Genomic DNA, 57,671 nt, shown 5'->3' with positions numbered 1-57,671 from the left:
GTTTTGGCTCGAAGCCCGTAGAAGGCGATTGACTTTGGTAAAGCTGAAATAGTAATTTGGTTTAACCCTTTAGATGATAACACATCTACTTAAAGATGCATTGTCTGCGAAGCAGCGCAGATTGAAGTTCGCCTTTGGCGAATGTGTTATCATCGGTTTTGGCTATGGTTTCGTTACGGAATGGTACGCGAGTATCATTCCTCAGTAACCATAAATTTAGCAAAAAGGCTTGAAATTCCGATTAAGAATTTCAGCCGTAATGAACTATAGCCGTTGTTAGGTGCAGTTTTTTATTAATTCAGTCGTGTTACAATTCGAACACCACCAATATTCCTTTTGACTATCTTTCAATTTCGATTCAGTTTTCTTTTCGCACTTTAAGCAATTCCGTTCGTCAGATTCATTCTCAAAAGCTCGATAGTCGCAACTTCCACAATCCCAAATAGTAAGTGGTGATTCTTCTTCATCTACTTTCCAAGTGAAATTATCCTCTTTACAGTTCGGACATATTTGTGTTGCCATAATTCCGACTATTATTGTTTCTGTATTAATTCCAAATATTCGGATTTAACATCTTCGTCAATTTCAACTCCATAATTTCCACCATACAATCTGTCGTTTTGGTCTTTTCTTGGTCCAGAAATCCAGTATTCATCTCCAGATTCTATTTCTACGTAATTAGATTTAAATCCCATTCCTTTCAGGCTTTGGAAAATCAATCCACGATAGTACAATGTTTTACCTGATTTAGAAAAAAACACTCTTCCAATTCTCGAATTTCCCTCAAGTCCACCAGACTTATCTTCAATGTACATAATTTTTGAGCGTTCAATTTTAAACTCTTTTGGTAGTTCAAAATCTATTTCTTGCCCATATTGATTAGTAATTTTATTCTTTTCCATTTTGGTTTTTCAAATTGCACCTAACTAGTTTATATGAATTACAAAATACCCTATAAAATGAATATTTGGTGGGATAACAGTAGTTTTCCTATAAAATATGTATTCATATCAATCTTGTATAAATGTATTATAAAAATAGGATAATTACGACAAGTTTTTATTGATATCTAATCACTAGTATTACATTTTTAAAGATTTTAATAGGTTTGAGAGATTAAATGCGTTGTACTCTAATGAATCCCATCCTGTAAATGCAACTTTTAAATCAGTCTTTTATTTCTAAAGGCAATACCAGAACCAGTTTTTAGATAACGTTCAAAATCATAAGCTTTTTGCTTGTTTATAAAATGTGTAAGATTAATCAATGTCACAGGTAATCTGCTCTTTGTGTAATGAACTTCCTTGTTGTTATGTGCTTTTAGTCTATTATCAATATTTGTGGTGTAACCAGTATAATAGGTGTTGTCTGAACACTTAAGGATGTAAACAGAATAAAATAATGTCATGAGATAACTTAATTTGAGCTACTAAAAAAAGTGGATGCGTCCACCGAAGCTCTGTTGACAAGTGTTAAGTTAAATAAAAAATATACTTTAAAACAAAAAAAGCTCTCTTTCGCACAAGGCTTCAGAGAGCGAAGGTGGAGTCGGAGAGAATCGAACTCTCGTCCAAACAAGTAACCAAAGAGCTTTCTACACGCTTAGTTTTTTATTGGTTTTAGACTATAAACTGACAAAAAACAGCCCACTTATAGCTTAGCTTTTTAATCTCGAAAGGGCATCAAAGCCTTACCCAATCTTAGTCAATTTTTACGATGCCTCTAAAAAGAACGCCATTAACTAAGGCTTTCTGGAGACATTTAGCTTGCACACCTTGTGTGCCGAGGCTTGAACTTACTATGATTCAGTTATTAAGCAGCTAAAGCGTAATTATTTTCGCCGTTTAAAAATTGGTTTAGCCTTTTACGTGTGTCAATACCATTACACGACGTGCTTACCATTTAATTCATCTCGCTGTCAAAACCAGTCGACCCCAAAATTTTAAATGAAAGGACGGCGAAGTTACAAAAAAAGTTGTGCAACCTCTTAAATCCGATTATTTTCGTGCAAAAATTATTCCGTTTTAAGTATTCAGTTTTCAGTGTCAGTTTTCGGTCACTTTAAAACGAATAAACAATCAAAAGAATCAACATGAGTATAACATTCGCCATTATAAAAGAACGTAAAAATCCACCAGATAGACGTGTTGTATTTTCTCCAGAAACCTTAGCTGAAGCAAGAAATCGATTTCCTGAGGCTAATTTTATTGTGGAATCTTCTGATATCAGAATATTTCCTGACAGCGCTTATGAGGCTCTAGGATTTGAAGTATTGGATGATGTGTCTCATGCTGATGTGATGATTGGTGTAAAAGAAGTACCCATTGAAAACCTTATTCCTAATAAAAAGTATTTCTATTTTTCGCATACTATAAAAAAACAACCGTACAATCGTAAGTTGCTTAAAGCAATGCTAAAGCACAATATTGAAATGTACGATCATGAGACCATTGTAAAAGACAATGGAGCAAGATTGATAGGTTTTGGACGTTATGCTGGTTTAGTTGGTGCATATAACGGGTTTAGAGCTTTAGGAATTAGAGATGGATTATTCAATTTGCCTAAGGTTGAAACACTTGCTGATCTCAATGAAGTAAAAGCTGAACTCGATAAAATTATCGTTCCTAATATTAAAATATTACTTACAGGTACCGGAAAAGTGGCTTATGGTGCAAAGGAAATCTTAGACCATTTAGGTATAAAACAAGTGAGTGATGCCTTGTATTTAACAACTGACTTCACGGAACCTGTCTATGTTATGGCCGATGTTATGGAATATAATAAACGTGCAGATGGTAAAGTAGGTGATAAGTATGCGTTTTATAATGATCCTTCTGGTTACGTGAGTAATTTTATGCCTTATGCAAAAGAAACTGATTATTTTATTGCAGGTCATTTCTATGGCAATAATGCACCATTTTTGTTTACACGTGAAGATGCAAAATCTTCGGATTTTAAAATTAATCTTGTTGCAGATGTCTCTTGTGACATTGATGGACCAGTAGCCAGTACCATAAGACCTTCTACAATTGCCGAACCATTTTACGGCTATGACCCACAAACCGAGCAAGAAGTCGCTTTTGATGTGGCTGATGCTATTACCGTTATGGCTGTAGACAATCTGCCTTGCGAATTACCAAAAGATGCTAGTGAAGGTTTTGGTGAGACATTTGTAGAACATGTGATACCAGCATTCTTTGATAATGACAGCCATGGAGTTCTTGAGCGCGCAAAAATGACAACCTCAGATGGTCTTCTTACTGAGCGTTTTAGTTATCTTCAGGATTATGTGGATGGTAAGGAATAAGTGTTTTAAAACATAGGTAACCTACAACTAAAAAACATCCAAAACTAATTGTAAATAACCAAGCGTCACTATGTTGTATTGGCGATGTCATAATGTCTATAATATCTAAACATAGCACTTGTGGATTACTTATAATTTCCCAAGAATTATAGCGTAATACTCTACCTAAATACACACCAAATCCGCATAACAAAAGTATAACTAAAGTTATTGAGCGCATTGGTAATTTGCTAAATCTTGATATGACTATTTTTTGCATATCTAATATAGAAAGATAGAAGAGTAGTAAACCGCTAAGTACAAAAGACAATACCACAATAATATCTATCCAGATGTAAGGATTATTACCAGTTTTTAAATGAATAAGGTCTGTTACTATGTATGGTGCATTTGGTAAAAATGCTAACCAGGCTAAGAACCAAAATGCAAGTTTTAATGGATGAATTTCTTTTTTGGAGTTTAGGTACATAGTGATGGCATACGGAATTACCGCAAGGAAGACATTCCAAACAAGAAATAGATAGAAGAACGATTTGTTCAACTTTATCCTTACCATAAGTATGATGACACTAAAGGCTAGTGCTGTTGTTACTAAGGATAAGTTCTTAAACTTTGACTGTATGAGTGTTTTTATTGTTTCCATAATAATATTCAAAAATTAATACTGTGATAATACCTAAAGTGTAGGCTATTAGATCTCCAAATTGAAAGGTTGAGCCAAAAATTAAGGTGGCGGTTTGGTTGTCTTGTAAATTAAAGTAGGCTAAGAATTTGGTGAGTTGAAGAAACTCAATACCATAGGCAATACCGAGGACTGCAAAAGCTGAAGCCCTCACATTCAGATTAGTGCATCCTCTTAATATTGCATATAGTAAAATAACAACAAGATAATCACCAAAGGTGTAGCGAATAAATCCTGTTTTTATAATAAAAGCGATGGCTAATTCTGCTAAAAATAGCGTATGAGCCAAAACCAAATAATGTTTATTAAATTGAAATTTCATTGTGTTATTGTATTATTATTTTTTGTCCAAAGAATTTAGGCTGTACGTTAAAGACTAAATCTAATCTAGCCTTTGATCTTGCTAAATATTCTCTAAAATGAGAGTTGTACACATCTGTTGCATTAAAACCAATAGCTTTTATATTATAATGCTCTGCAATGTATATGGCACGTTGGTTATGAAATTTTTGAGAGATGAAGGTAATAGCAGTCTGGCCAAATATTTCTTTAGCTCTTACCACAGAATCTAATGTTCTAAATCCTGCATAATCCAGATATATTTTCTCTTCAGGAATACCTCTTGCCATTAAATCAGTCTTAAAATCTGAAGGCTCATCATAGTCTTTTCTGCTATTGTCACCACTGACCAGGATGAACTCTATTTTGCCAGCGTTATAAAGGGTTACAGCCGCATCTATTCGGTATTTGTAAAAGAGATTTATGTTACCACTTTGCGCATATTTTCCTGTGCCTAGAACTAGGCCTACTTTATTGTATGGAATCTGTTCAACACTATCAAAAACAAGATCTTTGGTTTTAAAGCTTATCCAATGATAGGTCATAAATACACCAATTAAAATAGTAATACCTAGTAAAAACACGATTTTTAGTTTCTTCATGAGCTCATAAGATTAAGTTGAAATAATTGAGATTTTGAAAAGATGACTTGCCTTAAATCTTCTATAGATACGTTCAAAAGCGTTTTATAGTCGAAATGATGAAAAGGATGCGCTTGTTTTCCAATCTTATAAGATTTGTAATAATAATCGTAGTAATCTGGTAAAATGGAGACACCAAGAATCATTGCACCATACAAATAAGGACTGCGTTTTCCATTGCCATAGCATAGACATTGCAGTGCTATTTCGTCTTCAACATCAGTACCATATCCGCAAAGTACATGATAGCAATCGTGGCGTTCAACCTTTGGTATAAGTTCAAAATTGTTGTCATTTAAAAAATTACCAAGATGTTTCCCAAACGAATCTTTTGGAAACTCTAATAAATCTGATTTGGTAATATGCCATGATGTATTCGATTTAAATAATGAAGTATATAGGTGCTGTGAATGTTCAAATAACCAAACGATCAGCTGCTTTCTTAAAGATTGTAATGTTTTAAATAGGTTGTTCATGGTAGTTGGGATTGATTTGATTCAACGGCAATTTTTAATATGCTTTGTTTCTCTATTCCTTTTTTTAACTCCTTACGCCATGTCAATAATGCCATCAAGTAGATAACAGCGAAATAGTAAATTGAAACGGCTAGTGCATTTGAAGCTATTATGAAGGCAATACCAATGCCTGTAAGACCAATAATGTAATATGGGAAGCAGATTTTATAGATGTCTCTTATGTCTGTGGACATGTTAAATGACCAAATTACACATGAGATACTTAACCTAACTATGGCATATGTTATGAGTAAAACTATTAGTATTGCTATTAGAAAAATGATTATCATTTATTCTTTATTTAGGTTTAGGTTATCATACTGTAATTCTTGCCAAGAATGCATACTTAGCTGTTTCACATATTCATTGTACTTATATTCAATCTGTCTTATAGAATCTGGGTGGGTCACATTAGTGTCAATTTGTTCTTTTAAGAAAAAGGTATTGTTGTTTGATAGTTCTATGAGATATTGAAAGTCCATAGATTGGGCATAATTAAAGTTGTAATTGGTAATGTGATAATCCCAATTAACCATGCTTGCCATCACTAAAACAATAAACGCAGCCTTGGTATTAAGTCTAAATAAATACCAGATGTTTCTTATTTTATCTATTTTAATTAAAGTGGTGGCTAGACCAGTTAGTGTTAATATGAGATAAATGATGACGCCAATGCGTTTGTAGGTTAATCCGAAGTAATAGATGTATTGACCATTTTTAACAGCGATACTAAGAATGAGAAAAGCATTCAATAAAATCCATGAAAAGGCCAATCGCTTTATGATCTGATTGTCTTTATAGAAATTAAGATCACCTCTAAACACATAAAGTAAAATGATAATGGCGATGATTATGGAAGCAATTAACGCATTAATACCACTATGCACTTGAGCTGAAAAAACTGACGCTCTTATGTCTAGATTCGTTAAAATAAATGTGACATCGGTAATTAGAAAGATAACTATAAGCACATTTAAAAGAGCAATAAGAGTAATGCCTAATTGATTTTCTTTTTTAAGAATAAGATCTGAGAATTTTTCAGATTTTATTAGGTTATTTTCAGTTTTTAAATCAACTTTTGTTGCTGGTTCTACTTCAACGGGTTTATAGATATTAGAATATAAATAGTAACCTAGAACAGTGAAAAGTACCCATTGTAGGTTAATAAATCCAAGATCTATCTTGTCAATGAGTTCTTCAAAAAGTGGATTTCCATTTTGATACAGCAAAATAAATATGAAGACTATGGCTCCAGGAATCACAATGATTTTTGTGATGTGCATATAATCAATGTCCTTTTTTGGTATTTCCTTTTGAGTGTTTGCGTCTTCTGAATAATTGCGATGAAAAAGCCCTGCAACTGAAGAATAAATTCCATTGAGCCAGTTGATGTAAATTGATGATTTATGTTCTGAAATTGAGCCGATTAATGTGAAAAAAGTAACAAGGTTGGCTATAATTGAAAGTAAGGAATCATGAAAGAAGACCGATAGACCTGTTGTTATGTAAAGACATGTAAAAATGATAGTACTTTGATTTTTGAAGTTATGTCTATTACTCAGAAATAGGATGACCACAGTTGTAATACTGAATAATAACAAGTTAAGTCCAAGAGTTTTGCCATAAAACAAGGTGCTAAATAGTATGGCGCCAATTAATAAAGTTGCTTTGTTCATGTTTTTAGTTGTTTAAAGTACTTTGAAAAACAAAGTAAAAGATTAAAAAAATTTATGTCTTTTTGATCAATTTCTCTAAAGCGTTAATATGCTTTTTAAATTCTGCCTTACCCAGTTTGGTTGCACTATATCTTGTGTTAGGTTTACGACCAATAAACTGTTTTTCAACTAAGATATATTCAGCTTTTTCTAAAGCTTTAGTATGACTTGCGAGATTACCATCAGTAGCACCAAGCAACTCTTTTAAGGTTTTAAAATCGGCATATTCGTTTACCATAAGAACAGACATAATACCTAGTCGTATTCTATGATCAAATAGCTTATTTATGTTGTTTATTATACTCAAATCTTAGTATTCAGAATAACTTTATTTCTTTGCTACTTTCTGAAGTTTTAACGATCATACTTAAAATGCATCCAAGTGCCGTATACAATGTGCATAACACCAAAACCAATGACCCAAAGCCAAAAACCAGATCCTGGATAATAACTCGCAATCAGTCCAAGAACAATTTCAATATAACCTAAATACTTAATATCACCAATGCTATATTTAGAAGCACTAACCAAAGCTAAACCATAAAAAATCAGCATTAATCCACCGGTTTGGCCATATCGTCCTTGGTCTAATATGATAAAGCAATAAATTCCACCGACGATTAATGGTACTAAAAAGTTAAAAAGTAATCTTCTGGAAGAACTATCCCATATTTTTTCATTGTTCTTTTTCGCTTTTCGAGTGGTGAGAATTATTCCTGTTATTGCACTTAATAGAGCAATTAATCCTAGAACGAGCATGCAAGTCCAAAATACCCAACCATGAAAAATGTATAATTTACCATCACTGTAGGTATCAACTAACCAAAAAGCGATACCAGCACCAACTAAAGCATAAATACCTGCCAAAATTCCGGATAAACCACTTAGTGAAATAAAGCGCGAAGATTTATTCATTAAATTTTTAATCTCGCTAATGTCTTTTAAATAATCTTCGTTGCTCATATAAAAAGTACTTTGAAATACAAAGTAAATAAATTTATTTCGTTCGAGCAAAACTATTTTAGAAGATATTAACTAATTTTAGGTTATATCATAAAATATCATGTTATGGGATTACTTTTTGCAATAGCCAACATCAGTGGTGGCATTTTACTTGGTTTAGCAACATTAGATAAGTGGGATGGAGATAGCAACTTTTTTAATAAAATTGCTGGTCTTTTAGCACCTTTTCAAACAGCTATAGGTCTTGCACTAGTCATTCTTGGAATACTAAATTTTAAATTAATTGCTATTGTGAGTATTCTCGGAGGTATATTATTATTAACCCACGTTTTCGGCAAAGTACCTGCATTGGAAACCAGTTTGAGAAAACTGTCTGCAGCACTGATGCCATTTAAAGCAATTATTGGTATTGCACTTTTGGTCTTAGGTGTCTTGGCGCTCTTTTAACGTATCTTAAAAGACAGACACGCTTTACGATCATCAAAAATGATGAGTTCTCTTCCGTTTGCTGAGCTGTAAGGGATTTTAGCAACAAAGAACTTTCCTTTTCTTTCAAATTGAATAGGTTCAATAAAGTTGCTTTTTTCGGGAAAGATGTAGTCGTATGTTTTCGTTTCATCTATATTCTCAAAGGAAATCTCTATGAATTTGCCAGATTTTTTGCTGCCTTTCATTTCAGATAATACTAATCCAGAGTCGTAGTAGCCATGATGCATGATTGGTGCATAAAAGAATGCCAGTTTAGAAACAGGTTCGTCAATGAGTTGCCATTTCTTATCACTCGGAAAATGACTCCATATCATATCTTCAGAATTGGTTAAAAAGTAGGCGTCATCAAATTCAAAATGTCCAGGATTTCCATATTCATTTCCCGTAGACCAAGTGGCGTCCATTAGTTGCCATTTGTTGTCTAAGTATACTGCATTCCATGCATGATTATCTTGGTGGTTAACTCTACCAATTTCTTTAATTTCTGTTTTGGCATAGCCATCAACAACTTCACAATTTATATCAAGGTTTCTAAGGGTAAACTTTAATAATTGTGAATAGCCTTCACATACCGCAGACTTATTTTTTAAAACGTCTTCAGCATACGTCATCTGAATTTGAAGTAATTCTGCCTCTGTTTCATAACTATAACCTGAGTTTCTTACACTATAAAAGCTCTCAAAATCATAGCTAATATTATTTGAAACCCAATAGTAAGCTGCGCGAGTTTTGTCAAGGTCTGATTTAAAATCAAAACTGATTCTGTCAGAAAAACTCTTAATAGATTTGAAACGTTTAGGATAGTTGTCAACTATAGAATCTACATGTTTGTAGTCTTGAGCATTAATAGTATACACTAATAATAACAGGCCGAATGCTAGTAAAAATCTTTTCATAATTATTACATTAGACAAAAATTATTCCAAAAATTGAATCCAGCTGAAGCATATATTCTAAAACAAGAAGAACCCTTTAAATCCATATTACTTCAACTTCAAGCGATCATAGAAGCTATTTTGCCTCAACCAGAATTACTTTATAAATATAGAATTCCGTTTTATTACAATAGTGGTTTGCCAATTTGCTATCTCAATCAGTCTAAAAATTATGTTGATTTGGCCTTTTGGCATAGAGAACAACTTACTGAATATACAGAATACTATGAAACCTCCAATCGAAAAGCAGTAGCATCAATTAGATATAAATCCGTTAACGATATTAATGATGAGGTTGTTTTATATGTACTTCAAAAACAACTTGAAATAAATACTAATCCATTCAAGCTTGTTCTGGGTAGTAAACAATCTAAAAAGTAGAAACCAATTTTCTAATAGCTACTAAATTGTTAAGTAAGCCTTCTAGATTATCGAGATGAAGCATATTTGCACCATCACTTTTTGCATTTGCTGGATCAAAATGTGTTTCAATAAATAAACCATCTACATTATTTACAACACCAGCTCTCGCCACAGTTTCAATCATATCCGGTCGTCCACCAGTAACACCTATGGTTTGGTTAGGTTGCTGTAAAGAATGCGTCACATCTAAAACAGTTGGTGCATATTGGCGCATTGTTGGGATGCCTCTAAAGTCTACGATCATGTCTTGGTAACCAAACATGGTACCTCTATCCGTAATCCAAGCATTATCGTTACCAGAATCTTTTACTTTCTGTACTGCATGTTTCATAGCTTCCGGACTCATAAATTGTCCTTTTTTTAAATTCACTACTTTACCTGTTTTTGCAGCAGCAACAACAAGATCAGTCTGTCTTACTAAAAACGCAGGAATTTGTAATACATCAACATATTCGGCGGCCATAGCAGCATCAGAAACTTCATGAATATCTGTAACAGTTGGAATATCAAAGGTTTCAGAAACTTTCTTTAAAATCTTAAGGGCTTTTTCATTGCCAATTCCTGTGAAGCTATCAATTCTACTTCTGTTAGCTTTCTTAAAACTACCTTTAAAAACATAAGGAATTTCTAATTTATCTGTAATCGATACTACTTTTTCAGCGATGCGTAGCGCCATATCTTCACCTTCAATAGCACATGGCCCACAAAGCAAGAAGAAATTATCAGAATCGGTGTGTTTTATTTTTGGTATAGAATTCACAGCTCTTAACTTAAAATTAGCTGCAAAGATAGCATTTTAAAAAACCTTATTTGTACTATTTTTTACAATCCAAAGTGACATTGTCATATTACTAAGAACTAAAGTACCACCATAGAATAAAAGTGATCTTATCTTTTCAGAGAAGTTTATAATTTGAAGTAAGTCTGAAAGGTATGCGAATAAGATGTATGAGGATAGGCAAACAAATATAATTCCTAAAGAAAAATTGAGTCGTATACTAGGTTTTATCAATTGCCATAAGAATGGAATACCAAATAACAGAATTGGATGTGCTAAAACACCATTTTCTTTATTCACCATAGTAAACCAATAGCCTATGATACTTATGAAATAGACATAAGGTATTTGTTTAATGTATTTGTAAACTGTTACCATAATTACATTTTTATTAAATATTGAAAGCAATTAGAGTAGAGTTTTACAGCAATCATTGAGTATATTAATAGGAAATCAGTTGATTCACAAATCGTAAAATACAAACGTCAAATGAAGGGTTTAGATTGCTCGTTTATCAAAATATAACATATAATTAACGAACTGAAGATATTTAGCCGTACCTTTGCGCGCTTAAAATCAGCATGAGTCATGACTAAGATTAAAAACATTGCAATCATTGCACACGTAGATCACGGTAAAACGACTTTGGTAGATAAGATTATGTACCACTGTCAGTTATTTCGTGAAAATGAAAATACTGGAGACTTAATATTAGATAACAACGATCTTGAAAGAGAACGTGGTATTACGATTACTTCAAAAAATGTATCTGTGGTTTACAGAGATACTAAGATTAATATTATTGATACTCCTGGTCACGCCGATTTTGGTGGAGAAGTAGAGCGTGTATTAAATATGGCAGATGGTGTTTTACTTTTAGTTGATGCTTTTGAAGGACCAATGCCACAGACGCGTTTTGTATTGCAAAAAGCAATAGACTTAGGTTTAAAACCTTGTGTGGTTGTAAACAAAGTTGATAAGGAAAACTGTACACCTGACGAAGTACACGAGAAGGTGTTTGATTTAATGTTTGAACTTGGAGCAGAAGAATGGCAGTTAGATTTCCCAACAGTTTATGGTTCTGCTAAACAAAACTGGATGAGTGACGATTGGCAAAATCCAACAGAGAATATAGAACCATTATTAGACATGGTTATTGAGCATATTCCTGAGCCAAAAATTGAAGAAGGTTCAACACAAATGTTAATCACATCTTTAGACTTTTCCTCTTTTACAGGGCGAATAGCAATTGGTAGATTAACAAGAGGAACACTTAAAGCGAATCAGCCAATATCTTTAGTAAAAAGAGATGGTTCAATAGTGAAGTCTAAAATTAAAGAGCTTCATACATTTGAAGGTCTTGGTCGTAAAAAAGTTGACGAAGTACAAGCTGGAGATATTTGTGCTTTAGTTGGTCTTGAAGGTTTTGAAATTGGTGATACAGTTGCAGATTTTGAAAATCCTGAAGGATTAAAAACTATTGCTATTGATGAGCCAACAATGAGTATGTTGTTTACTATTAACGATTCACCTTTCTTTGGTAAAGATGGTAAGTTTGTAACATCGCGTCACATTAAAGAGCGTTTAACAAAAGAGCTTGAAAAGAATTTAGCATTACGTGTTGAGGATACAGATAGCGCAGACAAGTTTATGGTATTTGGTCGTGGTGTATTACACTTATCGGTACTTATAGAAACAATGCGTCGTGAAGGTTATGAGCTTCAAATTGGTCAGCCACAAGTAATAATTAAAGAAATTGATGGTGTTAAGTGCGAACCTTTTGAAGAAATGACCATCGACTTACCAGAAACTGTTTCTGGTAAAGCTATTGAAATGGTTACCATGCGTAAAGGTGAAATGCTAAGTATGGAAGCTAAAGGGGACAGAATGGTGTGTGAATTTATCGTGCCTTCAAGAGGTATTATAGGATTACGTAATCAGTTGCTTACTGCTACAGCAGGTGAGGCAATTATGGCTCATCGTTTTAAAGAATATCAACCATTAAAAGGTGGAATTCCTGAGCGTTTAAATGGTAGTTTAGTATCTATGGAAAACGGAACAGCAATTCCTTACTCTATCGATAAATTACAAGAACGTGGAAAGTTCTTTATAGATCCAGGAGAAGATATTTATGAAGGTCAGGTAATTGGTGAAAATTCTCGTGGAGATGACATGGTGGTGAATGTGACGAAAACAAAAAAATTAAGTAACGTACGTTCCGCTGGTGCAGATGATAAAGCTAAGATTGTACCTGCAATAAAGTTTTCGCTAGAGGAAGCCTTAGAATATATTCAGAAGGATGAATATGTAGAGGTAACACCAAACCACCTTAGACTTCGTAAGATTCTATTAAAAGAAGTAGATCGTAAACGAAATAAGAGTTTATAAAAGGCAATTGATAAATATCAAAAGAGAAATACAGCCGTATTTCTCTTTTTTGTATAATATGTAATAATGGAGCTTTTCGGAATCACAGCCACAGAATATGTTGGTTATTTTGCATCATTAATGGTGCTAGTATCCTTCACAATGAAAGATGTTAAGAAATTACGACTAGTAAATATGACGGGTTGTATTCTTTTTATTATTTACGGATTTTTAATGCCTACATTACGTATCGGATTGCCAATTATTATTGCAAATGCTGCAATCTTTGGTGTAAATTTATTTTATCTATTAAGGAAACCTCATTGATGAATTTCATGTAAAGGAGTCGTAAAGTTGTTTTTATTTTTTATTGTAAAACAATAGAAATTATATATTTACAAAAAACTAGCTTTTATGACATTTCTTTATTTTGACCCTGGTTTAGGAGCAATGATAATTCAGGCAATTGTTGCAGCTATAGCGGGAGTTGTTCTTTTTTCTAAAAATGTAATGCTAAAGATTAAATCATTTTTAGGTATAGTTAAAAAGAATGATGAAGATATTTTTGAAGATATTGATATTAATGATTCAGATTTAGAAAACGATAAATAAGTGAATATCAAGAAAGCTCATTCTTCATCCTTTAGAGATCCTTCAGGTTATGTGGTGATTGAAGGCAATGATGTAAAAAGAGTTATAAATCCTTTATACTTTAAGCAGTACCAAGCTTTAAGAGATTCCAAGTTTTATGAAAATTTAATTAAAAAGGAATTGTTGATTGCTCATGAAGAGATGTCTAACTCAAATGAGGAAATAATCCTAAAGGCTGAAAAAATTCCTTTTATTTCATACCCGTACGAATGGAGTTTTAATATGTACAAAGAAGCTGCATTGTTAACATTAAGACTTCAAAAATATGCTTTAGAACATGGTTTTTCATTAAAAGATGCATCTGCCTTTAATGTTACTTTCCATAAGGGAAAGACAATCTTTATAGATACTTTATCTTTTGATTTTTACAAAGAAGGCTCACCATGGAGAGCATATAAACAATTTATAACCCATTTTCTGGGACCTTTATTGTTAGCAAAATATCATGGTTCACAATCTTTGAAGTTAATGCATAATTTTATAGATGGTATTCCATTGAAAATGGTAAGCTCAATGTTACCGTTTAAAACAAAACTAAATCCATTAATTTATTCTAATATTCACCTTTTGGCAAAGTCAGAAGCAAAGCATAACGAAGATTATGATGACAATGGTTACAAGGTTAAATTGTCTAAAAATGGGCAGCAAAATATCGTTAAGAGTTTATATGATTTTATCAAAAAACTTGAGTTAAATGAAAAGTCTGAATGGGGAAATTATTATGACAAGACGAATTATTCTGATGAAGCTTTTAATCAAAAATCAAAAATAATCAATAGTTGGGTTGCTGATATTAAGCCAAAAACGTTGGTTGATATCGGTGGGAACGATGGGACGTTTGTTAGAAAATTAGATATAGGTATTGATGTTTCATTAGTTTGTGATATAGATAATAATGCCGTTGACATCAATCACAAATTAATGAAAAAGAACAAAGAAAGAAGTACACTTCCTTTAGTATTAGATGTGATAAATCCATCTTCAGCAATTGGGTTAAATAACAAAGAACGTGACTCATTTATTGATAGAATGAAGGAATTTGCACCAGATGTTACTTTAGCTTTAGCTCTTATTCACCATATATCATTGACTGGTAATGTTCCTTTTGTTAGATCGGCAGAGTTTTTTGCTTCGTTTTCTAAATTCTTAATTATTGAGTTTCCAAAACGTGAAGATTCGTGGGTGAAAAGACTGCTAAAGAGCAAGTCTGATTTTAAGGATTATTTTGGATGGTATACTATTGCGAATTTTGAAACCATCTATTCTTCTTGGTTTGAAATTATAGAAAAAAAGGATATTCAAAATTCAGAAAGAACTATTTTCTTCTTAAAAAATCGTTTAATATCTTAAACATTAATTACTTTTTACAAATAATAAAATGGCTTTTAGTTTTAAAAAGAGAATAACCAATTTTATAGAGAATGAAAAAGATGTTCCGTTTTTAGCAGCATTTATTACCGGTTTTACACCTTTAATTTTTTTTTATTCTAATAATTATTGGGCTGCAAATTCTTTTGGTCATGTAGTTTTCTTTGTTCTTAGATTTTTAGGGTTGTCATTTGCAATTTATCTCTCTGTTTATTATGTGGTTAAGGCTATTGGTGCTAGCAGTAAACAAAGAGCGTACACCTTATTAATATTATTGCTAATATGTCTCTTTGCGTTTTTATTGCATAGCTTTTTTTTATCACCAAAACGGGGCTTTGCTTTATTTATTGGTATAATATTTCTAGGTTATTTGCTTTGGTCTGACCCAAGAAGGAACTATAAAAAGCTTATTATATTTCTTTTCTTTTTTTCAAGTATATCTGTCTTTAGAACACTTGTACATCTTTATGAAGATATTAAAGCAGATTACTGGTTAATACAAAATGACGATATTGAAAATGTGAAGTTTAAGAAATTTCCTAATATATATGTAATACAGCCAGATGGTTATGTTTCTCAGAATGTTATGGAAGAGTCCCCATATAATTTTAAAAGTGAACTGTATGATTGGTTAAGGCAAAATCAATTTAAAGTTTACGATAATTTTAGGAGTAATTATCCAGCTAGTTTGACATCTAATGCTTCACTGTTTTCAATGAAGCAGCATAAGTTTGCGGATATGATATTTCCAGAGATAGAAATGGCTAATGCCAGAGAAGTTATTACACAGTCTAATCCAGTAGCATCAATTTTAAGAAAAAATAATTACGAAACTTATTTTATTGCTGAGGACGAATATTTTCAACAAAATAAAAAACAAAGTGCTTTTGATCAATTTAACATAGCAATTGATGAGTTTCCTTACAATAGTAAAGGCGATGATGAAGTAAGAAATGTTTTGGTTGATTTTAAGAAAATGGTCAACGATAATATTAATAAGCCAAAGTTCTTTTTTATAGAGAAATTATTACCACACCATGTAGAATTTTGGAATACAGATGAATCTATAGTTGATGAACGTGACAAATATGTTACACGTATAAACGAAGTTAATTCGTGGCTAAAATTATTAGTGAATGATATAACTTCTATGGATAAGGATGGCATCATTGTTATTCTGGCGGATCACGGTGGTTGGGTTGGACTAAAAAGTTTTAATCATTTATACTCTGCTGAAGAGCCTAAATTAATAAGATCAACTTTTGGTAACATTGCGGCTATTAAATGGAGTAATAATCTTGTGCCTAATTATGATGCGAATTTAAAAACTAATGTTAATTTATTCAGAGTTTTATTCGCGTCACTAGGCGAAAATCCTAAGTATTTAGGACATTTAGAAGACAATTCAAGTTATAATATTAAATTAAATAACTTTGGTTTTAAAAGTGTGAAGAAGGTTATCGACGAAAGTGGAAATGTGTTAATTGAATAATACAATTTGTATTAAGTTTAAAATAAATTTTCAAAAAAATATAAAAGTAAATTCATTTTTCATTAATGAATATAAAACAATATCATCTGTCTAGCAAGAATAAATGGAATACTTTTCTTTCAGAAAGTAACCAACAAACCTTTCTGTTCCATAGAGATTTTATGGATTACCATAGTGATAGATTCAAGGATCATTCCTTAATGGTTTACAATGAGGAATCTCTTGTTGCTCTATTGCCATTGAATAAAGTTGGTGACACGGTTTATTCTCATCAAGGGTTGACCTATGGTGGATTAATTCATAAATCAGTTTTAAAAACCGAAGATTATATTCTAATTTTTAAAGCTGTTTTAAAGTTTCTTTCAGAACAAGGTGTAAAGTCAATTACTATCAAGGAGTTACCAAGCATTTTTTTAGAAAATCAAACTAATAATCCATTAAATTATCTATGTTTTAAATTGAATGCATCATTAGATCGAATGGATATGCATTCAACGTTAGATATGCGATTTAAACACTATTCGCGTAGTAGGAAAAACGGATATAAAAGAGGAGAAAAAAACGAACTTGTTGTTAAAGAAGTAGAAGGTTTTACTGAGTTTTGGAATACAGTTTTAATTCCAAACTTAGATATAAAACATGAGGTTAAACCTGTGCATAGTTTAGAAGAAATTACACTTTTAAAATCAAGGTTTCCTAATCAGATTCGACAATTTAATGTGTATCATAAAGAAGAACTTGTTGCTGGTACAACAATTTTTGAAACTAATAATGTTGCTCATAGTCAATATATTTCTGGAAATGCGGATAAAAACACCTTAGGTAGTTTAGATTTTCTACATCAATATTTACTTGATGAGGTCTTTATTGGGAAACCCTATTTTAATTTTGGTATTTCAAATACCAATGAAGGTCAACAGATCAATCAAGGGCTAAAGTATTGGAAAGAAGGTTTCGGAGCTAGGTCTATGTCACAAGGATTTTATACAATTAAAACAGAAAACTATGCGTTGTTAAATGATGTGTTTGTATGATTACATTTTTAGACTTACATAAAATCAATGACCGTTTCCGATCAGAATTTGAGGATGCTCTTCAAAAGTCTTTAGATACGTCGCATTTTGTTTTAGGAAAAAACGTATTGCATTTTCAAAATGAATTTGCTAGATATTGTGGTACTAAGCATTGTATTGGTGTCGCTAACGGACTAGATGCTCTAACCCTAATTTTAAAAGGATATATCCAACTTGGGAAGTTAAAAAAAGGCGATAAGATTATTGTGCCTGCTAATACATTTATCGCGACAATTTTATCGGTACTACATGCTGGGTTAGAGCCGGTTTTTGTAGAACCAAACCCTGAAACATATAATCTTTCGGCAGATACTGTAACGAAGTATTTGAGTAAAGATGTTAAGGCTTTAATTGTTGTACATCTTTATGGACAATTAGCTGATGTTTTAGGTTTAAAGAAATTAGCTGAAGCAAATAATTTACTCTTAATTGAAGATGCAGCTCAAGCTCATGGTGCTAAGGATAATTCAAATAATAAAGCTGGAAATATTGGCGACGCTGCGGCATTTAGTTTTTATCCTAGTAAGAACTTAGGTTGTCTTGGTGATGGAGGTGCAGTTACTACGAGCGATTCAGAATTGTATGAGGTCATCAAACTCCTTAGTAATTATGGAAGTAACAAAAAGTATGTCAATGATATTGTAGGCTTTAATAGTCGCTTAGATGATATTCAAGCATCATTTTTGAGTATTAAATTAAATACGTTGGATGAAGACAATCGTAGAAGAAGAGAAATCGCTCGTGAGTATTTAAGGGACATAGATAATCCAAAGATTATGATATCAAATCATAGCCAGGATGAAAACCATGTGTTTTATGCTTTTGTTGTAGAGGTTGAAGATCGTGAAGAATTCTCTCAATATTTAACTAAAAATAATATCGGTTGGTTGATTCATTATCCAATTCCACCACATAAACAAAAGGCGTTATCTGAATATTCTAATTTATCTTTACCATTTACAGAGCAAATTCATAAAAGAATTTTAAGTTTGCCAATCAGTCCAGTAATGACTGAAGTAGAAGTTAAAACTGTTGTTGAAGTAGTAAACAGATATTAATTGAAGAAGTTTTTTCAGTATATAAATGACAATGTCCTTGTAAAGTCAGCAAACCTTAATACTGCAAATGTTAGTATTAAAATCATTTCAGGAATACTCATTACAAAGTTTATTGCCATGTTTATTGGACCTGAAGGTATGACCTTAATAGGTAACCTACGGAACTTTATTAGTACGCTTCAGTCTTTATCTATTGCAGGTCTCTATAATGGTTTTGTAAAGTTTATAGGAAAGTCAAAAAACCAAATTAAAGAACTTACCAAGACCTTATCTACAGTATTTTATTTTGGTTTTTTTATTACAATGGTTGTTTCATTTTTGTGTTTTTACAATGCAAAATTTATTAATGACTTTATTTTTCCAAACTTTAATTATGCCTACATCATTGAAACGTTTGCGCTAGTATTACCTTTTTATGCGCTAAACATGTTCATTTTCTCTATAATGAATGGTTATTCTAAGTATCGAATACTTTTAGTTATTAATATTACGAGCCAGGTTTTAGGACTTCTAGTAACTTTATTACTTATAAAGCAAGAGAAGATAGATGGTGCTTTAGTTGCAGTAGTTATTACTCCGGCATTAAACTTGTTGATTTCAGTGGTCGGTATAGCTTTTAGAAAGAACTTAATGACCTATATACAGATATCAGCTATAGACTTTTCTATTCTTAAAAAGTTAAGTTCTAATATGATTATGGCATTAGTTTCTTCAATTGCATTACCAATTGTGTTTATCATAATTAGAAATTATTTAGTTTCAGAGATTGGAATAAAAGAAGCAGGTTATTGGACAGCAGTTACTCGTGTATCAGATTATTATCTAATGTTTATTAACTCTTTAATGGCACTATATATTCTTCCAAGATTCGCGGAAATTAGTTCGCGTCAAGAATTTAGGAGAGAAATATTTAGTTTTTATAAAACAGTAATGCCAATTTTAGCGGTAATACTATTGCTAGTTTATCTAAGTCGCTCTTTTTTAGTAACTGTGCTTTTTACAGAAGAATTTAGACCAATTGAAAACTTATTTGGTTATCAGGTGTTAGGTGATTTCATCCGGGTATTATCAATGGTAATTGCTTACCAATTCTTAGCTAAAAAAATGTTTACACACTTTATTATTCTGGAGATTTTCCTTTTTGTAATAATGTATATTTCTAGTGTGTATTTAATTGACGAATTTGGACTTGAAGGTGCAGTTATGGGACATTGCTTGAGTTATTTAATGCACTTTTTAATAATATTATTTGTCTTCGGTAGTTCTCTATTTGGAGTACTAAATGATGATGGACTAGAAGAATATTAAAACGACCTTAAGTGAAACTTCCAAAATTTATTTCACAGAATTTACTACTAAAGATGACTTCGCTTAATGCCGTAGTTATTATAATTAGGTTAATTATTGGTTTTTTTCTACAACGTGAGATTTCAGGTATTGTTTCTAAAACGCAATATGCTCAAATAGGTAATTTTAGAAATTTAATTGCACAATTGTCCTCATTTACTTCATTTGGTGTGTTTAATGGTATTGTAAAGTATGTTTCTGAACATAAAAACAACAATAAGGAACTTCAAAAGCTATTCTCAACAACTACTGTTTTTATTCTTATTGGTTCTATAACTGCGTTTTTGATATTGTTTTTTGGAGCTGATTTCTTCTCTGAAAAGTATTTTGGTTCTAGCACTTACGCATATTTAATCAAAATTACCGCTGTAGTTGTGCCTTTTATAAGTATACAGCGTGTTTTTAATGGTTTTGTGAGTGGTCTTTCACTTTATAAGAAGTTTTCTAAGATTGAATTGTTTGCTTATCTGATTTCTTCAGGTTTAATGATTATTTTCTTATATCAGAAGCAATTTGAAGGAGTCATATTCGCGATAGCTATAACACCAATCATTCAGGTGATTGTTATGCTGTTTGTTATGGTGCAGATTTTTAAGGAATTTGTAAAGGTTAAGGAAATTGAGCTGAAAATTCCGTATGCTAAACCTTTGCTAGCATTTACCCTGATGAGTTTTGCCTCAACTATAATATTGAATGAAGTAGAGGTTTGGGTAAGAAATTCGGTTGAAGAAAAGTTAGGTGGAGATGAAGCAGGTATTTGGACTGGCTTATTGTTGCTTTCTAAAAATTACATGGTATTTATCAATGCTATTTTAACGCTTTATGTGCTACCTAGGTTTGCTCAAATATCCGATAGAATTGAGTTTACCAAAGAATTAGGCAAAATTTATAAGACAATACTTCCATTATTTGCTTGTGGAATGTTATTGATTTATGTGTTTAGGTTTTTTATAATAGATATTCAATTTAAGGATGACTATTCGGCTATGGCGCCACTTTTTAAATGGCAGTTATTGGGCGATTTTGTACGTTTAGCGTCCTTAATTTTGGCATCTCAATTTTTAGCTAAGAAAATGGTTTACGCCTTTGTGTTTTCTGAACTACTTTCTCACTTATTATTTTTTGGTTTATCAATATTACTTTTAGATTCTTTAGGATTAGAAGCAATTCCTATAGCTCATTTATTGAGATACGTAGTGTATTTCGCTGTAGTTTTATTTTTGGTACTGCGTCATTTTAATAGAGATAAGTAGACTATTTAACAGTAGAAGCTTTCCATTTTTTTAGATATTGCCTTGCACATTCAACATGATCATGATGTTGTTTTACAAAATTTCTAGCGCTAATAGAAATATCTTCAATTTTCTGAGGATTTTCAATTAACCATTCAAGTTTTTCCGCAATTGCATTTGCATCTGGTAGAGCATTAATAGCAACGGTATCTTCTTCTAGATTATAGAGGTCTAACCATTCTTGTTCAGCTCCAGTAAATACTACTTTACCTTTTGCCATTGCTTCCAAGGCATTAAAACCTTGATCGTATGCATAGACTTGGTCTAACAAGATGTGGCATCGATTAAACCGAGAAATGTATTCTTTGTAAGGAAGATTTTTAACAATATCTATTTCTACTTTATTACCAAATTTTTCTTGAACCAACTTTAAGGCATTATCGAAAATGTCATTCCCTTTTTTAAAATAATTAAAGGTGTTAATACCGTGGAAAATGATAACCTTATCATCAACTTTTGGCTGAATAAATTTGAGTTCGTTTAAGTTTATGGCATGCGGAATCATGCCTAAGTACTTGGGGTGATTTATTAGTGGAATGTGGTAATCTAAATCATTTGAAATTACACTTTCAATTTTATTAAATAATACTTTATGAAGTTTAATATGTTCTTTCGTAAGATAGCTTAATGCTGGTGAGAAGTCCTTTTTAGTGCCTTTGCCTTCAAAGTATGGTGTTAATATAGAATATCTAAACTTTTTGTCGTAGGCGTATTTTACACTTGGGTAATCGAGTCCACATGACAATAAAAAATACGGACATTTATTCCATTCAAAGAGCCATTCAAAAATTTGAAGATGACTTCGTCTGTTAAAATGAAATGGTGCTTCGTTTATGAGTTGAACGATATCGTAATTTGAGAGTTGGGCTTTATTATTTTTAAACTGTCTTTTCACAGAAATGGCAAAAAGATCAATTTTAAAAAGCAAGAAAAGAAGTACTCTCAGTTTTTTAAGAAAAAAACTTGTGAAATGGTCTTTAATCTCAATATCAACTTCAACATTCTTAAAACCATCTCTAGTACCAACTACTGTGGCTTCATGCCCTAAATTCTCTAAGCCTTTTTTAATGTTTAAATGGGCTTTATTGTATTCGCCTACAAGTAGTATCTTCATTAATATTATTACATTTGGGCTAAAGATAAGTGTTAATGCCAAAACATAATAATTTAAAAATTTGTGTTGTTGCAACATCATTAAGTGATGGTGGAACAGAACGTTTTTCTGCGACATTATCTCATATCTTAATTAATTTAGGCTATGATGTTTTCATAGTATCAACTAAGAATTGCATTGATTATAAATATGCTGGTCAATTATTCAATTTAGAAATAGAATCAAAGTCTAAGCGTAATTTTAAAAAATTGGTAGTGATGCGTCGGTTTTTCAAAAAAGAAAAGTTTGATATCATTATTGATAATAGAGCACGACGAAGTTTTTTTAAAGAATTTTTGATTTATCGCTTGCTTTATAACCAGTCCAGGGTGATATCGATGATACATAATTATAACATATATAATTATTTTCCTGATTCTAAAAATAAAGCAGAAATTATATATAAACATAATAAGGAATTTGTTGGTGTCAGTAAGAGTATTAAACAGAAAGTTATTGATGAGTTTTGTTTTAATAATGTACACTACATTCATAATCCGATAAATTTAGAAGAACTCAAAGTTAAATCTGAAGCTTATAAATTAGACTTATCTTATCAATATATCCTTTACTTTGGTAGGTTTGAAGAAGCATCAAAAAATTTGACATTATTAATTAAAAGTTATGCCATTTCGCAATTAGTTGAAAAAAATATTAAACTAATATTGTTGGGTAAAGGTGAAGATTTAGCTTATTTAAAAGATTTGGTAGATACCATGCAACTCCAGAATATGGTGATTTTTATGGGTTATAATCCTAATCCGTTTCCATACGTAAAACACGCAAAGTTTACGGTGCTAAGTAGTAATTACGAAGGATTTCCAATGAGTATTATAGAGTCCTTAGCTGTTGGTACACCAGTTGTTTCTGTAGATTGTGAATCTGGGCCAAGAGAAGTGATACATCACAATAAAAATGGATTACTTGTAAAATCGAATGATAAATCAGCATTGTCATCAGCTTTTAATTTATTTTTGAACGATGAAAAACTATATCTAGATTGCAAGCAAAATGCTACAGAAAGTGTTGCTCATCTCAATGTTAATGCAATTACAAGTAAATGGAAATCTTTAATAGAAAATGAAACAAAGTAGAATACAAGATTGCAATGTTGTTGAAATACCTAAGGTTCATGATGAAAGAGGAAGTTTGGCCGTTATCGAGAAAGCTATAATTCCATTCAAAATTCAAAGAGTTTATTATTTGTACGATGTACCAAGTGATAGTTACAGAGGTGGACATGCGCATAAAACACAAGAATCAGTCATAATAGCATTAAGTGGAAGTTTTACTGTGATTATAGATGATGGTAAGGAAAGGAAAAAGATACTTTTAAATAAACCTAATCAAGGGTTGCTCTTACCAACAGGAATTTGGCGTGAGATTGAAAATTTTTCTTCAGGATCCGTTTGTTTAGTCTTAGCTTCAACTGAGTTTGAAGAAGCAGATTATATTAGGGACTTTGATGTTTTTAAATCATCTAAAGGCTGATAAATAGACATTTCTTTTAATCAACCATTTTTGTAGGCCTTTGAATAGAACAATGAGTCTTCTTGGACTGTTGATTAAAAATTGCTGTTTAAGATTTAAATTCTTCATTAAAATAGAACCTTTGGCAGCTGAATAAATGTCTCTCTCTTTTAAAATTTTACAACGAATAGCTAATGCATATCTGTTAATATCAAGAAAATACTTTAAAGATGGATTTGTTTTTTCTTCAGTGATAAAGCGATTTAAAAAATTGAGACGTGTATAGTTAGTTTCAACCTTCGTAAGGCTGTCATTGATATAAGCCTTGTAGGTCATAGTTATTTTTGGGTTAAAGGATATGTCGTGATTTAAACCAAATTTAATCCAAAGATCAAGATCTTCGTTGGTGTCTAATGTTACATCAAATCCTCCTAGTTCTTGAAATTGTTTTTTTCTAAATGCTACTCCCGAGGTCCATGCCACACAGTTGATTGCGCTAGCTTCAAAAAAGTTGTCAATGATTAATATGTTGTTTTTAAACTGAAAATTAAATTGTGCGGGTTTTACAATAAATTCATCTAGAAAGACTTCATAATTACTGCAAAAAAGACCAGCATCTGGGAATTTTAAAGTTTGATTTTTTAACTCTGTAAGATGATCAGGATACCATAGGTCATCCGCATCAAGGAGTGCAATGTATTGCCCTGTTGAATTTAAAATACCATTATTCCTTGCTGAAGATACTCCTTGATTTTTTTGCTTAATTATATGAATTCTGGGGTCAGTAAACTGATTTAATAAATTAAGGCTATTATCGGTTGAACCATCATTTACAATAATAATTTCAAAGTCTTCAAAATCTTGTTTTAGTACACTTTTAATTGTATTTTCAATATAGCTTTCTTTATTGTAGAGCGGTATGACAATAGAAAAGTAAGCCATTATTATTTTGTGTTTATAATGCTAAAATAACCTAATCTATAGATATCAAATAAAAACAATGAAGGGCTAGACGAATTAAAATTCTTAATCATTAGTGGATTTAGTGTTTTAAAGAATAGTTTTAGTAAACCTTTCAAACCACACGAATCAATAATTTTATAATAATAATATATCTTAGAATTGGTTTCGTTTAGATTGCCTTTATCAATGAGCTCCTTTAAGGTTTTTAGACTAGTTTCTACCTTATTTATAAAAATAGAGGCACTTTCATTATCTAGATGAATTACGGGATTGTTCAAAGACGATATGATAAAACCATTTTTCTTTATGGAACTAAAAAAGAGGACATCCTCATAGCCATATTTGTCAATGCTTTCATCGAATGTATTTTGAAGGATGATTACTTTTTTAATGTAAAAATTTGAGGAACACTCTGATTTTTGTTCTCTTTTTTTGGTGTAAAGCCATCTTAGTCTTTTAGGTTTTTGCGGTTTTTCTAATGTGTTTGTTACGCTACCATAGATGATGTCTTTGTCCAAATTATTGAGATAGGTACTTATGAAGTCATTCGATTTTGGCAATACATCGCAATCCAAAAAAATTAAGTTATCGAATTTTGCACTTTTAGCAAGCATATTCCTAATAGCACTTCTTCCAATATTCAATTCAAGTTCCTTGTAGGTACAATTGCTTAAATTATTTATAGCTCTGTTCACTATCTTAAATTTTTCTGATGAATCATCATCAAACACTAAGATTTCATACGTTATACCACTATCATTACACTGTTTATGAAGTTCCGTAACTAGAGTAACGCTGTTGTAATTATATGTTGGTATTAGGATTGAAAGCATTTCATTTTAGGAATTCAAAAAAGAGCTACACTTTCCTTTGTACCACTTCAAAAACCTTGTTCTCATCACATTTAAGGGTTTTACTTGGGTATTTCAAAAGCAAAGCATAATCGTGAGTAGCCATTAAAATGGTGTTTCCGTTTTTATTAATGTCTTGAAGGACTTCCATAACTTCAACACTAGTTTGTGGGTCTAAATTCCCTGTTGGTTCATCAGCTAATATCAATTCAGGATCATTAAGTAAGGCTCTCGCAATAGCAATACGCTGTTGCTCACCACCAGAAAGTTCGTGTGGAAATTTAAAGCCTTTAGTTTTCATGCCTACTTTATCAAGCACGGCTTCAATGCGATTTTTAATGTCGTTTTTGTCTTTCCAACCTGTAGCTTTAAGCACAAATTCTAAGTTTCCGTTTATGGTTCTATCAGGAAGCAATTTAAAATCTTGAAAAACAATACCGAGTTTTCTGCGCAGAAACGGAATGTCCTTTTCTTTCATGGTTCGTAAATTAAAATCTACAACCGCACCTTCGCCTTCAGTCAATTCCAAATCGCCATAAAGTGTTTTCATAAAACTACTTTTACCACTTCCGGTTTTTCCTATGAGGTATACAAAATCGCCTTTTTGCATTTCAAAATTAACGTTAGATAATACCATGTTTCCACCTTGGTAAATTGTAGCACCTTTGAGTTGTAAAACCGTTTCAGACATTGTTTTGGCTTAAAATTTGATTAGCGTAAAAGTATTATTTCTAAAATCAATTATCAAATGTAGTTTCAGAATGTTTAACGTTGGTTGTATAGTTTTAATTATATGAATTTAACATTTAATAAGTCAGTTTATAATTATACACAAAATCTATCGTTATAGCTTTTGTAATCATATATATTTGATGTAGACAATCGTTGTATTAGCAACAGCAATTGTTAAAAGAAAAAAATGTAATATTTATAAATAGACAAAACTATTTAGATCTTTAATAAAGAGATTAATAATAATCAAAAAACGATCCTAATGCCACTTCAAAAAAGACTATTTATTCTCGTTTTTCTAATGTTTTCCTTATTCAGTATGTCCCAACAATCTGCGGTTTATACAAGCGAATTTAAAGATTATCAGAAAGCATTAACCCTATACAATAACAAGCAATATAAAGCTGCACAAGCGCTATTTGACGATATCAAATCAACGACGGAAGACGCTGTTTTAGAATCTGATTGTTCGTACTACATCGCTAATTGTGCTGTACGATTAAATCAAAAAAATGCAGACGAATTAGTAACCACTTTTGTTGAGGAATATCCAACGAGTACAAAACGTAATACAGCCTATATGGATGTCGCTGATTATTATTTTGAAAATTCGAAATACGCTTATGCTCGTAAATGGTATCAAAAAGTAGATGAGTTAGCGATTGCACGTTCAGAAAGAGATCGATTTAACTTTAATTATGGCTATACGTTGTATTCTACAAAAAGTGAAAAGCAGGCAACGAAGTATTTAAACAGAGTGATTAATTCTAAAGAATATGGTTCTCAGGCTAAATATTATATCGGTTATATGGCTTATGAAGGTGATGACTATGATAAAGCTAATGAATATTTTGATCAAGTAAGTGATAACGAAAAGTATAAAGAGAAACTGTCTTATTATCAGGCAGATTTAAATTTTAAATTAGGAAAATTTGATAAAGCTATTGAACTTGCTTTAGAGCAATTACCAAAAAGTAGAGGTGCTGAGGAATCAGAACTTTCTAAAATTATAGGGGAAAGCTATTTTAATCTCGAAAAATATGCGGAAGCCATTCCATATCTTGAAGCCTACAAAGGCAAAAAGGGAAAATGGAATAATACGGATTTTTACCAATTAGGATATGCATATTACAAGCAGAATGACTTTGAGAAAGCTATTTCAGAGTTTAATAAAATTATAGATGGTGATAATGCTGTAGCTCAAAACGCGTATTATCATTTAGGAGAAAGCTACATCAACTTAGATAAAAAGCAGGAAGCACTTAATGCCTTTAGAAATGCATCGGAAATGGATTATGATACTAAAATTCAGGAAGATGCGTGGTTAAACTATGCTAAGATTAGTTATGAAATTGGGAATGCCTATGAGTCTGTGCCACAAGTACTCTCGGGTTATTTAGATAAATATCCTGAAACACCGTATAGAACTGAAATAGAAACATTATTGATAGATTCTTACATCACTTCTAAAAACTATAAAGAAGCTTTAGTTTTATTAAAAGGCAAAAACAGTTTCGAAAATAAAGTAGCTTATCAAAAAGTAGCTTTTTTCAGAGGTCTTGAACTATACAATGAGACTAAATATAGAGAAGCTTTAGAGCTATTCAATAATTCTTTAAAAGAACCAAGAGTACCTGTGTTTGTTGCAAGGGCAACATACTGGAAAGCAGAAACGGAGTACAATCTTACCAATTATAATGATGCGTTATTAAGCTTTAAAGAGTTTAAGAACATGCAATTGCCTGTTAGGCCGATTGAAACTGAGAATCTGGATTACAACTTAGGTTATACCTATTTTAAACTGAAAGATTACAATAACGCTTCTAAGTATTTTCAAAAATTTATTGACCAAAATAATGGTGACAGATTACGCAGAAATGATGCGTATTTAAGATTAGCGGATGGCTATTTTGTGTCTAGCAAATACAATAATGCAATTAATGCCTATGATAGGGCAATTCAGATTAATGAAATTGAAACGGATTATGCGGCGTTTCAAAAGGCTATGAGTCATGGATATTTAGGTAAAGGTTCTAAGAAGATTTCAGAATTAAATGCATTTATAAAGACTTATAAAAAGTCTGCTTTACGAGATGATGCGATGTATGAATTAGCAAACTCATATGTGAAATCTAACAAGGCAGATGAAGCTTTAAAGATGTATGATAGATTAAATACCGAGTATAAAAGAAGTGCGTTTGCGTCTAAGTCTTTATTGCGTCAAGGTTTGGTGTATTACAACAGAAATGATAACGAATTAGCATTAAGTAAGTTCAAAAAAGTAGCGTCAGATTTTCCAGGTTCTGGCGAAGCAGTGCAAGCAGTATCTACTGCACGTTTAATTTATATCGATTTAGGCAGAGTAGATGAGTATGCCTCTTGGGTACAGTCTTTAGATTATGTTGATGTTACAGATGTAGAATTAGATAATACGATGTATTTAGCAGCTGAAAAGCCGTATTTAGATAATGATACAGATAAGGCGATAAAGCAGTTTAACAAATATCTAAATCAGTTTCCAAATGGTATTCATGCTTTAAAATCGCATTTCTATGTAGCGCAATTGTATTACAAAAAAGACTTGTTTGATAATGCGCAACCACATTATAAATATGTTGTAGAAGCTGCAAAGAGTGAATATACAGAACAAGCTACAGTTAAGCTTTGTGAAATTTATCTCAACGATTCTAATTGGTCGGAGGCAATTCCTGTTTTAGCAACACTCGAAACGGAAGCTGATTATCCTCAAAATGTATTGTATGCACAATCTAACTTGATGAATGCTTATTACCAAACAGAAGATTATTCTAAGGCAGAATCTTATGCTGAAAAAGTACTTGCAAATAAAAACTTAGATAATAAAGTAATGAGTGATGCCAAAATAATCATCGCACGTTCAGCAATAAAAACTGGTAACGAAGCAAAAGCAAAAAATGCCTATGCAGACGTTGAGAAAATAGCAACCGGAAGCGTGGCTGCAGAAGCATTGTATTACAAAGGATTTTTTCAGAATAAAGAATCAAAGTTTGAAGTGTCCAATACAACGATTCAAAAATTAGCAAAGGATTATAGTAGTTATAAATATTACAGTGCAAAAGGGCTAGTTGTTATGGCGAAAAATTTCTATGCTTTGGGTGATGCATTTCAGGCGACATATATTTTAGAAAGTGTAATTTCTAATTTCCCTGATTTTGAAGATGTCGTCCAAGAAGCTACTGAAGAACTGAATATCATTAAAACGGAAGAAGCAAAAACAAATTCATCAATTGAAACAGAAGACTAAATTCCTGCGCAAGCAAGAATTTCATAGTCGAAGTACAATCAAAATATAACTTATGAAAATCAAATTTTTAATTTTTATAATCACCATATCAAGTAGTGTATCATTTTTGAATGCTCAAGAGCAGAAAAAAGACACCATTGATGACCAAGTTGTTAATGTTATAAAACCATATACGCCTACAATTTCAGATGCCTTTAAAATAAAAGATATACCGAAATTAAATGACTCTAATACAGTGAAGAAAAAAGAAGTCAAATACAATATTTTCTCAATACCTGTGGCGTCGACTTTTACACCAGCGAAAGGAAAAGCAGCAACTGTTGATAAAGCAAAGCCAGTGAAATTATACGATAATTATGCGTCATTAGGTGTAGGAACATATACGACTATTTTAGGTGAAGTGTATTTAAATCATGAAATTAGTAGTACTCAAAATGTTGGTGGATATTTTAGTCATCATTCTTCACAAGGTGGCATTAATGAGGTGCTTTTAGATGATAACTTTTCAATCACTAATATTAACGCTCATTATTCTGAAAAATTAAGAGATTTTTCATGGAAAGTGAATGGTGGATTTAATGTAATGACCTACAATTGGTATGGTTTGCCAGCCGATACTTTTACAGCAGCACCAATAGCAGAAGATGCTGCTAAACATGCTTTTAACAGCTTTAATTTAGGGGGTAAGTTGCGTTTTGATGATGCTATTATCAATGAAGGTAGTATACGCTTCAGACGATTTGCAGATGATTTTGATTCTGGTGAAAATAGATTTGTTGCTAAGGCTAATTTTAATGTGCCGATACAAGGTGAAGACATAAATACAGATTTCTATATAGATTATATAGGTGGAAGTTTTGAGCAAGGATTTTTTGGTGGAGATGGGATAAACTACGGTAACGTTACATTTGGGTTATCACCATCTTACCAGCTAAAACAAGATGATTTAACAGTTAATCTTGGTGCAAGTTTTATATTTCTTAACGATACTGAGTTTAGCGATAATAAGTTTTTTATATACCCAAATATCGAAGCAACATACAGGCTTGTGAATGAGGTACTCATAGCTTATGGTGGAATCACAGGGCAATTACAGCAAAACTCTTATTATGATTTTGCAACTCAAAATCCATTTGTTTCTCCAACATTATTAATCACACCGACAGATCAGCGTTACAATGGTTTTATAGGTTTAAAAGGAAAGTTATCTCATAATGTGAGTTATAATGTTAGAGGAAATTATTTTGCTGAGGAGAATAAAGCCTTGTTTAAGGCAAATGATAGAGTAGAAATGCCTACAGATAATACGCCTTATGAGTTTGGAAATTCATTTAATGTAGTTTATGACGATGTCACTACGTTTTCCGTAGCTGGCGAATTAAATATAGATATCAATAGAAATTTTACTCTAGGCATTAAAGGTGAATATTTTAATTACAACGTAGATAACCAAGCTGAAGCATGGAATTTACCAACTGTAACAGGTTCTATTTTTATGGATGTTCAACTTTCTGAACAATGGTTTGCAGGTGTAAGTGCATTATATGTTGGGGAACGAAAAGACCAATTAGGTGTTACAGGAATATTGATAGATACAACACCAACAACTATTACTTTAGATAGTTTCTTTGATGCTAATGCCCATGTAGGTTATAAAATTAATGACCAATTATCTGTATTTGCAAAAGTGAATAATATTTTGAGTCAAGATTATCAAAGATTCTTAAATTTCCCTGTGCAAGGTTTTCAAGCGTTGGCTGGTGCAACGTATCAATTTGATTTTTAATCCTAGAGAAATGTGTTATTCTTGTAAAGGAAGAAAACTAATAATTAAGAATCCATATCAGGTTTGGAAAAATTGATTGTTTAATACAATCTTGCCAAATAATCATAATGCTCACCATCCATTATTTTTTGACATTTGAGATCTGCGGTTTGGCAAGCAGCATGTAAAGTTTCAAAATCTAGGTATAGCCATTTTAGAGGATTTTCTTCTTCTCCTTTATAGCTGAGGTAATAATCGAGTTCGCCATAATAGCGACTATTTAAATCTATCCAAGTGCCACCATCTTCATCTTCAAACATGTACTTAATATCGCTAGAGTCAATTAAAATTTGTCCATTAGGATTTAATAAAGATTTTAAATGCTTCAGATATTTAGAAACCTGAAATAGTTCTTGAAAAATCCCAGTACCATTCATTAAAAGTAAAATGGTGTCAAAGGTTTCAGTTTCTTTTAAAAGCGGTTTTAATTCGGTATTTATAACACCACGTATTTTGCATACTTCAATTGCGCCTTTAGAGCTGTCAATTCCTTTAATGCTAAAACCTTTGTTTTGCAGCCAAAGTGAATGATTGCCTGCACCGCAACCAACATCAAGGATTTTTCCTTTAGCAAGTTTAAGTGCTTTTTGTTCCAGTTTTGGCATTTCAGAAAAGGACCGAAATAAATAAGGTATTGGCAACTCATCTTTATCAGAGATGTTCGTCCAGGTAATTATGTCTTCAGAATAGTTGTTGTTCTGATAGTCTAATAAGGCCTTTCCAAATATATCTTTATTCATAGTAATTGTTATGCTCAACTTGATTCAGCACTTCATTCTGTTTATCTTTACATTATGCAAGACATCATCAATAATCTACCTAAGCTCGCCAAAGATAAACATAAGGAAAACAAAACCTTCTTTACTAAGCTAAAGAAAAAACCACCTAAACAGCTAGACTATATCATGCAAGAGTTGCATGAAAATGAGTTTGAGCGGACGGATTGTTTAGAATGTGCCAATTGTTGTAAAACTACTGGGCCGTTATTCACAGAGAAAGATATTCAGAGAATTTCGAAGCATTTTAGGATGAAACCACAACAATTTATTGAAACCTATCTCAGAATTGATGAGGACAATGATTATGTACTGCAAGCCGTACCTTGTACTTTTCTTGGTGCAGATAATTACTGTTCAATTTATGATGTAAGACCTAAGGCTTGCAGAGAATTTCCTCATACCGATAGAAAGAAGTTTCAGCAGATTTCTAACCTTACACTGAAGAATGTTGCCATTTGCCCAGCGGCTCATAATATCGTAGAAGAAATGAAGAAAAAAATCACTTTCTAGTTTATTGGTATTCGGAATAATAATTGCATTAAAAAACGAAAAAAATATATGAAACGACCTGTCTTTTTTGTCTTATTATTATGCTTTGGATTTCAATTTACGTCTTCGCAAGAGTGGATGACCAACTTAGGTATCGCTCAACGATTAGCGCAAGTGCAAAATAAAATGGTGTTAATGGTATGGGAAGAATCCACACAATATCAGTATCCGGTTTATGTTTATAATCAAAAAGGGAATAAAGTTCTAATTTATAATTTGTTTGAGGATGAAGAAATCAGTCCATTAATTTGGGAGCATTTTGTACCTGTAATTGTTAGTGAGTATGAGTATGAAAAATGGTATAATAAGCTCAAGGGAAAGCGTAGTCTTGCTTACATGAATAAGTTTAATGATGACTCAATAAAAATTCTCGATATTAATGGAAACATTCTCAATGTTACTAGTTTCACTGACGAGATTCAGAATGTTTCTAAAATTATTCAGAAATATTCATTAAATACAGCATTCATGCAGAGTGAATTAGAGACCTACAAAAATGAAAAGAGTTTTTATTCGGCATATTTTTTAGCTTCTAAGTACCTTGATATGAGCTTGTATTTACATAGGGATGCAAGAAAGGAAATTGTAAAACTTTCTGATATATATCTTAAGGAAGCAGTGGGTTTTGTTGGAGATGAAAAGGAAGCGGATAAAGACGTTTTAAAACAACGTTGCGTTCTATTGGAAATACAACAATCATTATATTTAAAACGTCCCAAGCGCGTCATTAGACGTTTAAAGAAAATGAAAGAAAAAGATGTTTTAGAAAGTAATAAACCTTTTGTTGCATTTCTGTATTATACGGCATACATGAGTTTAAAGGAGTCTGAAAAAGCCGAAGCATGGAAATCTGATATTTCTTCCTTAAATTTGAAAAAAGCAGAATTGCTTATTAATCTTAATTCGTAACTCTTTTGGAAGATTTCATTAATTATTTTGACACCATACCTTCGTCACACAGAAGCTTAATTTTAATTGGTGGATTGACACTGTTTTGGCTTTTAGAAGGTGGACTACCCTTATTCAAGTTTAAATATAATAAATGGCAACATGCATTACCGAATTTGTTCTTTACACTAACTACGGTTATCATAAACTTTGCTTTGGCGTCATTGTTGTTCTGGTCCTCAAATTTGGTTGCAGAACATAATTTTGGTGTGATTAATTGGTTATTGCCAGAAGAACAACCGCTTTGGTTATATGCGTTATTGGGTGTGCTATTGCTAGACTTTTTTGGAGCTTATTTAGCACATTATGTTGAGCATAGAGTAAAACCATTATGGATGGTGCATTTAGTGCATCACACAGATCATAAGGTAGACACAACTACGGCAAATAGACATCATCCTATAGAGAGTGTCATTAGATTTACTTTCACATTAATTGGTGTATTTGCTGTAGGTACGCCTTTTGCATTAGTAATGCTGTATCAGGCTATGTCATTAATTTTTACGCAATTTACTCATGCAAACATAAAGATGCCCAAAGGACTCGATAAGGCTCTAAGCTATGTAATCGTTTCGCCAGATATGCACAAAATACATCATCATTATCGCTTACCTTATACAGATTCTAACTATGGTAATATTTTTAGCATTTGGGATCGTCTTTTAGGCACATATATGTATATGGATCGTGAAAAAATAGTATATGGTGTAGATGTATTTCCTGATGAGAAAAAAAACGGAAACATTGGCGAACTATTAAAGCAACCTTTTCAGAAATATGAAAAGCCTACATTAACTGCTGATGTGGAGAAATAGCTTGTTTATTTTGTTGTTATGTCTCTTAATGGATTGCAATTCAGAAAAACATATTGACATACAAGGACATAGAGGTTGCAGAGGTTTAATGCCTGAAAATACCTTACCAGCATTTGAAAGAGCTATTGAGTTGGGAGTTCATACGTTAGAATTAGATATTGCGATAACAAAAGATAATGAAGTTGTTGTATCTCACGAACCTTTTATGAGTAGAACAATTTGTTTTGATCCAGAAGGAAATGCTATTCCAGAAGAAATGGATATGAAGTACAATCTCTATGAGATGACGCATGAAGAAATTAAGCAATTTGACTGTGGCTCTAAGTTTCATGAAACATATCCAAATCAAAAGAAACTCAAAACATACAAACCGTTACTTTCTGAAGTTTTTGAGCTCGCAAAGTCTAAAAATCCAAAGGTTAAATTCAATATTGAAATTAAATCTAAACCAATGTACTATGGTTTTTATACGCCACAACCAGAAGAATATGTAAAGATTGTTTTATACGAGGTTAAAGCACATGATGTGTTTGATTTGGTAAACCTTCAATCATTCGATCTTACAATTCTCGAAGAAATCAAAAAACAAGCACCGAAAATGCCTGTTGCATTATTGGTTGATGAAGATGAAACAATTGAAGGTAAATTAGAAAAGCTTTCATACAAACCTGAAATTATTAGTCCATATTTTAAATTGCTTTCTGCAGAAAAGGTAAAACATTATCAATCTAAAGAGTTTTTGGTGATTCCTTGGACTATAAATGAAACAAGTGATATGAAGAAGCTGATACAGTGGCAAGTAGACGGCATAATTACAGACTATCCTGACAAACTTATAAAGATGAGTTATTAACAGACTTATTAACAATAATATCAGTTCCACTAATTTATGTGCACTTAATAGATTATATGAGCATTTTTAAAAATTTCCGCTTATGTTAGGGGTGGATTAATTAATTAGATATTGTTGAATTAGACGTCGTATGTTTAATTCTTTTTTTTTGATTTAAAGTGAAAAATTTAGTCCGTATTTGTATTCTTATCATATTAGTTTGTCTATTGAGCTTTACTCTTAATGCTCAGGAAAGCTATGCGAAATTAGAACAAAATAAAAACATTCAAGCAAAAGACTTAATTCATAAATTAAACAAAACAAAAGATACACTTATTCTTCAGAGTGATACAAAAATCAACTATCTGTATTCAATCAATAAAGACTATGGCAGAGATTATGATTTTTATGTAGACGCTAATTATTATGAACTTCCTTTAAATAAACTAAAAAAAGGTAAACACGTGCTTGTAGCTGTGCAATCGCCAAAACGTATTGTTTTTGTAGTTAAGATTTTAAAGGACATCCCAAAGAGCAATACGCTGTCTGATTCTAAAATAGAAGTCGTTGCTTTAGAACCAGAAGAATCGTCATCTGGTAGCACCCATTAATCATAAATTAAGTACTTAGAACGTATAGTTTTAAAATGTTCTAAATCTTTAGACCATGTTTTTCTAATTTCAGTTTCACTGAGACCAGCTTCAATTTGTTGCTGTAATTTTTCAGTACCTGCGTGCTTAGTGAAGTTATCGGTATTAAAAACCTTTGACTTATCAATGGCATTATGGTAGGCGTCCAATACATGTTTTAAAGTAAATTTCCTTTCGGCCTTAGTGCTGGACAAATCTACTCCATAGCAAAGTTCACCATCATGTTTAGGGTATTTTGATCCAAAATTAGGTTTAGGAGTGTAGGTGAATACATATTTAAGCGAATCTAAAAAAGGTGCGCCATAACGCTGAAATTGAAACTCTGTTCCTCGACCAGCATTAATATTGGTACCTTCAAATAAACCGAGACTTGGATACAATGCTATAGATTGATCATTAGGTAAGTTAGGTGAAGGTCTTACAGGTAAGCTGTAACTGCTATTGTGAGAATAGTTCTTAATGGGTATAACAGTAATATGGCATTGAACACCATTATTAAGCCAATGTTCACCATTAATCATTTTAGCATATTCTCCTATAGTCATTCCATGTACTAAAGGAATGGTATGCATTCCTAAAAAACTACGATGTTGCTTTTCTAAAACTGGTCCATCAACATAGCTACCGTTAGGATTGGGACGATCTAAAATTAAAAGTGGAATATTATTTTCGGCACAGGCTTCCATAACATAATGAAGTGTAGAAATGTAGGTGTAAAAGCGCACACCAACATCTTGGATATCAAAAACAACAATATCGAGATCTTGTAATAGCGCATCACTAGGTTTTTTATGCTTTCCATGTAAAGAAAATATAGGTAAACCTGTTTTTTTATCCTTACCGTCTTCAACCAATTCTCCAGCATCAGCCTTACCTCTAAATCCATGTTCAGGTGAAAACACCTTAACTACATTTATGCTTTTATTGCTATTTAAATAGTCTACTAAATGATATTCAGAATCAACAATTTTGTCATGCTCAACAACACTTTGCCTTGAAAGCTTTAAAATTGAGGTCTGATTAGCAACAATGCCTACACGTTTACCTTTTAATAATGGTAAATACGTTTCAGTTTGGTTGGCACCAACAATAATTTCTTTTTTCGCTGATGTTGTCACACTGAGCCTATCGAAGTGTTGTTCCTTAATCTCATTTCCATTATCAGACTTCTCACTCCCAGCCTTCCCAGCACAAGAAATGACTATTAAAATAATGCCAAAAATTATAGAGAATAAAACAGTATTTTTGAAGACCTTAAAACGCATATATAGTTTTGAATTTTGAGTTGTTTATAGCTAAACGCATAATTGGCAATAAAGCGTATAAAAGTAGTGTTTCGGCACCAATAATTAAAATTGGTATCACGGCTATTGCTATAGGTATGGTTGTAATGCTCATTGCCATAGCAACAGGTTTTGGACTGCAACAAAAAATCAGAGATAAGGCAGTAGCTTTTAATGGGCACATAGAAATAACCAATTATGATACCAATGCCTCTGACGAATCTCAAGTTCCAATTTCTATAAATCAAGATTTCTATCCAAAATTCAAAAACGTAGAAGGTATAACACATGTACAAGCAGTAGCCACAAAGTTTGCAGTAATCAGGACTGAATCTGATTTTGAAGGTGTTGTTGTAAAAGGTGTAGGAGCAGATTATAACTGGCAGTATTTTGAAGAATTTTTAATGCAGGGTCGACTACCAGATTTTTCAGGAAAACGAAACGAGGAAATCCTAATTTCAAAATATTTAGCAAATCGCTTAGGTTTTAAAATTGGGGATAAGGTGAATACCTTATTTGGCCAACAGTTTAATGAACGTGTTCGTATCATGAACTACGAAATAGTTGGTATTTATAATTCTGGTTTTCAAGAATTAGATGAGAAGTTCTGTCTCGCAGATATTAGACACATTCAAAGGCTCAATAAATGGGGAAAAGACCAAATCGGTAGTTTTGAAGTGTTCATTAATGATTTTTCAGAGTTACCAGAAATCAGCAGAAAAGTTTATCAAGAAACACCTTCAGAATTAAATGCAACACCAATAACGCAGAAGTATTATACAGTTTTTGAGTGGATTAAAGTCTTTGACAACAACACCTATGGTATTATTATAATCATGATTATTGTGGCGGGTATCAATATGATTACGGCGCTTCTAGTCCTTATTTTAGAACGTACTAATATGATAGGTGTTCTTAAAGCTTTGGGAACCTCTAATTGGTCCATCAGAAAAGTGTTTCTGTATAATGCATCCTATCTTATCGGTTTAGGACTTATTTGGGGTAATGCAATAGGTCTGGGCTTACTTTTCGCTCAAAAGTATTTTAAATTGTTTCCTCTAAATCCAGATACATATTATGTGAGCGAAGCACCAGTATATTTAAGTTTAGATTACATCATTATACTTAATGTTGGCACTTTTGTAGCTTGTCTATTAATGTTATTAATACCATCTATTATTATTTCTAAGATATCTCCGGTAAAGGCAATAAGATTCGATTAATTTTAATGGCGTTTGCTACTTCGTCTAAGACTTCTTAGCATCAGGCTTTCAGCTTTATCTTTTTAAAAAAAAGGATGTCGCTTCAATCCTTAACGCGGACGATTACTGGTTAAGGTTTTTAGTAAATAAATTCCTTTATACTAACAACTTTATACTTAAATTTGCAGCGCAAAAATATACTATGGATTACGCAGAGAATATACTAGGAACAATAGGAAACACACCTTTAGTAAAACTAAATAAGTTAACGGCAGATTTACCATGTATGGTACTAGCAAAGTACGAAACTTTTAATCCAGGAAATTCTGTAAAGGATCGTATGGCTTTAAAGATGATTGAAGACGCAGAAGCAGATGGCAGATTAAAACCTGGCGGAACAATAATAGAAGGTACATCTGGAAATACTGGTATGGGATTGGCGCTTGCAGCAATTGTAAAAGGATACAAATGTATTTTTGTAATTAGCGACAAGCAGTCTAAAGAAAAAATGGATGTATTAAGAGCTGTTGGTGCTGAGGTTATTGTGTGTCCTACAGATGTTGAGCCTGATGATCCTAGAAGTTACTATTCAGTATCAAAGCGATTAGGTGAAGAAACACCAAACTCATGGTACGTTAATCAATATGATAATCCTAGTAACTGTAAAGCGCACTTTGAAAGTACTGGACCAGAAATATGGGAACAAACCGACGGAAGAGTGACGCATTTTGTTGTAGGTGTTGGTACAGGTGGCACCATTTCTGGAGTTGGTAGTTACCTTAAAATGAAAAATCCAAATGTAAAAGTGTGGGGAATTGATACCTATGGTAGCGTTTTCAAAAAATATCATGAAACGGGAATTTTTGATGAAAACGAAATCTATCCTTATGTTACAGAAGGCATAGGTGAAGATATTTTACCAGCTAATGTTAATTTTGGTGTTATTGACGGGTTTACCAAAGTCACTGACAAGGATGCGGCAGTTTACACACAATTATTGGCCAAAGAAGAAGGCATGTTTTTAGGTAATTCTGCTGGTGCAGCAATAAAAGGTGTACTACAATTAAAAGAACATTTCAAAAAAGATGATATCGTAGTTGTGCTATTTCATGATCATGGTAGTCGCTACGTAGGCAAGATGTTTAATGATGATTGGATGAGAAAAATGGGGTACGTAGAATAAGCCTTATAGAATTATATTAACTATTGAAAACCTGAATTTAATTCAGGTTTTTTCTTTATGATTCAGTCAGAAAGAGCGTTTAAAAATTCAGTTTGATGAGTTGTTTTATTAACATAAGTCAAAAAAAACTCTAAGAATCAGACATTTGCTAAGCGAAGGAGCTAGTAGTATTGGAATTTCTATTATATTCGATAAAGTGTGTAGTTTGTCCGACAAATTGCATATAACCCAATCTTTTTAACTTAAAAAGGCTTATGAAAGTAAAGCAGTTATCTCTAAGCAGCGGTAATTGGTTGGAAGAGTTGTCTCAAATTGATAATTCTCCGAGTATATTACTGCTATTCGTGTCTCCTTTGTTTTCTGATAAAGAAAACCTTGTTAAAGAATTGGCTTCCGCATACCCTGAAGCGACCATGATTGGTTGTTCTACATCCGGTGAAATTTCAGGTGTAAATGTTAAAGATGATTCCGTGTCTCTAACTGCCATAGAATTAGAAAAAGTAGATCATAAGTTCTTTGCTGTTCAGGTAGAGGATATGAAGCATAGTTTTTGTGCTGGTGGTAAATTGGCTGAAAAATTGAACAATGATGATTTAAAACATGTCTTGGTATTAAGCGATGGTCTTAATGTCAATGGCGGTGATTTAGTTGCCGGTTTTAGAAGTATAATGCCAAATGTTAGTATAACAGGCGGTTTGGCTGGTGACGGATCTGACTTTAACCAAACTTTTGTTATTGCCAACGGCGAAATAAAAGATAAGATAATAGTTGGTTTAGGCTTTTATGGTGAAGGATTAAAAGTAGGTTTCAGTTCTCAAGGTGGTTGGGATAGTTTCGGTATTGATCGTCTCGTAACTAAATCCGATAAAAATGTACTTTATGAGCTGGATGGTATGCCAGCTTTAGAATTATATAAATCCTACTTAGGCGATAATGCAGACAAACTTCCAGGTTCAGGCTTATTATTTCCCTTAAGTATGAGGGTTAATGACCATGATGCTCCAGTTGTTAGAACTATTTTAGGAATTGATGAAGAATCTCAGAGTTTAACCTTTGCTGGTAATTTACCAGAAGGTTCTTATGTACGCTTAATGAAAGCGAATGTAGATCGTCTCATTGATGGTGCTAAAGATTCTGCTAAAGGTGCTTTTTCTGCAATTGAAGAAAACGCCCAATTAGCAATTTTAATTAGTTGTGTTGGGAGAAGATTAGTTTTAAAACAATTGGTAGAAGAGGAAATAGAAGTTGTAGAAGAGATTGTAGGTGAAAATACCTCTATCACAGGATTCTACTCTTATGGTGAAATTGCTCCTTTTGGTGAATTTTCACCTTGCGAATTGCATAACCAAACAATGACTATTACAACCATCTCAGAATGCTAAGGCCAGATTTACATAGACTATTAAAGCGACAAATAGCTAATGCTGGATTTCTTCCTGAGGATATAAAGAAATTCGAGAGTTTTTTTGAGGTTGTTAATGATGCCTATAAGAGTTTTGATGAAGATGTCAAACACATAGAGGTGATATTAGAAGAAAGTTCTAATGAACTCTATAAGTTAAACAAAGCACTTAAATCTCAAGTAGATAGTGTTGAAAATGAGCTCAACACCATTGTAAATACTATCGAAGGTGTTATTTTTAAAACTGATATGGTTGGTAACTTCAGTTATCTTAACAAGGCCTGGGAAGAGTTGTTTGGAGTGTCCGTAAATGAAGCAATTGGTAAGAATTACAAAGACATGCTTTTTGGCATTAATGATAAGGAAAAAGAACGCATTAATAGTTTATTAAGGTTAAAGCAACAAGATTATAATACATTATTTAAGTATCATAAACCATCAGGCGAATTGATATGGGTACAATTACGCTTGGTGCTAATTTATGATAAAGATGGTAACCCAACAGGTACTATTGGTTTTATGTCTGATGTTACCCAATTAAAGGAAACAGAATTAGAATTATTTAAGGCTAATAAGACAAAAGATGAATTCTTGTCTACAATGTCACATGAGATAAGAACACCTCTTAATGCGGTAATTGGTATGTCTGATATATTGCTGATGGAACAGTTTTTACCAGAGCAACTAGAGAATCTTCAAGTTTTAAAATATTCTAGTGAACACCTATTGGCTTTAGTAAATAATCTTTTAGATCTTAACAAATATAAATCTGATGAAATTAAATTAAATGAAAGTGATTTTAGTTTAATTGAAATTATTCAAAATATCAGATTGCCTTTTCAGAAAACAGCGACCAAAAAGAATCTCAAATTCAATTGTATTGTTAATGGTACAATACCAGCAGTATTAAAAGGTGATGCGTTGAAGCTTTCACAAGTACTTAAAAACTTGCTAAGTAATGCATTTAAATTTACACACAATGGTGGTGTAACATTTAAGGTACAGGTATTAGAGCAGAGTGATTATTCTCAAAAAATTAGATTTAGTGTTAAGGATACAGGTATAGGTGTGTCCTATGATAAACAAAAAGATATCTTTAAAAGTTTTGTACAGGCCACGGAAAATACTTCGGTGTTATATGGTGGTTCAGGTTTAGGGCTTTACATAAGTAAGGAGTTATTAAAAGTTCAAAATTCAAGATTAAACTTAGAGAGTAGGAAAGATGAAGGATCAAAGTTTTGGTTCGATATTGAGTTTAAACGTTCTAAGACAAAAAGAGAGCCACTCACATCTAAAAGTTACATTAGAGAAACCGAAGCTATAGATTTAAAAGTGCTAGTGGCTGAAGACAATAGACTTAATGCTATGCTGCTTAAAAAACTCTTTAAGAAATGGGAAATAGAGTATGTAATAGCTAATAATGGTCAGGAGTTATTAGATGAGTATGCTAAAGACGATTACAATATTATTTTAATGGATCTTCAGATGCCAATTTTAGATGGTTATGAGACAACAAGGGAAATAAGAAAACTTAGTGATCCACATAAGTCTCAAATTCCTATTATTGCTCTCACAGCATTTTCAGAATCTGAAGTCGGTGAAAAATTGAAAAACTATAAAATGGATGGTTATGTTAGTAAACCATTTAATGTAAATGAACTTCATAAATTACTGAAGTTTTATAGTGCCAACCCTAAGGAAGCTGTATAATTTTTCCTATATTGGATTTATGCAGGAAGACTTTCTTCATTTTATTTGGAAACATAAAAAATTCTCAATTTCTTCTTTAAAAACTACAGATGGAGAAGAGCTATTCATAAAAAGTCTCGGGAGGCATAATCTAAATTCAGGGCCAGATTTTTTTAATGCACAACTAACCATAGCAAATCAATTATGGGCTGGCAATGTAGAAATTCATATTAAGTCATCAGATTGGTATGTTCATAATCATGAAAATGACATGGCCTACGACAATGTCATACTTCATGTTGTTTGGGAACACGATACCGAAATCTTTAGAAAAGATAATTCTGTAATACCTACTTTAGAACTAAAGCATTACGTAAATGAAGATGTGCAATCTAATTATGAAAAGTTAGTACATTCAAAAGCTTGGATTAACTGTGAAAGTGATTTTTCTGAAGTGAGCGACTTTTTGGTTGCTAATTGGTTAGAAAGACTATTTGTAGAGAGATTAGAACGTAAGTCTCAAGATATAATCCAACTGCTCAATGATTCAAATAATGATTGGGAAGCTGTATTATTTAAATTGATGCTAAAGAATTTTGGATTAAAACTGAATGGTGAGCCTTTTTTAAGCTTGGCTGATTCTGTTGATTTTTCAATTTTCAGAAAACATCAAAATAATTTATTAGAATTAGAGTCACTGTTATTTGGGCAATCAAATATGTTAAAAGAAGATATACAAGAGTCTTATTTTACAGAATTAAATAATGCCTATGACTACTTAAAAATTAAGTATAAAATTCAAAATCAAGGGGTCTTACCCATTAATTTTTTTAGATTACGACCACCAAACTTTCCAACAATTAGATTGTCTCAATTCGCAAATCTATACCACAAAGAACCGCATTTGTTTTCTAAAATCATTTCATTAAGTAAACTTGAGGATTTTTATAATTTGTTTTCAAAAGGTGTTTCAGATTTTTGGAGAACGCACTACACCTTTTCTAAAAGTTCAAAATCGACGCCCAAAAAGCTTACAAAATCATTCGTAAATTTATTAATAATTAATACCATAATTCCTTTAAAATTTAGCTATGCCAAATCTCACGGAAAATCGGTAGATGAAGAGTTGTTTGCATTGATGGAAGCACTTAAAATTGAAAACAATAGTATAGTCAACAAGTTTTTAGATTTGAGACCTTTTAAAAAGAACGCCATGGTATCTCAATCTTTATTACAATTAAAAAATAACTACTGCGACAGAAATAGGTGTTTGCAATGTGCTATTGGTAATAGTCTAATAGCTAAAAAATAATTAACTTGCGTTTATGACCGTATTTTACAAACCACTGCATTTTTTCCAGAAACATGGTTATTATGTTTGTCAACGTATTGCAGATCGCCTTGGTATTAGAGCAAAAATTGTAAGAACTTCTTTTATGTACTTAACTTTTGTGACCTTGGGCTTTGGATTTGCACTTTACTTGTTTTTAGCATTTTGGATGCGAATAAAAGATATAATTTATACAAAACGTTCTTCAGTATTCGATTTATAGAATGAATAATCCCTTAATCAAACTTTTTCGGTCTAAAATATATACTGCACTAATATTACTTGTAATAGTTTTATGTATTGGTGTGCTTGGATACCGTTTTATTTCTGGTTTTAGTTGGATTGATTCAGTTTACATGACGGTAATTACCATTACTACTGTGGGTTTTGGTGAAATAGAGCCTTTAGGTGTAAGTGCTAAAATATTTACTATTTTCCTAATTCTGGCTAGTGTAGTTATTGTGGGTTATGCTATTTCTATTATAACCGAGTATATTTTAAGTAGAAATAATTTTGAAGACATTAAAAAACGTAAGATGCAAAAGAAAATAGATTCTATGCACGATCATATTATTATTTGTGGTTATGGTCGTAACGGTAAACAAGCAGCAACAAAGCTTTCAACGTATAATAAACCTTTTGTCATTGTAGAAAAGGATAAAGAAGTTATTGAAAAATTTAAAGAGGATGATGTGTCTTTTGTTCATGGTAATGCCAATGAAGATAAAACACTTATAGAGGCTGGTATTGAAAGAGCAAGTACATTGATATCTGCTTTACCTAGTGATGCAGACAATTTATTTATTGTATTATCTGCACGTCAAATAAATTCAGAACTTACCATTATCAGTAGAGCTTCTCAAGATACTTCCTATCAAAAGCTGAAATTAGCAGGTGCTAACAATGTAATTTTACCCGATCGCATTGGTGGGGATCAAATGGCATCGTTGGTGGTGGTGCCTGATTTGGTTGAATTCATTGATAATTTAGGGATTGTTGGTGAACGCAATATTAATATAGAAGAAGTCAAGGTAGATCAATTATACGATGCTACTAATACCAAGACGATTCGAGAGCTGGATCTGAGAAGAAAAACAGGATGTACAGTAATTGGATTTAAAGATACTAAAGGTGAATATATTGTTAATCCTGAAGCAGATACAAAACTTGTTACTGGTTCAAAAATTATAGTTCTTGGACGTCCTGAGCAAATTGAAAAGTTAAATTCAGAGTATAACATAGAGCAAGAAGCCTAGCCATTTTAACGTCTACCGCTTTAAAAAATCATTTTTTTTTAGCATCTTGTCGGCTTCTAACAGAATTCTAACTAATTAAAATATCTTATGAAGAAGTATCTTCTATCCCTTTTTACACTTATTTTACCATTACTAAATTTTGCTCAAGAAGCTGAAAAAATGGGTATTGATCAAAAAATAGATAAAGCGTTCGGTGATGCCACTGGATGGTTTGTTAACGCTATTTTTTATCAAATAGATTTTGGTGGTGGAATAAAGGTGTTTTGGGTGTTATTCCCATTAATTTTGGGTGCTACTTATTTCACATTCTATTTCAAACTCATCAACATAAGAGGCTTTCTAACCTCAGTAAATATTGTAAGAGGTAAATATGATGATATAGATCATCATGAGTCTATGGAGGCTGCTGGAGATTCAACGCCAGGAGGTGACGCCATAGAAACTATCGCCATAGAAGGACACGAAGGCGAAGTATCGCACTTTCAAGCCTTAACAGCTGCACTATCAGCAACTGTTGGTTTAGGTAATATTGCTGGTGTGGCAATTGCGGTATCTATTGGTGGAGCTGGTGCAACATTTTGGATGATAGTAGCAGGTCTGTTAGGTATGGCTTCAAAGTTTGTTGAATGTACTTTAGGTGTTAAATATAGAGACATCTCTGATGACGGCACAGTATATGGTGGACCGATGTACTATTTAACTAAAGGATTGAAAGCGAAAGGATTTACCGGTTTAGGAAAAGTTTTGGCAGCCTTATTTGCAATATTTGTAATTGGTGGTTCATTTGGAGGTGGAAATATGTTTCAAGTTAATCAGGCTTTTCAACTTGTAGAAAATATTACCGGTGGTGAACAATCTTTCCTTCACGGATATGGTTGGGCGTTCGGTGCTGTAATGGCTTTACTTGTAGGTATTGTTATTATTGGTGGAATTAAGAAGATAGCAAAGGTTACCGACAAGATAGTTCCTTTTATGGTTGTTATTTATGTGGCGGCCTCCTTGTTTGTGATTTTCGCTAATTACAATATGATTGGTGATGCATTTGTTCAAATATTTAACGGGGCATTTAGTCCTGAAGGTGTTGCGGGTGGTGCTATTGGAGTTTTAGTTCAAGGATTTAGAAGAGCAGCATTTTCTAATGAAGCAGGTGTTGGTTCAGCTTCTATTGCACATTCAGCTGTAAAGACAAAATATGCAGCTAGTGAAGGTATGGTTGCATTATTAGAGCCATTTATAGATACAGTAGTAGTTTGTACAATGACAGCTTTGGTTTTAATCATAACAGGAAACGTAACTTCCGCTAATGCAGGGCTAAATGATGCACAAGCTATATTATTAACCTCTGGTGCATTTGAGTCTGCAATTTCATGGTTCCCTTATGTATTAACTGTAGCGGTTGTGCTATTCGCATTCAGTACAATGATATCTTGGTCTTATTATGGTTTCCAAGGTTGGGCATACTTGTTTGGTAGATCAAAAAAAATGGAATATACTTACAAAATCATATTTTGTATATTCGTTGTAATTGGTGCTGCTGCGAGTTTAGGGTCAGTAATTGGTTTTTCAGATGCAATGATTTTTGCAATGATGGTGCCGAATATGATTGGTCTTGTTATTCTAGCACCAAAAGTAAAAGATGAGTTAAAAAAATATATGGCTGCAATTAAAGCACCCAAGGAATAATAAAAATTACAAATTAATGAAATCCCATTTCCAGTTTACTAATCAACAACGAAATGGGATTTTTTTATTGCTTATAATTATTGTTGTTCTGCAGTGTGTTTATGTTTTTACGGATTTCAATGCTGATTATAACTTAGAAGATACAGCAAAACTTCAGGTTTATAGAAAAGAGATAGATTCATTGCGTAGTATTGAGATTGAAAATAATAAACCTAAAATTTATCCATTCAACCCTAATTTTATTACGGACTATAAAGGATATACATTAGGGATGTCTGTACAAGAAATAGATAGGCTTCATGATTTTAGGGCATCTGGTAAATGGATTAACTCTGCAAAGCAATTTCAGTCAATAACAGAAATTTCAGATTCCTTATATAAAAAGATTTCACCTTATTTTAAGTTTCCTGAATGGGTTAATAATGCCAATGATAAAAGTAAAACTAGGTTTGAGTCAAATAATACTTTTTCAAAAAATGAAAAACAAAAGATTGATATAAATAGAGCAACTGCGGCTCAGCTTAAAAAAGTTTATGGTGTAGGTGATAAACTGTCGGAGAGAATAATTAATTACAGGAATAAGCATGAAGGTGGTTTTGTGTCTTTAGTTGAATTGACCGAAATCTATGGCTTAGATATTGAAGTGATTGAGCGAATAAAAAATGACTTCACCGTATCCACACCAAGACAAATTAACAAGTTTAATTTGAATACGGCTACGCGAGATAATTTAGTATTGATCAAGTATATAGATTATGAAATTGCCAACAATATTCTAGAAGAAAGAACACTGCGAGACGGTTTTAAATCTTTAGAAGAATTAACAAAAGTTGAAGACTTTCCTGTAAACAAGATCGAGATAATTAAATTATATTTGCATCTTTAAAAGATTGCAATGAACAATTTATATTTTACCGAAGAGCACAACTTATTTCGAGAAAGTCTAAGGGACTTTTTACAAAAGGAAGTCGTTCCTCATGTGGACAAATGGGAGGAAACAGGAACTATTGACCGCTTTATTTGGAAAAAATTTGGCGATATGGGATATTTTGGTTTAGCATATCCCGAAAAATATGGTGGTTTAGATTTAGATTTATTTTACACGGTAATTTTACTAGAGGAATTACAGCGGATAAATTCCGGTGGTTTTGCTGCTGCAATTTGGGCACACGTTTACTTAGCCATGACGCATCTTAATAAAGAAGGCGATGAAGCAATAAAAGAGACGTATTTAGCAGAAAGTATAGCTGGTGATAAGATTGGTTGTTTGTGTATTTCAGAGCCATTCGGTGGTAGTGATGTAGCAGGTATGCGCACAACGGCAGAAAAAAAGGATGATACATATGTTATAAATGGTTCAAAAACATTTATTACTAATGGTGTTTATAGTGATTATTTGGTAGTTGCTGCAAAGACTAATCCAGAGCTAGGAAATAAAGGAATTAGTATTTTTCTAGTAGATAGAGATACACCAGGCGTTTCAGCAACTAAATTAGATAAGCTCGGTTGGAGAGCTTCAGATACTGGAGAAATAGCATTTGACAATGTTGTTATTCCTGCCTCTAATTTAATGGGCGAGGAGAATCAAGGGTTTCCATATATAATGCAGCATTTTGCTCTAGAGCGATTAATCATGGGTATTAACGCACACGCAAGGGCAGAATATGCCTTAGAATATGCGAAACAGTATATGAGTGAACGTACGGCATTTGGAAGAACTATTGATAAGTTTCAGGCATTAAGACATACTTTTGCCGATTGTACAACTCAAATGGAAATTTGTAAACAATTTAACTATTACGTAGCGAAAAGATTGAATGATGGTGATTATGTCGTTAAAGAAGCAACGATGTCAAAGTTACAATCAACAAAAATGGCAGATGATGTTATTTATCAATGTTTACAATTTTTAGGTGGTTATGGATATATGGAAGAATATCCGATGGCTCGTATGTTGCGAGATAGTAGACTAGGGCCGATTGGCGGAGGAACCTCTGAAATATTAAGAGAGATAATTGCTAAGATTGTAATTGATGAAAAAGACTACAAACCAGCAACATAAAATGTATTAATTATAAAAATCCTGCTCTTAGCAGGATTTTTTTATTTGTCTAAAGATTGAATTGCTTTATACCTTATATTTATTGTGATTAATTCAATTAGAATGAGTGTAAAAGCGTTTACAGATTATTTATTATTAGAAAAGAACTATTCTAAACACACAGTGAATGCTTATCAAAGCGATTTAGAGACGTTTAATTTATTTGTTAATGAAAATCATGATAACCTTTCTTTAGAGCAAGTAAATTACTCGCTTATAAGACAATGGATAGTGACGCTAGTTGATGCGGGAATTACCAATAGAACTATCAATAGAAAAATATCTTCGCTTAATGCTTACTACAAGTTTTTACAGAAATCAGGGCAAATTGAAAACAACCCATTAAGAAAACATAAAGCCCTTAAGATTGGTAAAAAAGTGCAATTACCTTTTTCAAAAGATGAATTGAATACAGTTTTAGAAAATGCAATAGTTGTTACTGATTTTGAAACCGCCAGAAATAAATTAATTGTCGAGTTATTTTATACAACAGGTATAAGACGAATTGAGCTTATTAACATTAAGCTTTCTGATTTAGATTTAAAAAACAAGCAGTTTAAAGTAATTGGGAAAAGGAATAAAGAAAGATATCTACCCATTATAGATTCCTTGTCATTTGCAATAAATGAATATTTAAAATACAGATCAGAAATAAACCTAACTGAGCATAATAAATACTTGTTTTTAACAAAAAAAGGTCTTAAAATTTATGAAATGCTTGTTTACAGAGTAATAAATAAGTATTTTAGTGAGGCATCTTCAAAAGCTAAATGTAGTCCTCACGTTCTGAGGCATTCATTTGCAACGCATTTATTAAATGAAGGAGCAGATTTAAATGCAGTAAAAGAACTCTTAGGACATACCAGTTTAGCAGCTACTCAAATATACACGCATAATAGTATAGCAGAACTTAAAAAAGTACACGCTAAGGCACATCCTAGAAATCGTTAAAGTGCATTTTAATTAAACAATCAATAATGCAAAGGAATATTCTTTGCATAAGTCTAACCTAAAAGAAAACTTATGAAAGTAAACACGCAATCAGTAAACTTTACTGCCGATCGTAAGCTTATAGATTTCATTCAAAAAAGAATGGATAAGCTAGATTTGTTTTATGATAGAATTATTCAGTCAGATGTATATTTAAAGGTTGAGAATACAAGCGATAAAGAAAATAAAGTTTTTGAAGCAAAAGTCAGTGTGCCTGGAGATAGTTTTATAGTAAAAAAACAATGCAAAAGTTTTGAAGAAGGTGCTGATATGGCAATAGCTTCGTTAGAACGACAAATAAAAAAACGAAAACAAAAATTAAGGGCGAGAGCCTAAATCAAAATTTTTTAAAAAATGTTTTGATTAAAAAAATAAAACATTACATTTGCAGTCCGTTAGAAATAGCGGACTTTTTTATGGTCAATTTTTCACTATAAAAAAGTAGGTGAAAAGCCGATATAGCTCAGCTGGCTAGAGCAGCTGATTTGTAATCAGCAGGTCGTGGGTTCGAGTCCCTCTATCGGCTCTGAAATATTGAAAAAACACCAATATTGTATTGGTTCTGGGGAGATTCCAGAGCGGCCAAATGGGACGGACTGTAACTCCGTTGTCTTTCGACTTCGCAGGTTCGAATCCTGCTCTCCCCACTAAATTATATTTATTTAGAAATATAGTTTACTTTTGAAATTTTGAAAACCTTTGATTAAGTAATATTAATTATAAATGCGGGAGTAGCTCAGTTGGTAGAGCGTCAGCCTTCCAAGCTGAATGTCGCCGGTTCGAACCCGGTCTCCCGCTCTAAATTTCCTGCGAAGGCAGGGTTCTCATTGCATGTTAATGAGATATAAGCACTTTACGCCGGTGTAGCTCAGGGGTAGAGCGTTTCCTTGGTAAGGAAGAGGTCACGAGTTCAAATCTCGTCATTGGCTCTTTTTTTCTGAGTTTTTTTGTAGGAAAAAATTTGAACACTAATATTAAATAAGATTAAATAAATTAAACATGGCAAAGGAAACTTATGATCGTTCGAAACCGCACTTAAACGTAGGTACTATTGGTCACGTAGATCACGGTAAGACTACCTTAACTGCTGCTATTACTAAAGTATTAGCAGATGCTGGTTTTTCTGAAGCAAGAGCTTTTGATCAAATTGATAATGCACCTGAAGAAAAAGAAAGAGGTATTACAATTAACTCTTCTCACGTAGAGTATGCAACTGAGAATCGTCACTACGCACACGTTGACTGTCCAGGTCACGCCGATTACGTAAAGAACATGGTAACTGGTGCTGCTCAAATGGACGGTGCTATCTTAGTAGTAGCTGCTACAGATGGTCCTATGCCACAAACTCGTGAGCACATCCTATTAGGACGTCAGGTAGGTATTCCTCGTATCGTTGTATTCATGAACAAAGTGGATATGGTTGATGATGAAGAATTATTAGAGCTTGTAGAAATGGAAATCAGAGATTTATTATCTTTCTATGAGTACGATGGTGATAATGGTCCTGTAATTATGGGTTCTGCTTTAGGAGCTTTAAATGGTGAGCAAAAGTGGGTTGATACAGTTTTGGAATTAATGAAAGCTGTTGATGAGTGGATCGAAGAGCCACCACGTGATACTGATAAGGATTTCTTAATGCCAATTGAAGATGTATTCTCTATTACTGGTCGTGGTACTGTAGCAACTGGTCGTATTGAAACTGGTATCATTAACTCTGGTGATCCTGTTGAGATCATTGGTATGGGTGCTGAGAAATTAACTTCTACAGTAACTGGTATCGAAATGTTCCGTCAAATCTTGGATAGAGGTGAAGCTGGTGATAACGCTGGTATCTTATTAAGAGGTATTGATAAGACTGACATCAAAAGAGGTATGGTTATCGTTAAGCCTGGTTCTGTAACACCACACGCTAAGTTCAAGGCTGAGGTTTATATCCTTAAGAAAGAAGAAGGTGGTCGTCACACACCATTCCATAACAACTATCGTCCACAATTCTATGTGCGTACGACTGACGTAACTGGTAACATTGCTTTACCTGACGGAATTGAGATGGTAATGCCTGGTGATAACTTAACTATTACTGTAGACTTAATCCAACCAATCGCATTAAACGTTGGTTTACAATTCGCTATCCGTGAAGGTGGTAGAACTGTAGGTGCAGGTCAGGTAACTGAGATTTTAGACTAAACTAAAATTTACAACTAAATATTATGATTAAGGTGTTCCGAGAATTCGGAACGCCTTGATTATTATTTACGGGTTTAGCTCAGTTGGTAGAGCACTGGTCTCCAAAACCAGGTGTCGGGAGTTCGAGTCTCTCAACCCGTGCAAATATATATTGAATCGAGGCGAGAAGCCTGTCCTGAGCGCAGTCGAAGGAAGTCTCTCAACCCGTGCAACTAAAAAATAAAAGGCTTACATGGTCTTGAAATAACAAAATTCAAATGGCAGGAGTAGTAACATATATAAAAGAATCATTCGAAGAGTTAAAGAACAACGTGTCATGGACACCATGGCCTGAAGCTCAAAGATTAACAGTGGTTGTAGCTGTATTCTCTATTATTTTTTCTTTAGCTATTTGGGGTGTAGATACTGTGTTTAGTAGAGCAGTAAAAGCGTTTTTTGAAATTATTAACTAACAGCAAAGTATACGATTATGTCAGACAAAAAGTGGTATGTTGTTAGAGCAGTAAGTGGTCAAGAAAATAAGATTAAAACTTACATAGAAAATGAAATTTCTAGATTAGGTTTAGAAGATTACGTTGATCAGGTGTTAGTACCAACTGAAAAAGTAATTTTGATTCGTAACGGAAAAAAAATTAATAAGGAAAAAGTTTATTTCCCTGGTTATATAATGATCCAAGCCAATTTAAGTGGTGAGGTTCCTCACATTATTAAATCTATTACAAATGTAATCGGGTTTTTAGGTGAGACAAAGGGAGGTGATCCTGTACCTTTAAGGCAATCTGAAGTAAACAGAATGTTAGGTAAGGTTGATGAATTAGCAGTTGAAGCTGATGCTAATATTGCAATTCCTTACACAAAAGGTGAAACAGTTAAAGTTATTGATGGGCCATTCAATGGATTTGATGGAACAATCGAGAACATTAACGAAGAAAAACGTAAGCTTGAAGTAATGGTGAAGATCTTTGGAAGAAAGACCCCATTAGAGTTGAGCTACATGCAAGTAGAAAAATTATAATAATTGTTACATAACAAGAAGGCGAGAAATCTTAGCTTCCAAAAATAGATTAATCGCGTTAAATTTTGAAAAATGGCAAAAGAACTAGACAAAGTAGTTAAGTTACAAGTTCGGGGAGGTGCTGCGAATCCATCGCCACCGGTTGGACCCGCTTTAGGTGCCGCTGGAGTTAACATTATGGAGTTCTGTAAGCAGTTTAATGCTAGAACTCAAGATAAACAAGGTAAAGTATTACCGGTTGTTATCTCTGTTTACAAAGACAAATCTTTTGAATTTGTAATCAAAACTCCTCCAGCAGCAGTACAATTATTAGAAGCGGCCAAAGTAAAGAAAGGATCTGGAGAACCTAACCGAAGAAAAGTAGCTAAAGTAACTTGGGATCAAGTAAAAGCGATTGCGGAAGACAAAATGCAAGATTTAAATGCATTTGAAATCGAATCAGCTATGAAAATGGTAGCTGGTACAGCAAGATCGATGGGTATCACTGTTAAAGGAGGTGAAGCTCCAAACTAAATTTTTAGAAATGGCAAGATTAACAAAGAAGCAAAAAGAAGCTAGAGCTAAGGTTGATAGAAATAAACTTTACTCTATAGAAGAAGCTTCAGCTTTACTTAAAGAAATCACATACACTAAGTTTGATGCTTCAGTAGATTTAGCAGTGAGATTAGGTGTAGATCCACGTAAAGCCAATCAAATGGTACGTGGTGTTGTTTCTTTACCACACGGTACAGGTAAAGATATGAAGGTTCTTGCATTAGTAACTCCAGATAAGGAGGCAGAAGCTAAGGAAGCTGGTGCTGATTACGTTGGATTAGATGAATACTTACAAAAAATTAAAGACGGTTGGACGGACATTGACGTTATTGTTACTATGCCAAGCGTAATGGGTAAGTTAGGACCATTAGGAAGAGTATTAGGGCCAAGAGGCCTTATGCCAAATCCTAAAACAGGAACAGTAACTATGGATATTGGTAAAGCTGTTAGTGAAGTTAAAGCAGGTAAAATTGACTTTAAAGTAGATAAAACTGGTATTGTTCATGCACCAATTGGCAAGGCATCATTTAGTGCAGACAAATTAGTTGGAAATGCTAACGAGTTGTTATCGACTTTAATGAAATTAAAGCCAACAGCAGCTAAGGGTACTTATGTCAAAAGTATTTACATGTCAAGTACCATGAGTCCAAGTATAGCAATTGACACAAAAATAGGATAGCAGTTAAACTAAGAATATTATGACAAGAGAAGAAAAATCGCAAGTAATTGAAGAGTTGACTGCACAATTAGCAGACAATACAAATATCTATTTAACAGATATTTCTGGATTAGATGCAGCATCAACTTCTAATTTAAGAAGAGCATGTTTTAAGTCTAACATTAAGTTAGCTGTCGTAAAGAATACGCTTTTAGCAAAAGCAATGGAAGCTTCCGATAAAGATTTCGGTGAACTACCAGAGACGTTAAAAGGTAATACTTCTGTAATGTATGCAGAGACAGGTAATGCCCCAGCTAAAATAATCAAAGAGTTTCGTAAAAAGTCTGAAAAGCCTTTATTAAAAGGGGCTTTTATTGAAGAAGCGATTTATGTTGGGGATGAATTGTTAGATACACTTGTAGAAATTAAGTCTAAAGAAGAACTTCTTGGAGAGATTATTACGTTATTACAATCTCCTGCTAAGAATGTTATTTCGGCACTTAAGTCTGGTGGAGGAACAATTGCAGGTATTGTAAAAACATTATCCGAAAGAGAAGGATAATTTTAATAGTACGCACTAAAAAATAATATAAAAACACACACATTAAAACAATAGAAAAATGGCAGATTTAAAAGATTTCGCAGAACAATTAGTTAACTTAACAGTAAAAGAAGTTAACGAATTAGCAACTATATTAAAAGATGAGTACGGTATTGAGCCTGCTGCTGCAGCTGTAGCTGTTGCTGCTGGCGCAGGTGCTGCAGGTGGTGGCGACGCTGCTGAAGAACAGACAGAATTTGACGTAGTATTAAAAGCTGCAGGTGCTTCTAAGTTAGCAGTTGTAAAATTAGTTAAGGAGTTAACTGGTTTAGGCTTAAAAGATGCAAAAGGATTAGTTGATGATGCACCAAGTACAATTAAAGAAGGTGTTTCTAAAGACGAAGCTGAAGGCTTAAAATCTTCTTTAGAAGAAGCTGGAGCTGAGGTTGAGCTTAAGTAAGCTCAGCTTAACCTACAACATATGGTTTAGGTCTAGAGAGTAACTCTAAGACCTAAACCCTTTTGTGTATATAAACGTTATATACATATTTTAGTTTTTATTTAATAAAAATCTCGTTCATCAATGTTAGCAAAAAAGGCTGAAAGAATTAATTTCTCTTCTATTGTAAATAGAACAGATTACCCAGACTTTTTGGATATTCAAATTAAATCCTTCCAGGATTTTTTCCAATTAGAAACAAAGTCAGAAGCAAGAGAAAATGAAGGACTATATAATACCTTCATGGAAAATTTCCCGATTACTGATACTCGAAATCAGTTCGTGTTAGAATTTTTAGATTACTTCATTGATCCACCTCGATATACAATCGAAGAATGTATAGAAAGAGGATTAACATACAGTGTGCCGCTCAAGGCAAGATTAAAATTATATTGTACAGATCCAGAACATGAGGATTTTGAAACTATTGTACAAGATGTTTACTTAGGCACTATTCCTTACATGACGCCTAGTGGTACGTTTTGTATTAACGGTGCAGAGCGTGTAGTTGTTTCTCAATTGCACAGATCTCCGGGTGTATTCTTTAGCCAGTCTTTCCATGCTAATGGAACTAAATTATATTCCGCTAGAGTTATTCCTTTCAAAGGTTCATGGATTGAATTTGCTACGGATATCAATAGCGTTATGTACGCCTATATTGATAGAAAGAAAAAACTGCCAGTTACTACTCTTTTCCGTGCTATTGGATTTGAACGAGATAAAGATATCCTTGAAATATTTGACCTTGCAGAAGAGGTTAAAGTATCAAAGTCAGGACTAAAGAAAGTGATCGGACGTAAACTTGCTGCCCGTGTTCTTAACACTTGGCACGAAGATTTCGTAGATGAAGATACAGGTGAAGTAGTATCTATTGAGCGTAACGAGATAGTATTAGATCGTGACACTATTGTAGATAAAGACAATATTGAAGAAATTCTTGAAGCAGGAGTAAAAACAATTCTTTTACACAAGGAAAGTGCTCAGCAAGGAGATTATGCAATCATTCATAATACGCTTCAAAAAGATCCAACGAACTCTGAAAAAGAAGCTGTTGAGCATATCTACCGTCAGTTGCGTAACGCGGAGCCACCAGACGAGGAGACAGCTCGTGGAATAATTGACAAGTTATTTTTCTCCGATCAACGTTATTCACTTGGTGAAGTTGGTCGTTACAGAATGAACAAAAAATTAGGATTAGATATCGGAATGGATAAGCAAGTTCTTACCAAAGAAGATATCATAACCATTATAAAGTATTTAATTGAGCTTATTAACTCAAAAGCAGAGATTGATGATATTGATCACTTATCTAACCGTCGTGTGCGTACTGTAGGTGAGCAGTTATCTACACAATTTGGGGTTGGTTTAGCGCGTATGGCGCGCACCATTCGTGAGCGTATGAACGTGCGTGATAATGAGGTGTTTACACCAATAGATTTGATTAATGCTAAGACATTATCATCTGTAATTAACTCATTCTTTGGTACAAACCAGTTATCTCAATTTATGGACCAAACAAACCCTTTAGCTGAGATTACGCACAAACGTCGTCTTTCGGCTTTAGGTCCTGGTGGTTTATCTAGAGAAAGAGCTGGATTTGAGGTACGAGATGTTCACTATACGCATTATGGTCGTCTTTGTCCTATCGAAACTCCTGAAGGACCAAACATTGGTCTTATTTCTTCACTTTCAGTTTATGCTAAGGTAAATGCTATGGGGTTCATAGAAACTCCGTATAGAAAAGTAGAAGATGGAGTTGTTGATATTAAAAACATTCCAACGTATTTGAGTGCAGGAGAGGAAGAAGAGAAAATGATAGCCCAAGCAACTGTA

61 protein-coding genes, 5 tRNA genes, 1 other RNA gene and 1 pseudogene are annotated in these 57,671 nt (G+C 32.8%); 47 read left to right on the top strand and 21 right to left on the bottom strand.

All coding sequences use genetic code 11. From position 1 onward, the window contains the following. The first annotated feature begins 73 nt into the window (after positions 1 to 73). Complete coding sequence (locus HRU50_RS15285) at positions 74 to 208, top strand: hypothetical protein (RefSeq protein ID WP_296352056.1); 135 nt, start codon at positions 74 to 76, stop codon at positions 206 to 208. Between the two features lie 68 nt (positions 209 to 276). Here the strand turns inward: HRU50_RS15285 and HRU50_RS15280 are convergent, their stop codons facing one another. The 4 genes from HRU50_RS15280 to ssrA all read right to left on the bottom strand — a co-directional run bounded on the left by HRU50_RS15280 (position 277) and on the right by ssrA (position 1,936). Next, positions 277 to 522 (bottom strand): hypothetical protein, encoded by a 246-nt coding sequence (locus HRU50_RS15280; protein WP_296352054.1) that lies wholly within the window; start codon positions 520 to 522, stop codon positions 277 to 279. Between the two features lie 11 nt (positions 523 to 533). Next, the gene (locus tag HRU50_RS15275) at positions 534 to 902 is read right to left on the bottom strand and encodes a hypothetical protein (RefSeq protein ID WP_296352052.1); all 369 of its coding nucleotides are present in this window, start codon (positions 900 to 902) and stop codon (positions 534 to 536) included. A 260-nt stretch (positions 903 to 1,162) separates the two neighbouring features. After that, a complete protein-coding gene (locus HRU50_RS15270; RefSeq protein WP_296352049.1) occupies positions 1,163 to 1,408 on the bottom strand; it encodes a GIY-YIG nuclease family protein in 246 nt (81 codons plus the stop codon). Between the two features lie 132 nt (positions 1,409 to 1,540). Then, positions 1,541 to 1,936: a transfer-messenger RNA gene (gene ssrA, locus HRU50_RS15265) on the bottom strand. A gap of 162 nt (positions 1,937 to 2,098) precedes the next feature. Here ssrA and HRU50_RS15260 point away from each other — a divergent pair. Continuing rightward, positions 2,099 to 3,307 (top strand): NAD(P)-dependent oxidoreductase, encoded by a 1,209-nt coding sequence (locus HRU50_RS15260; RefSeq protein WP_296352060.1) that lies wholly within the window; start codon positions 2,099 to 2,101, stop codon positions 3,305 to 3,307. Here the strand turns inward: HRU50_RS15260 and HRU50_RS15255 are convergent. The 8 genes from HRU50_RS15255 to HRU50_RS15220 form a co-directional block, all read right to left on the bottom strand. After that, positions 3,270 to 3,950 (bottom strand): DUF1361 domain-containing protein, encoded by a 681-nt coding sequence (locus HRU50_RS15255; RefSeq protein ID WP_296352048.1) that lies wholly within the window; start codon positions 3,948 to 3,950, stop codon positions 3,270 to 3,272. The two genes, HRU50_RS15260 and HRU50_RS15255, sit on opposite strands and share 38 nt — an antisense overlap. Beyond that, positions 3,913 to 4,311, bottom strand: a complete 399-nt coding sequence (locus HRU50_RS15250; RefSeq protein ID WP_296352046.1) for a DUF2809 domain-containing protein — start codon at positions 4,309 to 4,311, stop codon at positions 3,913 to 3,915. Before HRU50_RS15250 ends, HRU50_RS15255 begins: the two co-directional genes overlap by 38 nt. A gap of 4 nt (positions 4,312 to 4,315) precedes the next feature. Continuing rightward, positions 4,316 to 4,930 carry an ElyC/SanA/YdcF family protein gene (locus tag HRU50_RS15245; RefSeq protein ID WP_296352045.1) on the bottom strand — a complete coding sequence of 205 codons (615 nt, stop codon included), beginning with the start codon at positions 4,928 to 4,930 and terminating at the stop codon, positions 4,316 to 4,318. After that, the gene (locus HRU50_RS15240) at positions 4,927 to 5,445 is read right to left on the bottom strand and encodes a Coq4 family protein (protein WP_296352042.1); all 519 of its coding nucleotides are present in this window, start codon (positions 5,443 to 5,445) and stop codon (positions 4,927 to 4,929) included. The genes HRU50_RS15245 and HRU50_RS15240 overlap by 4 nt, the downstream gene beginning before the upstream one ends. Next, positions 5,442 to 5,678 (bottom strand): hypothetical protein, encoded by a 237-nt coding sequence (locus HRU50_RS15235; protein ID WP_296352040.1) that lies wholly within the window; start codon positions 5,676 to 5,678, stop codon positions 5,442 to 5,444. Before HRU50_RS15235 ends, HRU50_RS15240 begins: the two co-directional genes overlap by 4 nt. Before the next feature lie 96 nt (positions 5,679 to 5,774). Further along, on the bottom strand, positions 5,775 to 7,160 hold the full coding sequence (locus HRU50_RS15230; RefSeq protein WP_296352038.1) for a DUF4153 domain-containing protein: 1,386 nt from the start codon (positions 7,158 to 7,160) through the stop codon (positions 5,775 to 5,777). Between the two features lie 52 nt (positions 7,161 to 7,212). After that, positions 7,213 to 7,506, bottom strand: a complete 294-nt coding sequence (locus HRU50_RS15225; RefSeq protein WP_296352036.1) for a transcriptional regulator — start codon at positions 7,504 to 7,506, stop codon at positions 7,213 to 7,215. Between the two features lie 47 nt (positions 7,507 to 7,553). Continuing rightward, positions 7,554 to 8,162: a hypothetical protein gene (locus HRU50_RS15220; protein WP_296352035.1), complete on the bottom strand. Its 609-nt coding sequence runs from the start codon at positions 8,160 to 8,162 to the stop codon at positions 7,554 to 7,556. 105 nt (positions 8,163 to 8,267) lie between these two features. Here HRU50_RS15220 and HRU50_RS15215 point away from each other — a divergent pair, with 105 nt between their 5' ends. After that, the gene (locus tag HRU50_RS15215) at positions 8,268 to 8,609 is read left to right on the top strand and encodes a hypothetical protein (protein WP_296352033.1); all 342 of its coding nucleotides are present in this window, start codon (positions 8,268 to 8,270) and stop codon (positions 8,607 to 8,609) included. Here the strand turns inward: HRU50_RS15215 and HRU50_RS15210 are convergent. After that, positions 8,606 to 9,547 (bottom strand): transglutaminase domain-containing protein, encoded by a 942-nt coding sequence (locus tag HRU50_RS15210; protein ID WP_296352031.1) that lies wholly within the window; start codon positions 9,545 to 9,547, stop codon positions 8,606 to 8,608. The genes HRU50_RS15215 and HRU50_RS15210 overlap by 4 nt on opposite strands. A gap of 33 nt (positions 9,548 to 9,580) precedes the next feature. Between HRU50_RS15210 and HRU50_RS15205 the strand changes: the two genes are divergently transcribed. Further along, the gene (locus tag HRU50_RS15205; protein ID WP_296352029.1) at positions 9,581 to 9,967 is read left to right on the top strand and encodes a DUF1801 domain-containing protein; all 387 of its coding nucleotides are present in this window, start codon (positions 9,581 to 9,583) and stop codon (positions 9,965 to 9,967) included. On the opposite strand, the gene kdsA is transcribed toward HRU50_RS15205, so the two are convergent. Both kdsA and HRU50_RS15195 read right to left on the bottom strand, forming a co-directional pair. Further along, positions 9,957 to 10,760, bottom strand: a complete 804-nt coding sequence (gene kdsA / locus HRU50_RS15200) for a 3-deoxy-8-phosphooctulonate synthase (RefSeq protein WP_296352058.1) — start codon at positions 10,758 to 10,760, stop codon at positions 9,957 to 9,959. The genes HRU50_RS15205 and kdsA overlap by 11 nt on opposite strands. A gap of 45 nt (positions 10,761 to 10,805) precedes the next feature. Then, complete coding sequence (locus HRU50_RS15195) at positions 10,806 to 11,165, bottom strand: hypothetical protein (protein ID WP_296352027.1); 360 nt, start codon at positions 11,163 to 11,165, stop codon at positions 10,806 to 10,808. A gap of 210 nt (positions 11,166 to 11,375) precedes the next feature. Between HRU50_RS15195 and typA the strand changes: the two genes are divergently transcribed. The 9 genes from typA to HRU50_RS15150 all read left to right on the top strand — a co-directional run bounded on the left by typA (position 11,376) and on the right by HRU50_RS15150 (position 21,396). Beyond that, on the top strand, positions 11,376 to 13,175 hold the full coding sequence (gene typA, locus HRU50_RS15190) for a translational GTPase TypA (RefSeq protein WP_296352025.1): 1,800 nt from the start codon (positions 11,376 to 11,378) through the stop codon (positions 13,173 to 13,175). Positions 13,176 to 13,241: 66 nt separating this feature from the next. Next, positions 13,242 to 13,481, top strand: coding sequence for a uroporphyrinogen decarboxylase (locus HRU50_RS15185; RefSeq protein ID WP_296352023.1), 240 nt, complete (start codon positions 13,242 to 13,244; stop codon positions 13,479 to 13,481). Between the two features lie 87 nt (positions 13,482 to 13,568). Further along, positions 13,569 to 13,766 (top strand): hypothetical protein, encoded by a 198-nt coding sequence (locus HRU50_RS15180; protein WP_296352021.1) that lies wholly within the window; start codon positions 13,569 to 13,571, stop codon positions 13,764 to 13,766. Further along, the gene (locus tag HRU50_RS15175) at positions 13,767 to 15,155 is read left to right on the top strand and encodes a class I SAM-dependent methyltransferase (protein ID WP_296352019.1); all 1,389 of its coding nucleotides are present in this window, start codon (positions 13,767 to 13,769) and stop codon (positions 15,153 to 15,155) included. A gap of 28 nt (positions 15,156 to 15,183) precedes the next feature. After that, positions 15,184 to 16,665, top strand: a complete 1,482-nt coding sequence (locus HRU50_RS15170; protein WP_296352018.1) for a hypothetical protein — start codon at positions 15,184 to 15,186, stop codon at positions 16,663 to 16,665. A gap of 65 nt (positions 16,666 to 16,730) precedes the next feature. Then, a complete protein-coding gene (locus tag HRU50_RS15165; RefSeq protein ID WP_296352016.1) occupies positions 16,731 to 17,699 on the top strand; it encodes a GNAT family N-acetyltransferase in 969 nt (322 codons plus the stop codon). Beyond that, positions 17,696 to 18,796, top strand: a complete 1,101-nt coding sequence (locus tag HRU50_RS15160) for a DegT/DnrJ/EryC1/StrS aminotransferase family protein (protein ID WP_296352013.1) — start codon at positions 17,696 to 17,698, stop codon at positions 18,794 to 18,796. Before HRU50_RS15165 ends, HRU50_RS15160 begins: the two co-directional genes overlap by 4 nt. Beyond that, entirely contained in the window at positions 18,797 to 20,104 is a 1,308-nt protein-coding gene (locus HRU50_RS15155; RefSeq protein WP_296352012.1) for an O-antigen translocase, read from the top strand. 11 nt (positions 20,105 to 20,115) lie between these two features. Next, a complete protein-coding gene (locus tag HRU50_RS15150) occupies positions 20,116 to 21,396 on the top strand; it encodes an O-antigen translocase (protein WP_296352010.1) in 1,281 nt (426 codons plus the stop codon). A gap of 1 nt (position 21,397) precedes the next feature. Here HRU50_RS15150 and HRU50_RS15145 read toward each other — a convergent pair whose 3' ends face one another. Next, positions 21,398 to 22,549 carry a glycosyltransferase gene (locus HRU50_RS15145; protein ID WP_296352008.1) on the bottom strand — a complete coding sequence of 384 codons (1,152 nt, stop codon included), beginning with the start codon at positions 22,547 to 22,549 and terminating at the stop codon, positions 21,398 to 21,400. Positions 22,550 to 22,584: 35 nt separating this feature from the next. Here HRU50_RS15145 and HRU50_RS15140 point away from each other — a divergent pair, with 35 nt between their 5' ends. Both HRU50_RS15140 and HRU50_RS15135 read left to right on the top strand, forming a co-directional pair. After that, positions 22,585 to 23,682: a glycosyltransferase gene (locus HRU50_RS15140; protein ID WP_296352005.1), complete on the top strand. Its 1,098-nt coding sequence runs from the start codon at positions 22,585 to 22,587 to the stop codon at positions 23,680 to 23,682. Next, the gene (locus HRU50_RS15135) at positions 23,669 to 24,079 is read left to right on the top strand and encodes an FdtA/QdtA family cupin domain-containing protein (RefSeq protein WP_296352004.1); all 411 of its coding nucleotides are present in this window, start codon (positions 23,669 to 23,671) and stop codon (positions 24,077 to 24,079) included. Before HRU50_RS15140 ends, HRU50_RS15135 begins: the two co-directional genes overlap by 14 nt. On the opposite strand, the gene HRU50_RS15130 is transcribed toward HRU50_RS15135, so the two are convergent. Genes HRU50_RS15130 through HRU50_RS15120 form a run of 3 tightly spaced genes read right to left on the bottom strand, consistent with a single transcriptional unit; the run spans position 24,065 to position 26,563 of the window. Continuing rightward, the gene (locus HRU50_RS15130; RefSeq protein ID WP_296352002.1) at positions 24,065 to 25,000 is read right to left on the bottom strand and encodes a glycosyltransferase family 2 protein; all 936 of its coding nucleotides are present in this window, start codon (positions 24,998 to 25,000) and stop codon (positions 24,065 to 24,067) included. The two genes, HRU50_RS15135 and HRU50_RS15130, sit on opposite strands and share 15 nt — an antisense overlap. A gap of 2 nt (positions 25,001 to 25,002) precedes the next feature. Then, positions 25,003 to 25,854 (bottom strand): glycosyltransferase, encoded by an 852-nt coding sequence (locus HRU50_RS15125; RefSeq protein WP_296351999.1) that lies wholly within the window; start codon positions 25,852 to 25,854, stop codon positions 25,003 to 25,005. A gap of 25 nt (positions 25,855 to 25,879) precedes the next feature. Further along, positions 25,880 to 26,563, bottom strand: coding sequence for an ATP-binding cassette domain-containing protein (locus HRU50_RS15120; RefSeq protein WP_296351997.1), 684 nt, complete (start codon positions 26,561 to 26,563; stop codon positions 25,880 to 25,882). 303 nt (positions 26,564 to 26,866) lie between these two features. On the opposite strand from HRU50_RS15120, the gene HRU50_RS15115 reads away from it, so the two are divergent. Both HRU50_RS15115 and HRU50_RS15110 read left to right on the top strand, forming a co-directional pair. Then, positions 26,867 to 29,887 carry a tetratricopeptide repeat protein gene (locus tag HRU50_RS15115; RefSeq protein ID WP_296351995.1) on the top strand — a complete coding sequence of 1,007 codons (3,021 nt, stop codon included), beginning with the start codon at positions 26,867 to 26,869 and terminating at the stop codon, positions 29,885 to 29,887. A 52-nt stretch (positions 29,888 to 29,939) separates the two neighbouring features. Continuing rightward, the gene (locus HRU50_RS15110; RefSeq protein ID WP_296351993.1) at positions 29,940 to 31,673 is read left to right on the top strand and encodes a TonB-dependent receptor; all 1,734 of its coding nucleotides are present in this window, start codon (positions 29,940 to 29,942) and stop codon (positions 31,671 to 31,673) included. 80 nt (positions 31,674 to 31,753) lie between these two features. Here HRU50_RS15110 and HRU50_RS15105 read toward each other — a convergent pair whose 3' ends face one another. Beyond that, on the bottom strand, positions 31,754 to 32,452 hold the full coding sequence (locus tag HRU50_RS15105) for a methyltransferase domain-containing protein (RefSeq protein ID WP_296351992.1): 699 nt from the start codon (positions 32,450 to 32,452) through the stop codon (positions 31,754 to 31,756). A gap of 54 nt (positions 32,453 to 32,506) precedes the next feature. On the opposite strand from HRU50_RS15105, the gene HRU50_RS15100 reads away from it, so the two are divergent. From HRU50_RS15100 to HRU50_RS15080, 5 genes are all read left to right on the top strand, one after another. Then, positions 32,507 to 33,001: a YkgJ family cysteine cluster protein gene (locus HRU50_RS15100; RefSeq protein WP_296351989.1), complete on the top strand. Its 495-nt coding sequence runs from the start codon at positions 32,507 to 32,509 to the stop codon at positions 32,999 to 33,001. Between the two features lie 48 nt (positions 33,002 to 33,049). Then, positions 33,050 to 33,949 (top strand): hypothetical protein, encoded by a 900-nt coding sequence (locus HRU50_RS15095; RefSeq protein WP_296351987.1) that lies wholly within the window; start codon positions 33,050 to 33,052, stop codon positions 33,947 to 33,949. A 5-nt stretch (positions 33,950 to 33,954) separates the two neighbouring features. Further along, the gene (locus HRU50_RS15090; RefSeq protein WP_296351984.1) at positions 33,955 to 34,803 is read left to right on the top strand and encodes a sterol desaturase family protein; all 849 of its coding nucleotides are present in this window, start codon (positions 33,955 to 33,957) and stop codon (positions 34,801 to 34,803) included. 28 nt (positions 34,804 to 34,831) lie between these two features. After that, on the top strand, positions 34,832 to 35,656 hold the full coding sequence (locus HRU50_RS15085) for a glycerophosphodiester phosphodiesterase family protein (protein WP_296351981.1): 825 nt from the start codon (positions 34,832 to 34,834) through the stop codon (positions 35,654 to 35,656). 158 nt (positions 35,657 to 35,814) lie between these two features. Then, positions 35,815 to 36,246, top strand: coding sequence for a hypothetical protein (locus tag HRU50_RS15080; protein WP_296351979.1), 432 nt, complete (start codon positions 35,815 to 35,817; stop codon positions 36,244 to 36,246). On the opposite strand, the gene HRU50_RS15075 is transcribed toward HRU50_RS15080, so the two are convergent. Beyond that, the gene (locus HRU50_RS15075; protein ID WP_296351977.1) at positions 36,243 to 37,550 is read right to left on the bottom strand and encodes a DUF1343 domain-containing protein; all 1,308 of its coding nucleotides are present in this window, start codon (positions 37,548 to 37,550) and stop codon (positions 36,243 to 36,245) included. The genes HRU50_RS15080 and HRU50_RS15075 overlap by 4 nt on opposite strands. Before the next feature lie 8 nt (positions 37,551 to 37,558). On the opposite strand from HRU50_RS15075, the gene HRU50_RS15070 reads away from it, so the two are divergent. The 25 genes and pseudogenes from HRU50_RS15070 to rpoB all read left to right on the top strand — a co-directional run. Next, entirely contained in the window at positions 37,559 to 38,791 is a 1,233-nt protein-coding gene (locus HRU50_RS15070) for an FtsX-like permease family protein (protein ID WP_296351976.1), read from the top strand. Between the two features lie 181 nt (positions 38,792 to 38,972). After that, a complete protein-coding gene (locus HRU50_RS15065) occupies positions 38,973 to 39,953 on the top strand; it encodes a PLP-dependent cysteine synthase family protein (protein WP_296351974.1) in 981 nt (326 codons plus the stop codon). Between the two features lie 254 nt (positions 39,954 to 40,207). After that, complete coding sequence (locus tag HRU50_RS15060) at positions 40,208 to 41,335, top strand: FIST N-terminal domain-containing protein (RefSeq protein WP_296351972.1); 1,128 nt, start codon at positions 40,208 to 40,210, stop codon at positions 41,333 to 41,335. Continuing rightward, positions 41,329 to 43,065 carry a response regulator gene (locus HRU50_RS15055; protein ID WP_296351971.1) on the top strand — a complete coding sequence of 579 codons (1,737 nt, stop codon included), beginning with the start codon at positions 41,329 to 41,331 and terminating at the stop codon, positions 43,063 to 43,065. The genes HRU50_RS15060 and HRU50_RS15055 overlap by 7 nt, the downstream gene beginning before the upstream one ends. 19 nt (positions 43,066 to 43,084) lie before the next feature. Beyond that, on the top strand, positions 43,085 to 44,356 hold the full coding sequence (locus HRU50_RS15050; RefSeq protein ID WP_296351970.1) for a DUF2851 family protein: 1,272 nt from the start codon (positions 43,085 to 43,087) through the stop codon (positions 44,354 to 44,356). Positions 44,357 to 44,369: 13 nt separating this feature from the next. Further along, positions 44,370 to 44,597, top strand: coding sequence for a PspC domain-containing protein (locus HRU50_RS15045; protein ID WP_296351969.1), 228 nt, complete (start codon positions 44,370 to 44,372; stop codon positions 44,595 to 44,597). Between the two features lies 1 nt (position 44,598). Next, positions 44,599 to 45,630 carry a TrkA family potassium uptake protein gene (locus HRU50_RS15040; protein WP_296351968.1) on the top strand — a complete coding sequence of 344 codons (1,032 nt, stop codon included), beginning with the start codon at positions 44,599 to 44,601 and terminating at the stop codon, positions 45,628 to 45,630. An 87-nt stretch (positions 45,631 to 45,717) separates the two neighbouring features. Continuing rightward, positions 45,718 to 47,313 (top strand): sodium:alanine symporter family protein, encoded by a 1,596-nt coding sequence (locus HRU50_RS15035; RefSeq protein WP_296351966.1) that lies wholly within the window; start codon positions 45,718 to 45,720, stop codon positions 47,311 to 47,313. Positions 47,314 to 47,329: 16 nt separating this feature from the next. Beyond that, positions 47,330 to 48,199 carry a helix-hairpin-helix domain-containing protein gene (locus HRU50_RS15030; RefSeq protein ID WP_296351964.1) on the top strand — a complete coding sequence of 290 codons (870 nt, stop codon included), beginning with the start codon at positions 47,330 to 47,332 and terminating at the stop codon, positions 48,197 to 48,199. Between the two features lie 9 nt (positions 48,200 to 48,208). After that, complete coding sequence (locus HRU50_RS15025; protein ID WP_296351962.1) at positions 48,209 to 49,375, top strand: acyl-CoA dehydrogenase family protein; 1,167 nt, start codon at positions 48,209 to 48,211, stop codon at positions 49,373 to 49,375. A gap of 102 nt (positions 49,376 to 49,477) precedes the next feature. Then, complete coding sequence (locus HRU50_RS15020; RefSeq protein WP_296351960.1) at positions 49,478 to 50,365, top strand: tyrosine-type recombinase/integrase; 888 nt, start codon at positions 49,478 to 49,480, stop codon at positions 50,363 to 50,365. A 72-nt stretch (positions 50,366 to 50,437) separates the two neighbouring features. Next, complete coding sequence (raiA, locus tag HRU50_RS15015) at positions 50,438 to 50,740, top strand: ribosome-associated translation inhibitor RaiA (RefSeq protein WP_296351958.1); 303 nt, start codon at positions 50,438 to 50,440, stop codon at positions 50,738 to 50,740. A 116-nt stretch (positions 50,741 to 50,856) separates the two neighbouring features. Then, a tRNA-Thr gene (locus HRU50_RS15010) sits at positions 50,857 to 50,930 on the top strand. A 38-nt stretch (positions 50,931 to 50,968) separates the two neighbouring features. After that, positions 50,969 to 51,051: transfer RNA gene (locus HRU50_RS15005), tRNA-Tyr, on the top strand. Positions 51,052 to 51,129: 78 nt separating this feature from the next. After that, positions 51,130 to 51,202 (top strand) — tRNA-Gly (locus HRU50_RS15000). A 59-nt stretch (positions 51,203 to 51,261) separates the two neighbouring features. Next, positions 51,262 to 51,333, top strand: a tRNA-Thr gene (locus HRU50_RS14995). A gap of 70 nt (positions 51,334 to 51,403) precedes the next feature. After that, positions 51,404 to 52,591 carry an elongation factor Tu gene (gene tuf, locus HRU50_RS14990; RefSeq protein WP_296351957.1) on the top strand — a complete coding sequence of 396 codons (1,188 nt, stop codon included), beginning with the start codon at positions 51,404 to 51,406 and terminating at the stop codon, positions 52,589 to 52,591. Positions 52,592 to 52,659: 68 nt separating this feature from the next. Next, positions 52,660 to 52,732, top strand: a tRNA-Trp gene (locus HRU50_RS14985). 116 nt (positions 52,733 to 52,848) lie between these two features. Next, positions 52,849 to 53,043, top strand: coding sequence for a preprotein translocase subunit SecE (gene secE, locus HRU50_RS14980; protein WP_296351955.1), 195 nt, complete (start codon positions 52,849 to 52,851; stop codon positions 53,041 to 53,043). A gap of 17 nt (positions 53,044 to 53,060) precedes the next feature. Continuing rightward, positions 53,061 to 53,606, top strand: a complete 546-nt coding sequence (gene nusG, locus HRU50_RS14975; protein WP_296351953.1) for a transcription termination/antitermination protein NusG — start codon at positions 53,061 to 53,063, stop codon at positions 53,604 to 53,606. A gap of 72 nt (positions 53,607 to 53,678) precedes the next feature. Then, complete coding sequence (rplK, locus tag HRU50_RS14970; RefSeq protein WP_296351951.1) at positions 53,679 to 54,119, top strand: 50S ribosomal protein L11; 441 nt, start codon at positions 53,679 to 53,681, stop codon at positions 54,117 to 54,119. A 10-nt stretch (positions 54,120 to 54,129) separates the two neighbouring features. Next, positions 54,130 to 54,819, top strand: a complete 690-nt coding sequence (rplA, locus tag HRU50_RS14965; RefSeq protein ID WP_296351949.1) for a 50S ribosomal protein L1 — start codon at positions 54,130 to 54,132, stop codon at positions 54,817 to 54,819. 19 nt (positions 54,820 to 54,838) lie between these two features. After that, a complete protein-coding gene (gene rplJ, locus HRU50_RS14960; protein WP_296351948.1) occupies positions 54,839 to 55,360 on the top strand; it encodes a 50S ribosomal protein L10 in 522 nt (173 codons plus the stop codon). 58 nt (positions 55,361 to 55,418) lie between these two features. Then, positions 55,419 to 55,799, top strand: coding sequence for a 50S ribosomal protein L7/L12 (gene rplL / locus HRU50_RS14955; RefSeq protein WP_296351946.1), 381 nt, complete (start codon positions 55,419 to 55,421; stop codon positions 55,797 to 55,799). A 123-nt stretch (positions 55,800 to 55,922) separates the two neighbouring features. Next, positions 55,923 to 57,671 (top strand): annotated as a pseudogene (gene rpoB, locus HRU50_RS14950) (DNA-directed RNA polymerase subunit beta); the annotation flags it as partial.

The sequence above is a fragment of the Winogradskyella sp. genome, assembly GCF_013213835.1.
Classification (GTDB): Bacteria; Bacteroidota; Bacteroidia; order Flavobacteriales; family Flavobacteriaceae; genus Winogradskyella.
This window is presented reverse-complemented; position numbering and strand designations above follow the sequence as displayed.

Excerpts from the sequence above, each read along its gene's own strand:
- HRU50_RS15060 (WP_296351972.1), top strand. The coding sequence starts at position 40,208 with ATGAAAGTAAAGCAGTTATCTCTAAGCAGCGGTAATTGGTTGGAAGAG.
- HRU50_RS15145 (WP_296352008.1), bottom strand. The coding sequence starts at position 22,549 with ATGAAGATACTACTTGTAGGCGAATACAATAAAGCCCATTTAAACATT.
- HRU50_RS15185 (WP_296352023.1), top strand. The coding sequence starts at position 13,242 with ATGGAGCTTTTCGGAATCACAGCCACAGAATATGTTGGTTATTTTGCA.
- HRU50_RS15140 (WP_296352005.1), top strand. The coding sequence starts at position 22,585 with ATGCCAAAACATAATAATTTAAAAATTTGTGTTGTTGCAACATCATTA.
- HRU50_RS15270 (WP_296352049.1), bottom strand. The coding sequence starts at position 1,408 with ATGACATTATTTTATTCTGTTTACATCCTTAAGTGTTCAGACAACACC.
- HRU50_RS15195 (WP_296352027.1), bottom strand. The coding sequence starts at position 11,165 with ATGGTAACAGTTTACAAATACATTAAACAAATACCTTATGTCTATTTC.
- HRU50_RS15095 (WP_296351987.1), top strand. The coding sequence starts at position 33,050 with ATGAAACGACCTGTCTTTTTTGTCTTATTATTATGCTTTGGATTTCAA.
- HRU50_RS15065 (WP_296351974.1), top strand. The coding sequence starts at position 38,973 with ATGGATTACGCAGAGAATATACTAGGAACAATAGGAAACACACCTTTA.
- rplJ (WP_296351948.1), top strand. The coding sequence starts at position 54,839 with ATGACAAGAGAAGAAAAATCGCAAGTAATTGAAGAGTTGACTGCACAA.
- HRU50_RS15220 (WP_296352035.1), bottom strand. The coding sequence starts at position 8,162 with ATGAGCAACGAAGATTATTTAAAAGACATTAGCGAGATTAAAAATTTA.
- HRU50_RS15020 (WP_296351960.1), top strand. The coding sequence starts at position 49,478 with ATGAGTGTAAAAGCGTTTACAGATTATTTATTATTAGAAAAGAACTAT.
- rplA (WP_296351949.1), top strand. The coding sequence starts at position 54,130 with ATGGCAAGATTAACAAAGAAGCAAAAAGAAGCTAGAGCTAAGGTTGAT.
- HRU50_RS15075 (WP_296351977.1), bottom strand. The coding sequence starts at position 37,550 with ATGCGTTTTAAGGTCTTCAAAAATACTGTTTTATTCTCTATAATTTTT.
- HRU50_RS15040 (WP_296351968.1), top strand. The coding sequence starts at position 44,599 with ATGAATAATCCCTTAATCAAACTTTTTCGGTCTAAAATATATACTGCA.
- HRU50_RS15105 (WP_296351992.1), bottom strand. The coding sequence starts at position 32,452 with ATGAATAAAGATATATTTGGAAAGGCCTTATTAGACTATCAGAACAAC.
- HRU50_RS15275 (WP_296352052.1), bottom strand. The coding sequence starts at position 902 with ATGGAAAAGAATAAAATTACTAATCAATATGGGCAAGAAATAGATTTT.
- HRU50_RS15100 (WP_296351989.1), top strand. The coding sequence starts at position 32,507 with ATGCAAGACATCATCAATAATCTACCTAAGCTCGCCAAAGATAAACAT.
- HRU50_RS15210 (WP_296352031.1), bottom strand. The coding sequence starts at position 9,547 with ATGAAAAGATTTTTACTAGCATTCGGCCTGTTATTATTAGTGTATACT.
- HRU50_RS15025 (WP_296351962.1), top strand. The coding sequence starts at position 48,209 with ATGAACAATTTATATTTTACCGAAGAGCACAACTTATTTCGAGAAAGT.
- typA (WP_296352025.1), top strand. The coding sequence starts at position 11,376 with ATGACTAAGATTAAAAACATTGCAATCATTGCACACGTAGATCACGGT.
- HRU50_RS15215 (WP_296352033.1), top strand. The coding sequence starts at position 8,268 with ATGGGATTACTTTTTGCAATAGCCAACATCAGTGGTGGCATTTTACTT.
- HRU50_RS15285 (WP_296352056.1), top strand. The coding sequence starts at position 74 with ATGATAACACATCTACTTAAAGATGCATTGTCTGCGAAGCAGCGCAGA.
- nusG (WP_296351953.1), top strand. The coding sequence starts at position 53,061 with ATGTCAGACAAAAAGTGGTATGTTGTTAGAGCAGTAAGTGGTCAAGAA.
- rplL (WP_296351946.1), top strand. The coding sequence starts at position 55,419 with ATGGCAGATTTAAAAGATTTCGCAGAACAATTAGTTAACTTAACAGTA.
- HRU50_RS15245 (WP_296352045.1), bottom strand. The coding sequence starts at position 4,930 with ATGAAGAAACTAAAAATCGTGTTTTTACTAGGTATTACTATTTTAATT.
- HRU50_RS15255 (WP_296352048.1), bottom strand. The coding sequence starts at position 3,950 with ATGGAAACAATAAAAACACTCATACAGTCAAAGTTTAAGAACTTATCC.
- HRU50_RS15120 (WP_296351997.1), bottom strand. The coding sequence starts at position 26,563 with ATGTCTGAAACGGTTTTACAACTCAAAGGTGCTACAATTTACCAAGGT.
- HRU50_RS15170 (WP_296352018.1), top strand. The coding sequence starts at position 15,184 with ATGGCTTTTAGTTTTAAAAAGAGAATAACCAATTTTATAGAGAATGAA.
- HRU50_RS15235 (WP_296352040.1), bottom strand. The coding sequence starts at position 5,678 with ATGTCCACAGACATAAGAGACATCTATAAAATCTGCTTCCCATATTAC.
- HRU50_RS15240 (WP_296352042.1), bottom strand. The coding sequence starts at position 5,445 with ATGAACAACCTATTTAAAACATTACAATCTTTAAGAAAGCAGCTGATC.
- HRU50_RS15250 (WP_296352046.1), bottom strand. The coding sequence starts at position 4,311 with ATGAAATTTCAATTTAATAAACATTATTTGGTTTTGGCTCATACGCTA.
- HRU50_RS15110 (WP_296351993.1), top strand. The coding sequence starts at position 29,940 with ATGAAAATCAAATTTTTAATTTTTATAATCACCATATCAAGTAGTGTA.
- HRU50_RS15115 (WP_296351995.1), top strand. The coding sequence starts at position 26,867 with ATGCCACTTCAAAAAAGACTATTTATTCTCGTTTTTCTAATGTTTTCC.
- HRU50_RS15050 (WP_296351970.1), top strand. The coding sequence starts at position 43,085 with ATGCAGGAAGACTTTCTTCATTTTATTTGGAAACATAAAAAATTCTCA.
- HRU50_RS15125 (WP_296351999.1), bottom strand. The coding sequence starts at position 25,854 with ATGCTTTCAATCCTAATACCAACATATAATTACAACAGCGTTACTCTA.
- HRU50_RS15165 (WP_296352016.1), top strand. The coding sequence starts at position 16,731 with ATGAATATAAAACAATATCATCTGTCTAGCAAGAATAAATGGAATACT.
- HRU50_RS15085 (WP_296351981.1), top strand. The coding sequence starts at position 34,832 with ATGGATTGCAATTCAGAAAAACATATTGACATACAAGGACATAGAGGT.
- HRU50_RS15045 (WP_296351969.1), top strand. The coding sequence starts at position 44,370 with ATGACCGTATTTTACAAACCACTGCATTTTTTCCAGAAACATGGTTAT.
- HRU50_RS15030 (WP_296351964.1), top strand. The coding sequence starts at position 47,330 with ATGAAATCCCATTTCCAGTTTACTAATCAACAACGAAATGGGATTTTT.
- HRU50_RS15035 (WP_296351966.1), top strand. The coding sequence starts at position 45,718 with ATGAAGAAGTATCTTCTATCCCTTTTTACACTTATTTTACCATTACTA.
- HRU50_RS15055 (WP_296351971.1), top strand. The coding sequence starts at position 41,329 with ATGCTAAGGCCAGATTTACATAGACTATTAAAGCGACAAATAGCTAAT.
- tuf (WP_296351957.1), top strand. The coding sequence starts at position 51,404 with ATGGCAAAGGAAACTTATGATCGTTCGAAACCGCACTTAAACGTAGGT.
- raiA (WP_296351958.1), top strand. The coding sequence starts at position 50,438 with ATGAAAGTAAACACGCAATCAGTAAACTTTACTGCCGATCGTAAGCTT.
- HRU50_RS15135 (WP_296352004.1), top strand. The coding sequence starts at position 23,669 with ATGAAACAAAGTAGAATACAAGATTGCAATGTTGTTGAAATACCTAAG.
- rplK (WP_296351951.1), top strand. The coding sequence starts at position 53,679 with ATGGCAAAAGAACTAGACAAAGTAGTTAAGTTACAAGTTCGGGGAGGT.
- HRU50_RS15160 (WP_296352013.1), top strand. The coding sequence starts at position 17,696 with ATGATTACATTTTTAGACTTACATAAAATCAATGACCGTTTCCGATCA.
- HRU50_RS15130 (WP_296352002.1), bottom strand. The coding sequence starts at position 25,000 with ATGGCTTACTTTTCTATTGTCATACCGCTCTACAATAAAGAAAGCTAT.
- secE (WP_296351955.1), top strand. The coding sequence starts at position 52,849 with ATGGCAGGAGTAGTAACATATATAAAAGAATCATTCGAAGAGTTAAAG.
- HRU50_RS15230 (WP_296352038.1), bottom strand. The coding sequence starts at position 7,160 with ATGAACAAAGCAACTTTATTAATTGGCGCCATACTATTTAGCACCTTG.
- HRU50_RS15280 (WP_296352054.1), bottom strand. The coding sequence starts at position 522 with ATGGCAACACAAATATGTCCGAACTGTAAAGAGGATAATTTCACTTGG.
- HRU50_RS15180 (WP_296352021.1), top strand. The coding sequence starts at position 13,569 with ATGACATTTCTTTATTTTGACCCTGGTTTAGGAGCAATGATAATTCAG.